This window comes from Achromobacter sp. NPDC058515 (genome assembly GCF_042721735.1).
GTDB lineage: Bacteria > Pseudomonadota > Gammaproteobacteria > Burkholderiales > Burkholderiaceae_B > Achromobacter.
The window spans coordinates 1-56,291 of the sequence record NZ_JBHXNI010000015.1 but is presented as its reverse complement, the minus strand read 5'-3'; the positions used below and the strand labels follow the sequence as shown (position 1 = coordinate 56,291).

General features: G+C 66.1%; 48 protein-coding genes, 1 tRNA gene, 1 rRNA gene and 1 other RNA gene (1 of these 51 running past the window's edge). 12 read left to right on the top strand and 39 right to left on the bottom strand.

The features are described 5' to 3' along the window. Positions 1–799 carry the 3' portion of an EAL domain-containing protein gene (locus tag ACFWP0_RS23035; protein ID WP_377846001.1) on the top strand. Its footprint begins 89 nt before the window's first position, so the window shows 799 of its 888 coding nt (coding positions 90–888); its start codon lies off the left edge, out of view; it ends in the stop codon at positions 797–799. A 205-nt stretch (positions 800–1,004) separates the two neighbouring features. After that, positions 1,005–1,421, top strand: a complete 417-nt coding sequence (locus ACFWP0_RS23030) for a helix-turn-helix domain-containing protein (protein ID WP_377845999.1) — start codon at positions 1,005–1,007, stop codon at positions 1,419–1,421. On the opposite strand, the gene ACFWP0_RS23025 is transcribed toward ACFWP0_RS23030, so the two are convergent. The 7 genes from ACFWP0_RS23025 to mnmD form a co-directional block, all read right to left on the bottom strand. Next, positions 1,402–2,100: a hypothetical protein gene (locus ACFWP0_RS23025; RefSeq protein WP_377845997.1), complete on the bottom strand. Its 699-nt coding sequence runs from the start codon at positions 2,098–2,100 to the stop codon at positions 1,402–1,404. The genes ACFWP0_RS23030 and ACFWP0_RS23025 overlap by 20 nt on opposite strands. A 360-nt stretch (positions 2,101–2,460) precedes the next feature. Then, positions 2,461–2,536, bottom strand: a tRNA-Lys gene (locus ACFWP0_RS23020). 135 nt (positions 2,537–2,671) lie between these two features. Next, the gene (locus ACFWP0_RS23015) at positions 2,672–3,469 is read right to left on the bottom strand and encodes a MetQ/NlpA family ABC transporter substrate-binding protein (protein ID WP_377845995.1); all 798 of its coding nucleotides are present in this window, start codon (positions 3,467–3,469) and stop codon (positions 2,672–2,674) included. Between the two features lie 56 nt (positions 3,470–3,525). Beyond that, positions 3,526–4,179, bottom strand: a complete 654-nt coding sequence (locus tag ACFWP0_RS23010; RefSeq protein ID WP_057287106.1) for a methionine ABC transporter permease — start codon at positions 4,177–4,179, stop codon at positions 3,526–3,528. Then, positions 4,136–5,224, bottom strand: a complete 1,089-nt coding sequence (locus tag ACFWP0_RS23005) for a methionine ABC transporter ATP-binding protein (RefSeq protein WP_377845993.1) — start codon at positions 5,222–5,224, stop codon at positions 4,136–4,138. The genes ACFWP0_RS23010 and ACFWP0_RS23005 overlap by 44 nt, the downstream gene beginning before the upstream one ends. A gap of 227 nt (positions 5,225–5,451) precedes the next feature. Continuing rightward, on the bottom strand, positions 5,452–7,677 hold the full coding sequence (locus ACFWP0_RS23000) for a glycoside hydrolase family 31 protein (RefSeq protein ID WP_377845991.1): 2,226 nt from the start codon (positions 7,675–7,677) through the stop codon (positions 5,452–5,454). 270 nt (positions 7,678–7,947) lie between these two features. Continuing rightward, positions 7,948–9,849 (bottom strand): tRNA (5-methylaminomethyl-2-thiouridine)(34)-methyltransferase MnmD, encoded by a 1,902-nt coding sequence (mnmD, locus tag ACFWP0_RS22995; RefSeq protein WP_377845989.1) that lies wholly within the window; start codon positions 9,847–9,849, stop codon positions 7,948–7,950. A 110-nt stretch (positions 9,850–9,959) separates the two neighbouring features. Here mnmD and ACFWP0_RS22990 point away from each other — a divergent pair, with 110 nt between their 5' ends. Continuing rightward, on the top strand, positions 9,960–10,835 hold the full coding sequence (locus ACFWP0_RS22990; RefSeq protein WP_377845987.1) for an inositol monophosphatase family protein: 876 nt from the start codon (positions 9,960–9,962) through the stop codon (positions 10,833–10,835). Positions 10,836–10,842: 7 nt separating this feature from the next. Here the strand turns inward: ACFWP0_RS22990 and ACFWP0_RS22985 are convergent, their stop codons facing one another. Beyond that, positions 10,843–12,543 (bottom strand): AMP-binding protein, encoded by a 1,701-nt coding sequence (locus ACFWP0_RS22985; protein WP_377845985.1) that lies wholly within the window; start codon positions 12,541–12,543, stop codon positions 10,843–10,845. Between the two features lie 75 nt (positions 12,544–12,618). Between ACFWP0_RS22985 and ACFWP0_RS22980 the strand changes: the two genes are divergently transcribed. After that, positions 12,619–13,815 (top strand): M20 aminoacylase family protein, encoded by a 1,197-nt coding sequence (locus tag ACFWP0_RS22980; protein WP_377845983.1) that lies wholly within the window; start codon positions 12,619–12,621, stop codon positions 13,813–13,815. Between the two features lie 4 nt (positions 13,816–13,819). Here ACFWP0_RS22980 and ACFWP0_RS22975 read toward each other — a convergent pair whose 3' ends face one another. Beyond that, complete coding sequence (locus ACFWP0_RS22975) at positions 13,820–14,713, bottom strand: LysR family transcriptional regulator (RefSeq protein ID WP_377845981.1); 894 nt, start codon at positions 14,711–14,713, stop codon at positions 13,820–13,822. A 115-nt stretch (positions 14,714–14,828) separates the two neighbouring features. On the opposite strand from ACFWP0_RS22975, the gene ACFWP0_RS22970 reads away from it, so the two are divergent. From ACFWP0_RS22970 to pagP, 4 genes are all read left to right on the top strand, one after another. Further along, positions 14,829–15,923 carry a YeiH family protein gene (locus ACFWP0_RS22970; RefSeq protein ID WP_377845979.1) on the top strand — a complete coding sequence of 365 codons (1,095 nt, stop codon included), beginning with the start codon at positions 14,829–14,831 and terminating at the stop codon, positions 15,921–15,923. Positions 15,924–16,029: 106 nt separating this feature from the next. After that, positions 16,030–16,440, top strand: a complete 411-nt coding sequence (locus tag ACFWP0_RS22965; RefSeq protein WP_377845977.1) for an acyl-CoA thioesterase — start codon at positions 16,030–16,032, stop codon at positions 16,438–16,440. Between the two features lie 10 nt (positions 16,441–16,450). After that, positions 16,451–17,923, top strand: coding sequence for a magnesium transporter (mgtE, locus tag ACFWP0_RS22960; protein WP_377845975.1), 1,473 nt, complete (start codon positions 16,451–16,453; stop codon positions 17,921–17,923). 134 nt (positions 17,924–18,057) lie between these two features. Continuing rightward, positions 18,058–18,612, top strand: coding sequence for a lipid IV(A) palmitoyltransferase PagP (gene pagP, locus ACFWP0_RS22955; RefSeq protein WP_377845973.1), 555 nt, complete (start codon positions 18,058–18,060; stop codon positions 18,610–18,612). Positions 18,613–18,628: 16 nt separating this feature from the next. On the opposite strand, the gene ACFWP0_RS22950 is transcribed toward pagP, so the two are convergent. The 9 genes from ACFWP0_RS22950 to ACFWP0_RS22910 all read right to left on the bottom strand — a co-directional run bounded on the left by ACFWP0_RS22950 (position 18,629) and on the right by ACFWP0_RS22910 (position 29,196). Further along, positions 18,629–19,240 carry a gamma-glutamylcyclotransferase gene (locus tag ACFWP0_RS22950; RefSeq protein ID WP_377845971.1) on the bottom strand — a complete coding sequence of 204 codons (612 nt, stop codon included), beginning with the start codon at positions 19,238–19,240 and terminating at the stop codon, positions 18,629–18,631. A gap of 160 nt (positions 19,241–19,400) precedes the next feature. Continuing rightward, complete coding sequence (locus ACFWP0_RS22945; protein ID WP_377845969.1) at positions 19,401–19,859, bottom strand: Lrp/AsnC family transcriptional regulator; 459 nt, start codon at positions 19,857–19,859, stop codon at positions 19,401–19,403. 19 nt (positions 19,860–19,878) lie between these two features. Continuing rightward, positions 19,879–20,658: an SDR family oxidoreductase gene (locus ACFWP0_RS22940; protein ID WP_377845967.1), complete on the bottom strand. Its 780-nt coding sequence runs from the start codon at positions 20,656–20,658 to the stop codon at positions 19,879–19,881. 219 nt (positions 20,659–20,877) lie between these two features. Beyond that, a complete protein-coding gene (locus ACFWP0_RS22935) occupies positions 20,878–22,572 on the bottom strand; it encodes a thiamine pyrophosphate-binding protein (protein ID WP_377845965.1) in 1,695 nt (564 codons plus the stop codon). A gap of 58 nt (positions 22,573–22,630) precedes the next feature. Next, entirely contained in the window at positions 22,631–23,617 is a 987-nt protein-coding gene (locus tag ACFWP0_RS22930; RefSeq protein ID WP_377845963.1) for a tripartite tricarboxylate transporter substrate binding protein, read from the bottom strand. Continuing rightward, entirely contained in the window at positions 23,614–24,369 is a 756-nt protein-coding gene (locus ACFWP0_RS22925) for a GntR family transcriptional regulator (protein WP_377845961.1), read from the bottom strand. Before ACFWP0_RS22925 ends, ACFWP0_RS22930 begins: the two co-directional genes overlap by 4 nt. Before the next feature lie 194 nt (positions 24,370–24,563). Further along, positions 24,564–25,283, bottom strand: coding sequence for a VOC family protein (locus tag ACFWP0_RS22920; protein WP_377845959.1), 720 nt, complete (start codon positions 25,281–25,283; stop codon positions 24,564–24,566). 15 nt (positions 25,284–25,298) lie between these two features. Then, positions 25,299–28,034 carry a preprotein translocase subunit SecA gene (secA, locus tag ACFWP0_RS22915; protein WP_377845957.1) on the bottom strand — a complete coding sequence of 912 codons (2,736 nt, stop codon included), beginning with the start codon at positions 28,032–28,034 and terminating at the stop codon, positions 25,299–25,301. A gap of 190 nt (positions 28,035–28,224) precedes the next feature. Continuing rightward, a complete protein-coding gene (locus tag ACFWP0_RS22910; protein WP_377846172.1) occupies positions 28,225–29,196 on the bottom strand; it encodes a M23 family metallopeptidase in 972 nt (323 codons plus the stop codon). 127 nt (positions 29,197–29,323) lie between these two features. Between ACFWP0_RS22910 and ACFWP0_RS22905 the strand changes: the two genes are divergently transcribed. Continuing rightward, positions 29,324–29,731 (top strand): DciA family protein, encoded by a 408-nt coding sequence (locus ACFWP0_RS22905; RefSeq protein WP_377846170.1) that lies wholly within the window; start codon positions 29,324–29,326, stop codon positions 29,729–29,731. A 199-nt stretch (positions 29,732–29,930) separates the two neighbouring features. Here ACFWP0_RS22905 and lpxC read toward each other — a convergent pair whose 3' ends face one another. The 16 genes from lpxC to rnpB all read right to left on the bottom strand — a co-directional run bounded on the left by lpxC (position 29,931) and on the right by rnpB (position 49,017). Further along, positions 29,931–30,854, bottom strand: a complete 924-nt coding sequence (gene lpxC / locus ACFWP0_RS22900; RefSeq protein ID WP_008160097.1) for a UDP-3-O-acyl-N-acetylglucosamine deacetylase — start codon at positions 30,852–30,854, stop codon at positions 29,931–29,933. A gap of 241 nt (positions 30,855–31,095) precedes the next feature. Next, positions 31,096–32,280 (bottom strand): cell division protein FtsZ, encoded by a 1,185-nt coding sequence (gene ftsZ, locus ACFWP0_RS22895; RefSeq protein WP_377845955.1) that lies wholly within the window; start codon positions 32,278–32,280, stop codon positions 31,096–31,098. A 187-nt stretch (positions 32,281–32,467) separates the two neighbouring features. Then, the gene (gene ftsA, locus ACFWP0_RS22890) at positions 32,468–33,694 is read right to left on the bottom strand and encodes a cell division protein FtsA (RefSeq protein WP_006217473.1); all 1,227 of its coding nucleotides are present in this window, start codon (positions 33,692–33,694) and stop codon (positions 32,468–32,470) included. Between the two features lie 4 nt (positions 33,695–33,698). Further along, positions 33,699–34,523, bottom strand: a complete 825-nt coding sequence (locus ACFWP0_RS22885; protein ID WP_377845953.1) for a cell division protein FtsQ/DivIB — start codon at positions 34,521–34,523, stop codon at positions 33,699–33,701. 12 nt (positions 34,524–34,535) lie between these two features. Beyond that, complete coding sequence (locus ACFWP0_RS22880) at positions 34,536–35,486, bottom strand: D-alanine--D-alanine ligase (protein WP_377845952.1); 951 nt, start codon at positions 35,484–35,486, stop codon at positions 34,536–34,538. Continuing rightward, on the bottom strand, positions 35,483–36,889 hold the full coding sequence (murC, locus tag ACFWP0_RS22875; protein ID WP_377845950.1) for a UDP-N-acetylmuramate--L-alanine ligase: 1,407 nt from the start codon (positions 36,887–36,889) through the stop codon (positions 35,483–35,485). Before murC ends, ACFWP0_RS22880 begins: the two co-directional genes overlap by 4 nt. Next, positions 36,886–37,959, bottom strand: coding sequence for an undecaprenyldiphospho-muramoylpentapeptide beta-N-acetylglucosaminyltransferase (murG, locus tag ACFWP0_RS22870; protein ID WP_377846169.1), 1,074 nt, complete (start codon positions 37,957–37,959; stop codon positions 36,886–36,888). The genes murC and murG overlap by 4 nt, the downstream gene beginning before the upstream one ends. 11 nt (positions 37,960–37,970) lie before the next feature. Then, positions 37,971–39,164, bottom strand: coding sequence for a putative lipid II flippase FtsW (gene ftsW, locus ACFWP0_RS22865; RefSeq protein ID WP_377845948.1), 1,194 nt, complete (start codon positions 39,162–39,164; stop codon positions 37,971–37,973). Further along, the gene (gene murD / locus ACFWP0_RS22860) at positions 39,161–40,693 is read right to left on the bottom strand and encodes a UDP-N-acetylmuramoyl-L-alanine--D-glutamate ligase (protein WP_377845946.1); all 1,533 of its coding nucleotides are present in this window, start codon (positions 40,691–40,693) and stop codon (positions 39,161–39,163) included. The genes ftsW and murD overlap by 4 nt, the downstream gene beginning before the upstream one ends. Continuing rightward, the gene (gene mraY / locus ACFWP0_RS22855) at positions 40,690–41,859 is read right to left on the bottom strand and encodes a phospho-N-acetylmuramoyl-pentapeptide-transferase (protein ID WP_377845944.1); all 1,170 of its coding nucleotides are present in this window, start codon (positions 41,857–41,859) and stop codon (positions 40,690–40,692) included. The genes murD and mraY overlap by 4 nt, the downstream gene beginning before the upstream one ends. After that, on the bottom strand, positions 41,849–44,707 hold the full coding sequence (gene murF / locus ACFWP0_RS22850) for a bifunctional UDP-N-acetylmuramoyl-L-alanyl-D-glutamate--2,6-diaminopimelate ligase MurE/UDP-N-acetylmuramoyl-tripeptide--D-alanyl-D-alanine ligase MurF (protein WP_377845942.1): 2,859 nt from the start codon (positions 44,705–44,707) through the stop codon (positions 41,849–41,851). Before murF ends, mraY begins: the two co-directional genes overlap by 11 nt. Then, entirely contained in the window at positions 44,704–46,434 is a 1,731-nt protein-coding gene (locus tag ACFWP0_RS22845; RefSeq protein ID WP_377845940.1) for a peptidoglycan D,D-transpeptidase FtsI family protein, read from the bottom strand. Before ACFWP0_RS22845 ends, murF begins: the two co-directional genes overlap by 4 nt. Then, positions 46,431–46,721 carry a cell division protein FtsL gene (ftsL, locus tag ACFWP0_RS22840; protein WP_377845938.1) on the bottom strand — a complete coding sequence of 97 codons (291 nt, stop codon included), beginning with the start codon at positions 46,719–46,721 and terminating at the stop codon, positions 46,431–46,433. The genes ACFWP0_RS22845 and ftsL overlap by 4 nt, the downstream gene beginning before the upstream one ends. After that, complete coding sequence (rsmH, locus tag ACFWP0_RS22835) at positions 46,721–47,818, bottom strand: 16S rRNA (cytosine(1402)-N(4))-methyltransferase RsmH (RefSeq protein WP_377845936.1); 1,098 nt, start codon at positions 47,816–47,818, stop codon at positions 46,721–46,723. The genes ftsL and rsmH overlap by 1 nt, the downstream gene beginning before the upstream one ends. A 7-nt stretch (positions 47,819–47,825) precedes the next feature. Beyond that, entirely contained in the window at positions 47,826–48,254 is a 429-nt protein-coding gene (mraZ, locus tag ACFWP0_RS22830) for a division/cell wall cluster transcriptional repressor MraZ (protein ID WP_006226256.1), read from the bottom strand. Positions 48,255–48,611: 357 nt separating this feature from the next. Beyond that, an RNA gene (gene rnpB / locus ACFWP0_RS22825) (RNase P RNA component class A) lies at positions 48,612–49,017 on the bottom strand. A 132-nt stretch (positions 49,018–49,149) separates the two neighbouring features. Here rnpB and ACFWP0_RS22820 point away from each other — a divergent pair. Further along, a complete protein-coding gene (locus ACFWP0_RS22820) occupies positions 49,150–50,967 on the top strand; it encodes an ATP-binding cassette domain-containing protein (protein WP_377845934.1) in 1,818 nt (605 codons plus the stop codon). A gap of 110 nt (positions 50,968–51,077) precedes the next feature. On the opposite strand, the gene pyrC is transcribed toward ACFWP0_RS22820, so the two are convergent. Both pyrC and ACFWP0_RS22810 read right to left on the bottom strand, forming a co-directional pair. Further along, entirely contained in the window at positions 51,078–52,142 is a 1,065-nt protein-coding gene (pyrC, locus tag ACFWP0_RS22815; protein WP_377845932.1) for a dihydroorotase, read from the bottom strand. A gap of 10 nt (positions 52,143–52,152) precedes the next feature. Then, positions 52,153–53,346 carry a M20 aminoacylase family protein gene (locus ACFWP0_RS22810; RefSeq protein WP_377845930.1) on the bottom strand — a complete coding sequence of 398 codons (1,194 nt, stop codon included), beginning with the start codon at positions 53,344–53,346 and terminating at the stop codon, positions 52,153–52,155. A gap of 147 nt (positions 53,347–53,493) precedes the next feature. Between ACFWP0_RS22810 and ACFWP0_RS22805 the strand changes: the two genes are divergently transcribed. Beyond that, positions 53,494–53,772: an SWIB/MDM2 domain-containing protein gene (locus ACFWP0_RS22805; RefSeq protein ID WP_008160134.1), complete on the top strand. Its 279-nt coding sequence runs from the start codon at positions 53,494–53,496 to the stop codon at positions 53,770–53,772. A 164-nt stretch (positions 53,773–53,936) separates the two neighbouring features. Here ACFWP0_RS22805 and gcvA read toward each other — a convergent pair whose 3' ends face one another. Continuing rightward, entirely contained in the window at positions 53,937–54,812 is an 876-nt protein-coding gene (gene gcvA / locus ACFWP0_RS22800; RefSeq protein WP_377845927.1) for a transcriptional regulator GcvA, read from the bottom strand. 192 nt (positions 54,813–55,004) lie between these two features. On the opposite strand from gcvA, the gene ACFWP0_RS22795 reads away from it, so the two are divergent. After that, positions 55,005–55,562, top strand: coding sequence for a LysE family translocator (locus tag ACFWP0_RS22795; protein WP_377845925.1), 558 nt, complete (start codon positions 55,005–55,007; stop codon positions 55,560–55,562). 57 nt (positions 55,563–55,619) lie between these two features. Here ACFWP0_RS22795 and ACFWP0_RS22790 read toward each other — a convergent pair whose 3' ends face one another. Continuing rightward, positions 55,620–55,985: a DUF4870 family protein gene (locus ACFWP0_RS22790; protein WP_377845923.1), complete on the bottom strand. Its 366-nt coding sequence runs from the start codon at positions 55,983–55,985 to the stop codon at positions 55,620–55,622. 208 nt (positions 55,986–56,193) lie between these two features. Then, a 5S ribosomal RNA gene (gene rrf, locus ACFWP0_RS22785) occupies positions 56,194–56,291 on the bottom strand; the annotation flags it as partial.

Below are 56,291 nucleotides of genomic sequence, written 5' to 3'. Positions count from 1 at the left end.
GGAGTTTCAGCCGCAAGTGAACTTATGGACGGGGGCAATCGATTCGGTCGAGGCGCTCGCGCGATGGCGCCATCCCACGATAGGGAACATATCCCCAGCCCTGTTCATCCCTGCAGTTCACCGCTTGCGCCGGCAACGCGAGCTGTTCGAGCGGGTCGTCGCACTCGCTGTTTGCGCGGCGCGAACGCTGCTGGATGCCAATGTCTCCGTGCCTATCGCCATAAATGCTTGCGCCGACACCCTGGCCGATCCTCACAGCCTCGCGTTTCTGCTCGAAGAGACCTCGCGCCAGGCGGTGGAGTTGTCGCGCCTGCGCGTGGAACTGACCGAAGAATCGCCGGTGCTGGATCTGCCCGCCCTTAACGCCGCGCTGACCGAACTTCGCAGGTCCGGCTGCGAAGTCGCGCTCGACGACTTTGGCGCGGGCCACGCCAACCTGAGCATGCTGGCCGGCCTGACCGTCGATGAGGTCAAACTGGACCGCGGCCTGGTCTGGCGCATGGCGGACAGCCGCGTCGCGCGAGAGTCTGTGCGCTTTGTGTTGTCGCTTGGAGAACAGATGGGCTGGCGCGTCGTCGCTGAAGGGGTCTCCTCCGGCGCGGTTCTGCAGATGCTCCGCGCGCTGGGTTGCCGGCACGGACAGGGATTCTTACTGGGCCGGCCGATGCCGCTGCAAGCGTTGATGGCCCAGCTGGGAAGCAGGCTGGCCAGTCCCTTCCATCCTTGTCGGACGATCCCTACGCCCGCTCTTCCGGCGCTCGGCTGCGCCCGGCCTAAGGTCTCGCCCTTGCGTGGATAGATCGGACATCCACGCTTCGGACAATTCATCATGGCGTGTAGGAAAACTCCTCTGCCTCGCGACGAAATCTGCTGGCATGCTGTATTTACCCCACATAAGCCAACAAGCCCCCCGCTGCGGGCTTATGCGGCAAGAGCGGCAATGCCTGCCTGATACGCAGCGCGGCTCGCGTCGCCGCGAGTACTTTTCCCGTCTCCATATTCCTATGGAAGCCATCATGCAACATAGCTTGCGCGCACTGTCTCCCCGCCCCCTGGCCCACATCGGCCTCACTCCTATCCCCCCAAGAAGGACGGCGGCCCTCACGTCGTCCTTCGCGCATCCGATACGCAATCGTGATCAGGCATTGCCCGAACCGGTACAGACGCTTATCGTCCACCGCCACATCAGCGCGTTCCGCGCCTGGCGCACCCATCAGGGCCTGTCGATGCGCGCGGTGCAACAGCGCACGCGGATGCCTATCGCGACGCTGATGGCCCTGGACGGCGGCGAGGTAGCCTTGTGTGAATGGACGGTTGAACCGCTGGCCAAGGCGCTGGGCCTGGACGCTTCTCAGCTGCTGAAAGCGGAACTCCTGGCGCGATTGAATCGCCCGGAGACAATTACCGCGCACTTGCGCTGAAGACCGGCCCGGCCCGCCCTGCTTCCGCCGCCGCAAGCGCGGCGTTGAGCCAGTCCTTGAAGCTTTCGTAGGGAATGAATACCGATGGGGTATCGAGCACGGTGCGGCCGCCGATATCCGAAACCCTGCTGACAAAACCCGTGATGATGCCGCCCAGCGTCATGTCTTTCGTGTTGTATACCGCTCCGCCCGACATGCCGACAATCACGCCGGCGTCTGACGCATACATGACGCACTGCGGCTTGCTGTATTCCTCCCGCAGCCGCGTCTTGATTATGGCAAGGCCACGCGATTCCTTGGGCTGCGTCATGAACGAGCTGTACCCGAAATAACGGATTTGCTCGCCTTTCGAGGGGCTGCGAAACTGTTGCTTGCCTGTGAGCGAGCTGTCGTATTCAACCAGCGCGATGTCGCAATGCGGATGGGTGGAAACAGCCTTGAGCCTGTTGGATGCCTTGACGACGTGGATGTTTGTCAGCGCAAAGCGGGGAGAAACCGGCGTCACGGTCCCCATGGACATCAGGGAGGGGTTATTCTTTTTATCCGTAACCGGCTGAACAAACTTATGCGCTTCCTGGCTGTTGTCGTAATTGCCGGTAGCGCAGCCGCCTAGCGCCAGCAAGCCAATAAGAAGCCTGGGAAAGAGCATGAGAAGTTTTACTTTTTCGGACCACATCATATGTTCCTTTAAGTATTTCTTCTGACTGGTCCGAATTATTTAATGCTCTTTTCCCATGCCACGCAATCAGAAATTGCGCCTGCCCGGCGTGAGTGCGCACTCACGGTGTTCCGGCCGCAAGCGGACAAGGCTGCGCGCCACGCATTCGCGATGCGTGCGCGGCGTGGCGGATTCAGGCAGGGTTGTTTTTGAGGATGTCGAAGCGCTTGCGATACGCGGGCGGTTGCTATGACCGGAATTACGCGCATCGGTCGCCGTGGGCGACGCAAGCTTGGGCGGGCGCCCTACAGGACGCGGCACTTGATGAGAGCAGAGCGCGACGACCCTTGGCGGGTGCGGTCTCTGCTTCGAATGAGGAAGTGGTGGGTTGTGCGAGACTCGAACTCGCGACCAACGGATTAAAAGTCCGCTGCTCTACCGACTGAGCTAACAACCCGACCGAAGCCAGAAATTATGGCGGATTTCCAAGGCTTTGTCAAAAAATGACTCGCCTGTCACATCCTTGTCCTTTGCCGCGCAAAAGAAAACGGCCGCTTGCGGCGGCCGTTCCCGGGCGTGATGGAACCTGGATTTACCAGGCGGCCACCACGGCGCCCTTGTACTTGGTTTCGATGAATTGCTTCACGGCCGGGCTGTGATAGATGCTGATCAGCTTGGCGAACTCGGGGCGGTCCTTGTCCTTCTCGCGCACGACCAGCACGTTGGCGTACGGCGAGTCCGGCGATTCCTGGGCGATGGCGTCCTTGGCGGGATTCAGGCCGGCTTCCAGCGCGAAGTTGGTGTTCACGGCCGAGGCGTCGGTGTCATCCAACGAACGCGGCAGCTGGGCGGCGTCCAGCTCGATGAAGCGCAGCTTCTTCGGGTTCTCGATCACGTCGATCGGCGTGGCCTTCAGGCCGGCTTCCGGACGCAGCTTGATCAGGCCATTGGCTTGCAGCAGCAACAAGGCGCGGCCGCCGTTGGTCGGGTCGTTCGGCAGCGCGATGCGGGCGCCTTCCTTCAGTTCCGACAGGGACTTGATCTTCTTGCTGTAGATGCCGATGGGGAAGATCACGGTCTTGGCGATGCTGACCAGCTTGTAGCCGCGGTCGGCGTTGGCGTTGTCCAGGTAGGGCTGGTGCTGGTAGCTGTTGACGTCCAGGTCGCCGGAGGCCAGCGCCACGTTGGGCTGCACGTAGTCGGTGAATTCGATGACCTGGATGTTCAGGCCCTGCTTGGCGGCTTCGGCCTTGACCACATCAAAGATCTGGGCGTGCGGGCCGGCGGTGACGCCGATCTTCAGCGGCTTGTCCTGAGCCAGCGCGGGCTGGGCGAAAACGGCGGCGCCCAGGGCGAACGCGGCCAGCGACTTCAAAACCTTGATGCTCATGTTGCGATATCCCGAATGACGGAAGTAGGAAAAGAATGAAATCTGCGGTGGGCGGATCAGCGATGCGACATGCGGCGCACGAAGCGGTCGCCAAGGCTCTGGATCGCCTGGACCAGCACGATCAGCACGATCACGACCGCGGCCATGACGTCTGACTGGAAACGCTGGTAGCCGTAGCGGATGGCGAGGTCGCCCAGCCCGCCGCCGCCGATGGCGCCCGCCATGGCCGAATAGCCGATCAGGCTGACAACGGTGACGATGGTGGCGGCGATGAGGCCGGGCAAGGCCTCCGGCAGCAGCACCTTCATGATGATCTGCATCGGCGATGCGCCCATGGCGCGCGCCGCGGTGATCAGGCCGGGATCCACTTCGCGCATGGCGTTCTCCGCGATGCGGGCCATGAACGGAATCGCGGCGACCGACAAGGGCACGATGGCGGCGGTGGTGCCGATGGAGGTCTGCGCGACCAGGCGCGTGAACGGAATGATGGCGACCATCAGGATCACGAAGGGCACCGAGCGGGTGGCGTTGATCACCGCGCCCAGCACGTGGTTCACGGGCTGGTTCTCCAGCATGTTGCCGCGGGCGGTCACCGTCAGGGTGACGCCCAGGGGAATGCCGATGACCACCGCGATGGCGCTGGCCACACCCACCATCAACAGGGTGTCAAGCAGCGACGTAATAAGCAGGTCGATCAGTTGCGGACTCATGAGCTATTTCTTCAACGGTAATGTCACGGGCGGTCAGGGCGGCAATCCCATCCTTGACCGCGGCGGGCGCGCCTTGGACCAGCACGAACATCGTGCCCACGGCCACGCCCTGGATGTCTTCAACGCGCGCCTGCACCAGGCCTACGTCCAGGGAAAACTGCTTGGACAGGTCGGACATGAACGAACCCGACGTGTCAGTGCCGGTCAGCGACAGGCGCAACAAGCGCACCGCCTGGCCCGGCTTGGCCGCGACCAGCGTCTGGATGCGCTCTTTCACGGCGGCCAGCGTGGCGTCGGTCAGGTCGGACGCGGTGGCGGCCGACACCATGCCGCGGGTCACTTCATGGCGCGGCTGCGCGAACACTTCGCGCGTGCTGCCGATTTCGACCACTTCGCCCTGCGACAGCACGGCGACGCGATCGCAGACTTCGCGCACGACTTCCATCTGGTGGGTGATCATGACCACGGTCACGCCGGTCTTGCGGTTGATGTCGCGCAGCAGGGCCAGGATATTGTGCGTGGTTTCCGGGTCCAGCGCGGACGTGGCTTCATCGCTGAGCAGGACGTCCGGCTTGTTGGCCAGGGCGCGGGCAATGCCCACGCGCTGCTTCTGGCCGCCGCTGATCTGGCTGGGATAGCGGTCGCGCAGGTGCTCCAGGCCCACCAGCGCCAGCAGGCGCTCCACGCGGGCCGGGATCTCGGCTTTCGGCACGCCCGCGATTTCCAGCGGCAGCGCGACGTTGCCGTATACCGTGCGGCGCGACAGCAGGTTGAAGCCCTGGAACACCATGCCGATGCGGCGGCGCTGGCCGCGCAGCTGCGCTTCGTTCAGGCCCGTCAGCGGCTGGCCGCCAATGGCGATCGTGCCTTCGTTCGGGCGCTCCAGCAGATTGATGCACTGGACCAGCGTGCTTTTACCCGCCCCGCTGGGGCCGATGATGCCAAAGACCTCGCCCTGCTCGATGTGCAGGTTGATGCCTCGCAGCGCCTGGAATTCTCCATGCGGCGTGGCATAGGTCTTGGATAGGTTCTCGATGTGAATCATGGCAAGCGATTTTGTATCTTTTCTCTTCTAAAGAGAACGACCGTTTTTTCCATTTTTAATAGCTATAAGTAATATAGAACGCCGCCGGCGTCCCTGGGCGTCCTCGCGGCGCCTACCCAATCCCTGCAATGCCCGCCGGGCAAAAAGACGTAAAGGGCAGTCGGGAAGGAAAGCCTCCCTGACTGCCCCTTTTTTATAACGGTGGCCGGCAAGCGGCCACGCCGGACTCAGCGTGCGCGTGAGATGCGGACTTCCGCGCCGCGGCGCTTGACCTCCAGGCCTTCGGAGGGCGAGATGCGCAGTCCTTCCAGGCCCTTGATGTAGCTCGAGCCCTGCATCTGCATCACGCGGATCTTGTTGCGCATGACCACCGGGTTATGCACAGGCATGCCGAACATCCAGACCTCGTCCAGGATGCGGGCCGAGTTGAACTCGCCCGTATGCTGCGCGGCCGGCCCCAGACAGAGCATGTGCCCTTCCCGGCCGAAAACGGGGAACTGGCCCAGCTCGCAGTCGATCGTCCAGGTGGTGCCGCCTTCGTAGCGGTGGCCAGTGTTCAGATCCCACCAGGCCTCGCCCTTGGGCAGGTACACGCGCACCTGGTTGCCGGGCTCGGTAACCGGCGCCACCAGCAGGGCCGGGCCAAGCAGGTATTGCAGGTCCCATTCATGGGCGTGCGGATCGTTGGGGAACGACAGCGCCATGGAACGCTGCACCGGCAGGCCGGTGCGCGCCGAGTCCTCGATGGCGCCCAGCACATACGGCACCAGGCGATAGCGCCACTGCATCCAGGTCTTGACCTGGGCCAGGGTTTCGTCGCCGAAGTCCCAGGGCATCAGGCCTTCCACGCCCTGGAAGGAGAAGTTGGCCGAGAACACGCCGACGGTCAGCCAGCGCAGGTACAGCTCGGACGTCATGCCCGCGCGGTCGCGCGAGGCCGAACCGATGCCATGCACCTGCACGGGCACGCCGCTCGCGCCGATCGACAGGGACGTGCGCAGGGTATGGCGCAGGCCTTCCCAGGTGTTCTCGGCCTGCGGCCCCACCTGCCACGGCAGGCGCTGCGCGGCGGGGAACAGGTCGGAGCTGGGCACCACGCCTTCGGGCGGCACCTTCAGGCCGGCGACCGCATCGAACAGCGCGCGGCGCACCAGCAGCGGATACATGCTGCGCAGCGCGGGGCCGGTTTCACCGTTGCGGGCCGTCACGCCATCGGGAATGGCGATCTGGGCGTCGCACGCGGGCGCATCCAGCCCGTCTTCCACCAGTTGGCGGTGGCGTTCGACCCACAGGTTGTAGATGTCGCGGTAGGTCAGGTCAAGCAGGCCGTACGGCTGCCCCGAGGTGGCTGCGTTGCCGTCGAACACCTGCGCGGAGCCATCTTCCTTGGCCAGCAGCCAGCCGCGGTCTTCCAGTTCCTCGAACAGCGGGCTGGTCTTGAGCACGCCCGGAAAACCGGATGCCGCGACATGCACGTTGTGCTTATGGAACAGCGCCAGCATCTGCTTGGCGTCGGGGAAGCGCTGGGCGTCCCATTCGAAAACCGTCTTGTCGGCCTGGAAGCCCCAGGCCGCCGGCTGCGCCAGCGTCACGGCGTCCACCGGGATATGGTTTTCACGCATGCGGGCCACCAGGGCCACCGTCTGGGTCGGCATCTCGCCCGCGGCCTGCTGCAGCCACGCGCCCATCGCCCACAACACGGGCTGGCCGGCGCGGCCGGTCAGCGCGGTGTACTGGTTCAGGATTTCGGCGGGCTCGCCGGCAAACAGGAACAGATCCAGGACGGCGTCGTCCACGGTCAGCAGATAAGCCGAATCCGCGGGGGCAACGCCCACCGAATGCTCAACACGGCGCATCGTGTTCACATAGACGCCCCAGCCTCGCGGGCTCCATGCCAGCGGCAGGGCGCGGTGCTCGGGATCGTCGGAGACGACGGATTCCTCGCGGCGGTTCAGGTCGCCCGGGGTTTCACCCAAGCCGAAGACGCGCTCGTCGGCCTGCAGGCTGAAGCCCGCCGTCCAGACAGCGTCCTCGGCCTGGTCCAGCGCGTTGTGCCCGAATGCGGGCGTATGCGCGGAAACCTCGGACTCGAACACCCGCTCGTCGTTGCGGTACAGCGCCACGCGCACGGGGTTCGTTTGAATTTCCAGGGCCACATCGCCCTGGGTGATCCGCCAGCCATCCCCGCCCTCGCTAGGGGCAATGGCTGCCTCGCTCACGGCCTCTTGGCGCGCGAGCAGCATCTCGGCCACGGCGCGCGCGCGCGCGCCGGGCTTGTCATCAGTGAGGTGGTTCGCCTCGCCGCAGCGCAAGCGAAAAACACCAGGCGCATGCGCCTCGACTACCACGTGCAACCCATCGCCCGCGTCGAAATCGATGCGACTGGGGCGGGACGTCAGCAGCTCGATGTTGTCGAGCTGGGTAGTATGGGCAAAGTCGAACTTGGGCGGCACAGAGCATCCCCCGGCTTAAGCCAAAAACCATCAAAAGACGCTATTTTGACGGATTTGAGCTTTGAAATAAACTCGGTCCCTCTTTTGGACGGCAATCTCATCCATAAAAGGGGCATAAAGCCCTCGGCCAGCACCCATGGGCGCAGACGCCCCCGAGCCGCCGAAACGCCAAGTCTGAAGCCATTTACGGCCTATCTGGCGCCAAATCCTGGCATTTCCCGCAATTCTACGCCACCCCACCGCCGGCCCAGACCCGCGCCCAATTTTTTTTCATCGTGGCGAAATAAGTTGGGCCAGATCCGTTTCCAGAGGTGACGGCTCGCCCAGAAGACGCGCCGCGATCACGTCGCCCATCAGGGCGGACCAGGACAGTCCGCGCGAGGCATATCCGACCGCCAGCCACACGCCCGGCGCGTGCGGCAGCTCGCCCACGGCCGGCAATCGGCCCGGCAGGACGGCGCGCCACCCCGCCCAGCCCGGCAGGCTGCCCGGCGCCAGCGCCTCGAAATCGGGGTAGCGGGCGCCCAGGAGCCCGGCCGCCTTGCCCAGCGTGACGCGCTGGCCTTCCGCTCCGATCCGCGCCTCGGTCGCGTCATGCACATACGTGCTGCCGACCACGCAGCCCGCGCCCACGTCGGGCAACAGATAGCCTTCGCCGCCCACGATGCAGCGCGGGCCGCCCCCCAGCGCCGCTGCGGGCACCAGCGTGACCTCGCCGGCCAGCGCGTGCATCTGCGCCACCCGGGGCAGCGGACCGAGCAAGCCACTGTCGGACAACACCCCGCGCGCGCCGGCCGCATTGGCGAGGACCACGGTATCCGCCCGCGTCAGCTCAGCGCCGGAAGCGTCCCGCAAGCTCCAGCCCTGCTCCGCCCGCTCGACCCGCGCCACCTCGCCGGGCAATATCGTCACGCCGGCCGTGGCCAGCAGCGCATCGATCAGCAGCCCCGGCTGCACCAGCATGCCCTGCGCAAAGAACACGCCGCCGCGCGCCAGCGGCAGGCCCGCCAAGGCGCTGGCTTCGTCCCGGTCCACCTGGCGCACCCAGCCGGCGGGAAACGCCAGTGCGTCCAGGGTGCCGGCCAGCGCCGCCGAACGGCCCGCATCGCGCTCCACCTGGACCGTGCCGCACACCCGGGGCGCAGCGCCGCCGGGCAGGCCTTGCCAGCGGGCCAGGGCTCGCCCGCTGCCTGCCCGCGACAGCCGGGCCCGCGCGTTGTCGTCTCGCGCCACCACGGGCGTCAGCGCGGCGGCCAGGTGCCCCGCATGCGTGGGCGCGCCATGAGCCCGCCCCGCGTCCACCACGGTGACACGCCAGCCCCGGCCGGCCAGCGCTTGCGCGATGCCTGCGCCCGCCAGCCCCGCCCCCACCACCACCGCATGGCCCGGACCTTCGCGCGGAGCCGGCGCCGCCTTGCGGCCTTCCATAGCGGCCGTCCCGACCGTCATATGCCATTTGCCCCCGTAGCCGGGCGCGCGCCGCACCTCGAACCCTGCATCCTGCAGGGCGCGGCGCAACTCGCCGGTGCACGCCCAGGTCGCGAGGGTGGCGCCCGGCGCCGCCAGCGCCGCCAGATCCCGCAGCAGGGACGGCGCCCACATGCGCGGATTGCGCTCCGGCGCAAAGCCATCCAGGAAAAAGGCGTCGACCCGCGCGCTCAGCCGGGGCGCCAGCACCTGCGCGTCGCCAAAACCCAGCGTCAGCGTGACCGCGCCATTCTCGAATTCCAGCCGGTGCAGGCCAGGCAGCAACGCAGGCCACTGCGCAGCCAGGCGCCGCGCCAGCTCGGCCAGCGGCCCGGGCGCATGGCGCGCCAGCAACGCCGACATATCCTCGCGGGAGAACGGATGCCCCTCCATCGACACGACATGCAGCGCCGCCGGCCGTTGCGGGTCGTCCCGCCAGGCTTTCCACAGCGCCAGGAAGTTCAGCCCCATGCCGAATCCCGTTTCGCAAACGGTGAACGCGCCACGACCGCGCCAGCGTTCGGGCAGTCCATTGCCGCGCAGAAACACGTGCTCGACCTGCCCCAACGCGCCGGAAGGCGAGTGATAGACGTCGCCGTACACGGGGCTGAAAAGCCTGCCGTCAGCATCGTAGTCAAGCACCGCGGGAGTCAGGGGAACGTAAGTCACAGACGGGTAGTCCAGGGGAAAACAGCGTTGGGGCAAGCGCGAATTATCCGACTTTGGATGCGTCCGCGTTGGATGGACGCCACGCAGGGCCGCGGATTCGGCCCTTTGCCACGGGTTTGACGCATACATGGGCTTACACTGATTTCATGGATACCTACGATCAGCCCCAATCGCTGGCCTCGCCCATCGACCTGTGCGCCGCGATCGACGCGGCCGTCACAGCAGCCCATGCCGGCGCCGCCATTCTGCAATCCTACGCGCACCATCGCGCCGATCTCGTGATCGATCGCAAGGCGCGCAACGACCTCGTGTCCCAGGCGGATCGCGAGGCGGAAGCCGCCATCATTCAGGAACTGAAGGGCCGCACGCCAAGATTCGGCATCGTCGCCGAAGAAACCGGCGGCAGGCCCCTGGGCGTCGCCACCTGGTACATCGACCCGCTGGACGGCACCACCAACTTCCTGCACGACATCCCCCACTACGCCGTGTCGATCGCCCTCATCGCGCATGCGGGCACGTCGATATCCGGCACTGAAACGCTGACCGAAGACACGCCGGTCATCGGCGTGGTCTACGACCCCTGCCGCGAAGAGCTGTTTACCGCGGTGTACGGAATCGGCGCCTGGCTCAACGGGCGGCGCATCACCTGCTCGCGCACGCAGACGATCGAGGACGCCGTCTTGGCCACCGGCTTTCCCTTCCGGGATTTCTCGTTCGCCGCGCAGTACATGCCCATGCTGCACGACGCCATCAATCGCGCGCGCGGCGTGCGCCGCATGGGCGCGGCCGCGCTGGACCTTGCCTGGACCGCTTGCGGCCGCTACGACGGCTATTGGGAAATGGGCCTGGCGCCCTGGGACGTGGCCGCCGGCACGCTGATCCTGCGCGAAGCGGGCGGCGCCTGCTCAGACATGCACAAGCAAGACCCCTGGCCGATCGGCGGGCGCGTCGTGGCGGGCAACCCCGCCATCGAACGCGCGCTGCACGAGATGATCGCGCCGCACCTGAACAAGAAGGACTGACGCCGCCTCAAGCCGACGGCGCTGTGGGCGCGGCGGCTTTCGCGTCGGGCCGCAGTTCGCGGCGCAGGATCTTGCCCACATTGCTCTTGGGCAGTTCGTCGCGAAACTCCACGAAGCGCGGACGCTTGTAGCCCGTCAGCTTTTCCTTGCACCACTGCTGCACCTGCGCCTCGGTCAGCGACGGATCCTGCTTCACGATAAACACCTTGACCGCCTCGCCGGAATGTTCGTCCGGCACGCCGATGGCCGCGCATTCCAGCACGCCGGGATGCTGCGCCACCGCCGCTTCGACCTCGTTCGGATAGACCTTGAATCCGGACACCGCGATCATGTCCTTCTTGCGGTCGACGATGCGCGTGTAGCCTTGCTCGTCCATGATGCCGATGTCGCCCGTGCGGAAGTACCCGTCGGCCGTCATCGACGCCCGCGTTTCGTCGGGCTTCTGCCAATAGCCCAGCATGACCTGCGGCCCGCGTATGCCCACTTCGCCGCGCTCGCCCAGCGGCACCTCGTTGCCGGCGTCGTCAAGGATCGCGACGTCGGTGGACGGCAAGGGCAAGCCGATGGAGCCGGAGTAGGCCGTCGCGTTGGTGGGATTCACCGTCGCCACGGGCGAGGTCTCGGACAATCCGTAGCCCTCGATCAGGGGCCGGCCGGTGATCTTCAGCCAGCGTTCGGCCACCTGCTGCTGCACCGCCATCCCGCCGCCCAGGGTCAGGCGCAGGCCGGAGAAATCCAGCCGGGCGAAGTCCTCGTTGTGGGCCAGCGCGTTAAACAGCGTATTGACGCCGGGGAACAAATTGATGGGCACCTTGCGCCACGCGCTGATCAGCGCGGGCTGGTCGCGCGGATTGATGATGAGCACATTGCGCATGCCCGCATGCATGGCGTACAGGCCGCAAACCGTCATGGCGAACACGTGGTACAGCGGCAGCGCGCTGATGATGGTGAGCTGCTGGCCCGCCAGGTCGTGGACGACCGGCTGCGCCACCGCCTCGGTCTGCAGCACGTTCGCCACCAGGTTGCGATGCGACAGCATGGCGCCCTTGGGCACGCCGGTGGTCCCGCCCGTGTACTGCAGCACCGCCACGTCGTCCATCGATATGGGCGGCGGGTTGAACGGCAGGTGCGCGCCTTCGTGCAATACCTTCGGCAGCGTATGGGCGCCGTCGATATGCCACGCCGGAACGATCTTCTTGATATAGCGGGCGCCCAGGTTGACCAGCGGCGCCTTCAGGCCGCCGAGCAGATCGCCCGGGCCGGTCACGACGATATGCTTGAGCTGGCCGCGGTCGGCCACGCGCTGCAAGGTGTGCGCGAAGTTTTCCAGGATGACGATGACGGACGCGCCGCTGTCCAGCAATTGCCGCTGAAGCTCTTCGGCGGTGTACAGCGGGTTCACGTTCACCACGGTCATGCCCGCCCGCAGCGTGCCCAGCATGCCGACCAGATAGGCCGGCACGTTCGGCATCATCAGCGCCACGCGGGCGCCCTTGGGCAGGCCCAGGCTTTGCAGCCAGCCGGCAAACGCCCGCGCATGGGCGTCCACCTGGGCGTAGGTGATGTCGCTGCCCATCGCCGTGCAGGCGATGCGCGGCGCATATTGCTTGCAGGCCCGGTCCAGCAAGTCGGTGAGCGAGGAATAACCCTCGGTGGAGATCTCCGCCGGAACGCCTTGCGGATAATGAGCAAGCCACGGACGCGTCATGGTATTTGTCTCCATTAAATAGATTTTTGATTGATGATACCCTTGTTGCGTTCCCTTTTTCCGCTCGAATCCCCCATGAAACTTCTTGAACCCATCGTCGCCTGGCACCACGATATTTCCAAGATCCGCCGCGATATCCACGCGCATCCCGAGCTGGCCTTCGAAGAGTTCCGCACCGCCGACGTGGTGGCGGCCAAGCTTGAGGAATGGGGCATCGAGATCCATCGCGGCCTGGGCGGCACGGGCGTCGTGGGCATCATCCGCGGCAAGCTGCCGGGCGACCGCGCCGTGGGCCTGCGCGCCGACATGGACGCGCTGCCCATGCAAGAGGCCAACACCTTCGAGCATGCCAGCAAGAACGACGGCAAGATGCACGCCTGCGGCCACGACGGCCACACCGCGATGCTGCTGGCGGCCGCGCAATACCTGTCCCAGCACCGCGACTACGCCGGCATCGTCTACGTGATCTTCCAGCCCGCCGAGGAAGGCGGCGGCGGCGCCAAGCGCATGATCGACGACGGCCTGTTCACGCGCTTCCCGATGGAAGCGGTGTTCGGCATGCACAACTGGCCCGGCATGAAGACCGGCCAGTTCGGCGTGACGCCCGGCCCCATCATGGCGTCCAGCAACGAATTCTCGATCATCGTGAAGGGCAAGGGCACGCACGCCGGCATGCCCAACCTGGGCATCGACCCGGTCATGGCGGCCGTGCAACTGGCGCAGTCGCTGCAGACCATCATCACGCGCAACCGCAATCCGCTGGATGCGGCCGTGCTCAGCATCACGCAGATCCACGCCGGCAGCGCCGACAACGTCGTCCCCAACCACGCGGAATTGCGCGGCACCGTGCGCACCTTCACGCTGGACGTGCTGGACCTGATCGAACGCCGTATGGAAGAGATCGCGCGCCACACCTGCGCGGCCATGGATTGCGAAGTGGAATTCACGTTCCAGCGCAACTATCCGCCCACCATCAACCACCCCGAGGAAGCCGCGTTCTGCGCCGATGTCATGCGCGACATCGTGGGCGAGGCCAACGTCAACGACCACGTGCAGCCCACCATGGGCGCGGAAGACTTCGCCTTCATGCTGCAGGAGCTGCCCGGCTGTTACGTCTGGATCGGCAACGGCACGGGCGACCACCGCGACAGCGGCCACGGCCTGGGCCCCTGCATGCTGCACAACGGCAGCTACGACTTCAACGACGAACTGCTGCCGCTGGGCGGCACGTACTGGGTCCAGCTGGCGCTCAAGCGCCTGGCCAAGGCCTGATCCGCTACCCCCCGTCCGCCGCGCCGACCGCCAGGCACATTGCCAGAAAGCGTTCGGCGGCGCGGGCGGCGGCGTCGGCATGCGGCACCAGGATGCTCAGGGTGCGCGTCAGCGGCTTGGGCAACAGGCGCAGGGCGGCCAATGCCCCGTCCTCGTGGCGCATCGACATGACGGACACGAAACCCACCCCCAGCCCCGCCCGCACCGCCTGCTTCACGCCCTCCACGCCAGCCAGCTCCAGCCCCACCGAGGGCGCCAGGCCCGCGTCGGCGAAAGCGCGCTCCACCAGCCGGCGCACGCCGGAACCCGGTTCGCGCATGACCAGCGCGGATACGGCCAGGTCGCGCAGCGTCACCGCCCCCTTGCCCGCCAGCGCGTGATCCGCGCGCACGATCGCCACCACCTCGTCCTGCCTCCAGGCATGCACCGCGGTATCGGCCGGCAGCCCTGCGGGCACATCCCCCTCGATGAACGCCAGGTCCAGCGCCGGCAGGCGTTCCACGATTTCGCGCGTATTGCCGTCCGACAGGTGCAGGCTCACTGCCGGGAAGGCGTGGCGGAAGTCCGCCACCAGGCGCGGCAGCAGATAACTGGCGGGCGTGGTGCTGGCGCCCAGGCGCAGGGCGCCCGTTTCCAGCCCGCGCCAGGATTCGCGCACGGCCTGGGCCTGGCGGTACACCTGGCGCAGCTGCCGTGCCTGCTCGGCCAGGCGCTCGCCGGCCTCCGTCAAGGCGATGCCATGGCCGCTGCGGCGGTACAGGGGTTCACCGAACCATTCCTGCAGCATGCGCAGTTGCCCGGACACGGCGGGCTGCGAGAGATGCAGCACCTGCGCGGCGCGGCTGATGTTGCCGGTATCGGCCACGCAGGCAAAGGTAAGCAGCTGGTCGGGAGTCATGGGAACCTTAATATCAGATTTACCGATATTACATATTCAAAATAAAGATTTTTCAAATAGTAGAGGGGAATCTAATATTTCGTGTAGTTATTTAGATATGCCCAAAGGGCCAGTCATGAGCACCTCCACCAGCACCGCCGTTCCCCTCCCCGCCAGCCCGGCCGCTCCAGCGGCCGCAGCTCCGGCCGCCGCCGCCACGCCTTGGCGGGACAAGCTCAACGGCGTGCTGTTCGTGGGCCTGATGGCGGGCGCGGTGATGCAGCTGGCGGATCTGCCCGCCATCCGCCAGCTTGGCTTTTCGCCGCTGGTCGTGGGCATTGTCTGCGGCATGCTGTACGGCAACTTCCTGCGCGGCACCATGCCCGCCGACTGGGGCGTGGGCGTGAATTTCACCGCGCGGCGCCTGTTGCGCATCGCCGTCGCGTTCTACGGCCTGAATATCAGCATCCAGCAGATCGCAGCCGTCGGCCTGCCCGGCCTGGCCGTCTCGGTGGCGGTGGTGCTGGGCACCTTGCTGATCGGCACCGTGGTGGGCCAGCGGATGCTGGGTCTGGACCGCGACACCGCCATGCTGACCGCGGCCGGCAGCGCCATCTGCGGCGCGGCCGCCGTGCTGGCCTTCGAACCGACGCTGCGGGCCGCCCCCCACAAGAGCGCTGTGGCGGTGGCCACCGTGGTCCTGTTCGGCACCCTGTCCATGTTCCTGTACCCCGTGCTCTACCACGCGGGCTGGCTCAACCTCGATACCCAGGCGCTCGGCATCTATATCGGGGGCACCATCCATGAAGTTGCGCAGGTCGTGGGCGCGGCCAGCAACATCGACCCCGCCACGACGGAGGTCGCCACCATCGTGAAGATGACCCGCGTAGCCCTGCTGGTGCCGGTCCTGCTGGTGCTGGGCATGTATCTGCGCAGCGCCGCCGCTCAGGCGGGCGGCCAGGCCAAGGGCGCCAAGCTGCCCATTCCCTGGTTCGCCGTCGGCTTCCTGGCGCTGGCCATCATCAACTCGCTCAACATCATCCCGCCCGACGCCATCGCCGCCATCCGCCGCCTGGACATCTTCGCGCTGACCATGGCCATGACCGCGCTGGGCATCGAAACCCGCTTCGCCCAGATCCGCAAAGCCGGCCCCCGCGTGATGGCCCTGGGCCTGATCCTGTACGCCTGGCTGTTGGTTGGCGGCTACGGGATCGTGAAGCTAGCCAGCTGATCTCCGGGCCGCCGCCATAAAGCATGGCGGCGGCGTCCCGGCGCGCACGCCGTGGTCTCGTTTTTCCTGCATAATCGGCTGGTTCCCTTGCATTGGAGTCGGCCGCATGACCTCCAGCACCAAAACCCCGTTTACGACTTTGCCTGCCCATCGCGACGTGGTGTTGCGCGTCATGCCGATGCCGGCCGATGCGAACATCCACGGGGACGTTTTTGGCGGCTGGATCATGGCCCAGGTGGATATCGCCGGATCGATCCCCGCCGCGCGCCGCGCCGCCGGACGCGTGGCCACCGTGGCGGTCAATGCCTTCCAGTTCAAAGAGCCCGTATTCGTGGGCGACCTGCTCAGTTTCTACGCATCCATCGTCAAGACCGGCACCACCTCGATCACGGTGTCGGTCGAGGTTTACGCGGAACGCCAGCGATTGGACGCCGAAGTCGTCAAGGTCACCGAGGCCACGCTGACGTACGTCGCCACCGACGAAGCGCGGCGCAGCCGCCCCCTCCCCACACTTTGAGCCGTAACGCATGACGCAGTCCGCCGCCGCGCAGAAACCGCCCGCGACGCCCCGCCGCCTCGACCCGGAAGACGCCCAGACCGCCTTGGCGGAAGTGCAGGAGCGCCTGCGCCGCCAGCAACTGGTCGCCGACCTGGTGCATCGCCAGGAAGAAGGCGACGCCAAGGCCCCGCTGGTCGAAGACCTGGTGCACCGCCAGCACGAGGCCGAGCTCAAGACCCTGCTGGATGGCCTGCATCCGGCGGACATCGCCTTCATCCTGGAATCGCTGCCCAAGGACGAGCGCCAGTCCATCTGGAAGCTGGTCAGCCCCGAGCACGACGCGGACGTCCTGCTGGAAGTCGAAGACTGGGTGCGCGAATCGCTGATCGAAGCGATGGACCGCCAGGACCTGGTCGCCGCCACCGGCAGCATGGACGCCGACGAACTGGCGGACCTGGCCCCCGACCTGCCGCCCGACGTGGTTGCGGAAGTCCAAAAGGGCCTGACCGAGGAAGAACGCGCGCAGCTGCTGGAGGCCATGGGCTATCCGGAAGACAGCGTAGGCGCGATCATGGACTTCGAGATGGTCCGCGTGCGCGAGGACGTCACCCTCGAAGTGGTGCTGCGCTATCTGCGCCGCCTGCACGAACTGCCCGACCACACCGACCAGATCTTCGTGGTGGACCGCCAGGACAAGCTGCAAGGCATCCTGCCCCTGTCGCGCCTCCTGGTCAGCGAACCCGAAACCGAGGTGCGCGCCGTCATGAATGCGGACTTCCTGGCGCTGAACCCGCTGGATTCCGATGCCGACGCCGCCGGCGCCTTCGAACGCTACGACCTGGTGTCCGCCCCCGTGATGGACGACCAGGGCCGCCTGATCGGCCGCGTCACCATCGCCGACGTGGTGGACGTGATGCGCGAAGACTCGCAAGAGCAGGCGCTATCCCGCGCCGGCCTGCAGGAAGAAGACATCTTCGCCCCCGTCACGACCGCCCTGCGCAACCGCGCGCCGTGGCTGCTCTTTAACCTCTGTACCGCCGCCACGGCCTCATTCGTGGCATCGCAGTTCGAGGGCACGGTCAGCCAGATCGTCATCCTGGCGTTCCTGATGTCAATCGTGGCGGGCATCGGCGGCAACTCCGGCAACCAGACCATGACGCTGATCATCCGGGCGCTGGCCATGGGCCGGATCACCGGGCGCAACCTGTGGCAGCTGGTCAAGCGCGAACTGTTCGTGACCCTGCTGGTGGGGCTTTGCGGCAGCCTCGTGGCAGCCCTGTTCGCCTGGGTGATCTCGCATTCGCTGTCCATCGCGCTGGTGATGATGGCCGCCATGATCTGCAACATGCTGGTCGGCGCCTCGGTCGGCGTGCTGGTGCCGATGGTGCGCGCGCGCTTCGGCAAGGATCCGGCGATGGGGTCTTCGGTGCTGCTCACGTTCGCCACCGATTCCCTGGGGTTTTTCATCTTCCTGGGCCTGGCCACGATCTTCCTGCTGTAGCCTGCGCACGACGGACCCGTACGATTTTTCACCGTACGCCACCCTGATCGACGCGATTGAAAGCGGCCTGACAGGTGGGAGGATGACCGTTCCATTACAGTAATGGAATTGTCATTTTCCCTTCAGTGCCCGCAATGACCGCCAGACTCCGGGCAGCGCTATTCTGCCTGCTGCTCTCCGTTTTCGCCGCCCCCGCCCAATCCTGTGAAAGCCTGCCCTCCTGGGCGCATTCCGCCTGCAGCCGCCTCGACCAGATCTGGACGGAAGGCGGAAACGACCTCTACGTAAGCGGGTACGCGTGGCACAACCGCGCCACGTACAGCCGCGAAAAAATCGACAGCTTCAACGAACTGGCATGGGGCGGCGGATACGGCCGCAGCCTCTACGACGAAGACGGCGACTGGCAGGGCCTGTACGGCATGGCCTTCCTGGATTCGCACAGCAAGGTCCAGCCCATCGCGGGCTATGGCTTCCTGAAGATCGGACAGGTCAGCCAGAACTTCCGGCTGGGTGCGGGCTATACCGTGTTCCTCACGGCGCGCCACGACATCATGAGCTATGTGCCCTTCCCCGGCATCTTGCCGCTGGTGAGCGCGGGCTACAAGGACGCCATGCTCTACGCCACCTACATCCCGGGCTCAAGCGGCGCGGGCAACGTCCTGTTCATGTTCGGGCGCTGGCATTTCTGACGCCTGAGGCCAACCCTCAGAACGCGTGGCCCAGCTTGCGGACCAGGTCTCCCAGGCGCCAATCGTCGATGCCATGGGCGCGCAGCGCGCGCTCGGTTTCCACCACGTAGTCCAGGCAAGGCCCGGAATGGCCGACGGCGTTGCGCACGGACGCCAGCAGGCGGTCGTCGCTGATGCCGGCCGCGTACTCCTGGCAAGCGCGGTTCAGCAGGAACACCAGTCCGCGCACCGGCGCGGCTTCGGTATGGCAGGTAAGCCAGCGGGGGGCATAGGCGCCCGTGACCATTTCGCGGCGCCACAGCGCCTGGAACACGGCGGGCACATCGCAGGCGGCTATCTGGAAAGCGACGCCGCGGCAGCAGCCGCCGCGGTCCAGTCCGAACACCAGGCCGGGATTGTCCGGGGATCCGCGGTGGTCGTGGGACCACAGGCACAGGGACCGGTGGTAGCCGCGCACGGTCGCCAGCCGGCGCTCGCGCCAGGCAAAGCCGGGATGCCATATCAGGGATCCGTAGGCGAACACCCACAGGTCGTCCACGCCGTTCCAGCCGGCCAGCAGGTCATCCACCGAAAGCGCTTGCCGCGTTCTTGCCAGACCGGCGCAGCCGGCGGGTACTGCCAACGACATAGGGTCCTCTGATATCCCGGTTCATTCCATGGCTGGAGTGATCGATATCCTACGCCGTCGCCAGAGCAAAAGAATTGCGAGATGGGGCCTGCGCAACACGCCGAAAGAAATTTGCATCCGCGGCAGCGCCCGCCCGAGGAAAAAAATTGCGCGCCCGCGCCTACACCGCGTCCAGCGGCAGTTCCGTGGTGCTCTTGATGATCTCCATCGAGAAGCTGGCGCTCACGTCCAGCAGGTCCACGGCGCCGATCAGCCGGCGGTAGAAGCGGTCATAGGCCGCCATGTCTTCCACCACCACCTTGAGCAGGTAATCGATATCGCCCGCCATGCGGTGGAACTCCACCACGTTGGGCAGCGCCATCACCGCGTTGATCAGGCTCTGCGTCCATTTCTCGTTGTGCTGGCTGGTCTTGATGGACACGAACACCGTCAGGTTCAGCCCCAGCGCGCGGGGATCCAGCAAGATGGCGTTGCGCGCGATGACGCCGTCGTCCTTGAGCTTCTGGATGCGGCGCCAGCAGGGCGTCACGGACAGGTTGACCTGTTCGGCGACCTCGGCGACCGAACAGGTGGCGTCCTTTTGCAGCAGGGCCAGTATCTTGATGTCTGTCTGGTCCATGGGTTTCCTCGGCGCGATCTCAGTAGGTCCCGGGGTAGCCGCCCCCGTCGATCAGGAGGTTCTGCGCGGTCATGTAGCCGGCGTGCGCGGAACAGACATAGGCGCAAAGCGCCCCCAGTTCTTCGGGCTGGCCATAACGGCCGGCGGGATTCGAGCGCGCGCGCTCGTCCCAGAGCTGCTCGAAGGTCTTGCCGGACTGCTCCAGCATGCCTTGTATGTGCCTGGCCTGCGCATCCGTGGCGAAGGCGCCCGGCAGCAGGTTGTTGATGGTGACGTTGTGGCGCACCGTCTGGCGCGCCAGGCCGCCGACAAAGCCGATCAGGCCCGAGCGCGCCCCGTTGGACAGGCCCAGCTCGGCATGCGGCGCCTTCACGCTGCGCGACACGATGTTCACGATGCGGCCAAAGCGCCGCTCGACCATCCCGTCCACCACGCGGCGGATCATATCGATGGGGCCCAGCATCATGGCGTCCAGCGCCGCAAGCCAGTCTTCGCGCGACCAGTTACGGAAGTCTCCCGGCAAGGGACCGTCGGCGTTGTTGATCAGGATGTCGGGATGCGGGCAGGCCGCGATGGCCGCGTCGCGGCCTTGGGGCAGGGTCATGTCCGCCGATACCCAGCCCACGCCAACCCCGGTTTCCCGGGAGATCTCGGCGGCGGCCTGCTCCAGGGTCTGCGGATTGCGCGCCGCGATGGTCACGGCTACCCCCTCGCGCGCCAATTGCAGGGCGCACGCCCGCCCCATGCCCCGGCTGCCGCCAAACACCAGTGCCGTCTTGCCGCTGATCCCCAGATCCATTGCCTGACTCCTCTGTCCCGCGCGTATGGCGACGGGCCCCAACGGCCCGCCCCGCCGAAGCGGATCAGTATAGGAGCGCCCGGCGGCTCCGGGAATGGAATTTTTCCCTATCCGCCGCGCCTGGCCGCCGGACCTGGCAAAGCGTTTCCCGTTCGAATCCCTGCATTGCAAAAAAATGGGGCCCTGACGGGCCCCATTCGTGTTGGCGCGGCTACCGCCTCAACCCATCCATTGGCTGACGGGCGCCGCCGCGTCCTGCAGCGGCTGCGCCACCACATCGATCAGCGCGGGGCCGTCGTGCTCCATGGCGGCCTTGATGGCGGCATCCAGCTTGGCCGGATCCTCGACGCGCCACGCCTTCACGCCATAGGCCTCGGCAATGCGCGCATGGTCGGTGCGGTTGAAATCCACGCTGTAGTAGCGCTCGTCGTAGCCGGCCTTCTGGCTGGCCTTGATCCAGCCGTAGACTGAATTCGAGAACACGATCAGCAAGAGCGGCGCCTTGTGCCGCACGATGGTTTCCAGCTCGCCCACCGTGAAGCCGAAGCTGCCGTCGCCCATCACCGACACGCACTTGGACTGCGGCCGGCCGACCCAGGCGCCCAGCGCCGCCGACATCGAGAAGCCCAGCGCGCCATGCGCGCGGTTGGTGATGAAGTGGCGGCCCGGCCGCGACACATCGTAGTAGGCCGAAAAGTAGGGGCAAGGCGTGCCCGGATCGGCGCAGACCACGGCGTCATCGGGCAGCAGGCGATTCAGCGACTGCACCACACGCTCGGGACGGATGGGCGCCTCCAGGCTGTTGGCCAGCGGCTCCAGCTGCGCCAGGCGCGCCGCCTTGGCGCGGCCGGCCAGCACCGCGCCGTCCGCCGCGTCCGAGGGCCGGTGCGCCAGGCGCGCCTGCACTTCGGCGCCCAGCGCCTCCAGCGCCAGCTTCGCATCGCCCACCAGGCCGACTTCGGTCAGGTAGTTGGCGCCGATCACCATCGGATCGATGTCGATGTGCAGGATGGGCACATCGCGGTTGGGGAAGCGCCAGTGCTCGGTCGAAGTCGAACCCGCCCGGCATCCCACGAACAGCACCACGTCGGCGGCGGCCACCACGTCGCGCGTGGCCATCACGCCGCCGTTGGAGCCCACCACGCCCGCATTCAGCGGATGGGTGTCGGCAAGGCTGCCCTGCCCGCTGACAGTCAGGCACACCGCGGCCTTGAGCGCCTCGGCCAGTTCCTGCAATGCGCCGCTGGCGCCGGCAATGACCACGCCGCCGCCGCAAATGATCACCGGCGCGCGGGCGCCCACCAGGCGCTGCGCGGCGCGCGCCACGTCGGCCGGATCCGGCGCGAAGCGCATCGACGGAAAGCGCGCATGCTCGGGCTGCGCCCAGACATCGGATGCATCCACCTGCTGCTTCATCACATCATAGGGAAAGCACAGGTGTGCCGAACCGGGCTTGCCGGTCGTCATGGCGCGGAACGCCGCGCGCACCATGCCCGGAATCTGGTCCGCGCGGTCGATGGTGCGGTTCCATTTCGTCAGCGGACGGTACAGCGCTTCCTGGTCCAGTTCGGTCAGGGGGTACTTGCCGCGCGAGCCGACCGCCACGTCCGAGGTGATGCCCAGCACGGGGATCGACGATTCGTTGGCTTCCACCAGCCCGGGCAGCAGATAGGTCGCGCCGCCGCCGCTGGGGCCTTCGCACACGCCGACCTTGCCGGTCACGCGGGCATAGGCGTCCGCCATGTATCCGGCGCTGCGCTCGTCGCGCGTCAGGATATGCTGCATGCCGTGATCCAGACGGTACAGCGCGTCGTAGAACGGCAGGCTGGTGTCGCCGCACAAGCCGAAAATATGTTTGACGCCGTTGTGTTGCAGCATCCGCACCATGGCTTCGGCGCCGGTCAGGTTTTCCATGTCATCTCCACGTGTTTCATAGGCAGGGCCGGACGGCGCGCCGTCCGGCCGCCACCGCTCAGTTGTCCAGATTGATGTTGCTGCTCTTGATGAAGGCGCTCCAGCGGTCGTACTCCGACTTCACGTACGCATCCAGCGCCGGGCCGTCGGACGCCACGATCTCGAAGCCTGCCTCCGTCACCTTCTTCCTGATTTCCGGGTCGGCCAGCACGGCCTTGAAGTCCGCCGTCAGCTTCTTCACCGTGGCCTCGGGCGTGCCCTTCGGGGCGAACATGCCGCTCCACGAATAGGCGACGAAGCCGGGGAAGCCGGACTCGGCCACCGTCGGCACATTGGGCAATTCGGGCAGGCGCTTCTCGCCGGCCACGGCCAGCGGCTTGATCTTGCCCGCCTGGATCTGCCCGCGCAGCGCCGCGAAGCTCAGCCAGGTCATGTTGGCCTGTCCGCCCACCACCGCCTGAATGGCCGGCCCGCCGCCGCCATACGGCACGTGCAGCAGTTCGACCTTCGAGAGGCGCTTGAGCTCTTCGGGCGCCAGGTGGTTCAGCGAACCGACGCCGGTCGAGGCGTAGTTGAACTTGTTCGGCGGCTGCTTGGCGGCTGCCGCGAGGAACTCCTTCAGGTTGTCCCCGGGCACGCTCGGATTCGCGCCGATCACCAGCGGAAAGCGCACGGTTTGCCCGATCGCGACAAAGTCCTTGAACGTGTCGTAGGGCAGCTTGGGCTTCACGGCGGGGTTGATGCCGTGGTTGTCGAAGCTGACCAGGAGCGTATTGCCGTCCGGTTCCGCGCGCGCCACGAAGGCCGTGGCGATCTGGCTGGCGGCGCCCGGGCGGTTTTCGACCACCACCGCGCGCCCGCCCAGCTGCTGCGACAGGCGCGGCTGCAAAATGCGAGCCAGGATGTCGGTGCTGCCGCCCGGCGGGTACGGCACGACAAGGATCAATGGCCGTTCCTCGGCTACGGCGGGCGTGGCGATAACGGCGCCCCCTGCAGCGGCCAGCGTGCATACCGCCGCCAGTACCCGCTTCATCGTGTGGTTCATTTCTTTTCCCCTGCTGTTGTGGTGTTGGCCGGCGCTGCCGTGGCGGGTTCGGCCTGGTCCCGCATGTAAATCGTTGAAAAACCGGTGCGTATGACGTCGGTGATCTGGTCCAGCCGCCGGCCGATATGCGCGCTCATCAGGCCAGGCAAGGCCTCGATGTCGCGCCGCTCCAGCGCCTGCACGATGCGCAGGTGCTCGCCCTGCGTATGGCTGCGGCGGCCCTGCTGCATGTCGATCCAGCGCACGAAGTGGATGCGCGCATTAACGCTTTCCAGCGCGCGCACGAATTCGTCGTTGCGCGAATAGCGGGCAAGGGCCACGTGAAAAGCCTCGTCCAGTTCCAAGAGGCGCGCGGCGTCGCTGTCTTCCGGCTCGTCGCGGGAGCGTTCCACGAACGCCCGCAGGCTGGCCAGCTCTTCGTCGGTGGCGCGCTCGCACGCCGCGCGCACGATGCCCGCCTCCAGCACCGCGCGGTACTCATACAGGCTGTGGATCTGCTTGGCGTCGAGCAAGCGGGCGATGAAGCCCCGGTTCACGGACCGGGTCAAAAAGCCCTCGACCATGAGCTGGTTGAGCACTTCCCGCAGGGGCGTGCGGCTGACGTTCAGCCGGCGGGCCAGTTCGACCTCGTTGATGCGTTCGCCCGGCTTGAACTCGAAGCGCACGGCCATGGCCTTGACCGCGCCGTACAGCTCGGCCTGGCCGGCCGAGGTGCGGGCAACGGGTCGGATTGCGGGTCGGGGTTGCGTCATACCGGATCGCCTGAGGCCAGTTTCCAGTGGAGATGAAGTGCATACTAAAGTGCATACACTTTGTGCGGCAACCCGGGTTTGCCCGGACGCGCGCGCAATCGCGCCACGGCGCCAGGCGCGGTCGCGTGCAAAAAGAAGGGAAAAGCGTCAGGCCGGCAACGGCCCGCCGAAAGGCGCCCCCGCAGGGACGCAGGCTACAGGCCGGTATCCAGCGTGTAGTGCGCGCCGTCCCGGTTTTCCAGGGTCAGCGTGGAAAGCGCGGGGGTCTGCGCGGCGGCGTCCTGCCGCACATGGATGCGCAGGTTGGCCAAGGGCACGTCCCAGCCGCCGCTCGCGGGCTCGGCCTTGACGTCGGCCACCAGCGCCAGGCGTTCAGCCACGCCGCGGGCATCGGCCGCGCGCGCGTCGATGCGCTGCAGGCTGCGCGCGCCATTCGGATGGGCCATGAGTTCCGGCGACCAGACGCACTCGGGCGTCAGATGGCGGCAGAAATACATGCGGATGCCGGGCAGCGGCTGCTCGGCAAAACGCACGGTATGGAACCGCGCCTCTACTTCCTCTCCGTCCAGCATGGCGGGACGGGTCAGCTCCTGCACGGGATTCACGGCGAAGCCCGCGTCGCGCAGACGCTGGTAGGTGGCTTCGGCGTCGTGGGTGCGAAACACCAGCGCTTCCAGCCCGAACGGCGAATCGGCGATTTCCTTGCGCGCGGGCGGCGCGCCCGGCGGCCAGCCCAGCAGCTCGACATACGTGCTTTCCAGCACGATCAGGCGGTTGCACGACCCCAGGTTGTGCACCGCCTTGTCGCTCAGGTGGAAACCCTGGCGCTCGAAATGCGGCGCCAGCGCATCCAGCCGGTCGCGCACCATGACGACAGCGTGGTCGAATTCAGTGCGGCCGACGGAATGCAGCATGGTGGCTATCCTTTATCAGACCAGCTTGCCGTGGCACTGCTTGTACTTCTTGCCGCTGCCGCAGGGGCACGGGTCGTTGCGGCCGACCTTGGGCATTGCGTTGCGCACGGGCTGGGCGCCCTCGTCCGACGCCGTCGAGGCCAGGGCTTCGTCGTAGTCGGAATGGTGGTACTGCACGTTCTGCACATGCGGCTGCGCCGCTTCGGCTTCGGCCTGCTCGACCTGTTCCGAGGACTGCACGCGCACCGTCATCAGCACACGCACCACGTCGTCGCGGATGCGGTCCAGCATGCCCGAGAACAGCTCGAAGGCTTCGCGCTTGTATTCCTGCTTGGGGTTCTTCTGCGCATAGCCGCGCAGATGAATGCCCTGGCGCAGGTAGTCCAGCGCCGACAGGTGTTCACGCCAGTGCGTATCGATCGCCTGCAGCATGATCGAGCGTTCGAACTGCGACCACGATTCCGCGCCGACCTGGTCGACCTTGGCCTGGTAGGCATCGCGAGCCGCCGCCACCACGCGTTCGCGCAGGTCTTCGTCGGTCAGGCTGGCTTCTTTTTCCAGCATCTCGGTCAGGGGCAGATGCAGGTGCCAGTCGGCTTCCAGCGCCTTTTGCAGCGCGGGAATGTCCCACTGCTCCTCCACCGATTCCGGCGGCACGTAGGTATTGAACAGATCGGTCACGGCGGCGTCGCGCAGGTTCTGCACGGTGGCGCCGACGCTGGCGGCTTCCAGCACGTCGTTGCGCTGCGAATACAGCACCTTGCGCTGGTCGTTGGCCACGTCGTCGTATTCCAGCAATTGCTTGCGGATGTCGAAGTTGCGGCCTTCCACCTTGCGCTGCGCGGTTTCGATCGAACGCGTCACCATGCCGGCCTCGATGGGCTCGCCCTCGGGCAGCTTCAGGCGTTCCATGATGGCGCGCACGCGGTCGCCCGCGAAAATGCGCATCAGCGAATCTTCCAGCGACAGGTAGAAGCGGGACGAGCCCGGGTCGCCCTGGCGGCCGGCGCGGCCACGCAGCTGGTTATCGATGCGGCGCGATTCGTGGCGCTCGGTGCCGATGATGCGCAGGCCGCCCGCGGCCTTGACCTGCTCGTTCTGCGGCTTCCATTCGGCGCGCACCTTCTCGATGCGAACGGCCTTTTCGGCATCGGACAGCGATTCGTCGGCGCGGATCAGGTCGACCTGCTTGTCGACGCTGCCGCCCAGCACGATGTCGGTGCCGCGGCCGGCCATGTTGGTGGCGATGGTGATGTGGCCCGGCTTGCCGGCCTCGGCAACGATCTCGGCTTCGCGGGCGTGCTGCTTGGCGTTCAGCACTTCGTGCGGCAGCTTGGCCTTCTTCAGCAGGCCCGACAGCAGCTCGGAGTTCTCGATGCTGGTGGTGCCCACCAGCACCGGCTGGCCGCGCTCGTGGCAGTCGCGGATGTCTTCCAGGATGGCGTTGTACTTCTCGCCATCGGTCTTGAAGACCTGGTCGTTCTGATCCTTGCGGATCATGGGCTTGTTGGTCGGGATGATGACCGTTTCAAGCCCGTAGATTTCCTGGAACTCGTACGCTTCCGTGTCGGCCGTGCCGGTCATGCCGGACAGCTTTTCGTACATGCGGAAGTAGTTCTGGAACGTGATCGACGCCAGCGTCTGGTTCTCGTGCTGGATCTTCACGCCTTCCTTGGCCTCGACGGCCTGGTGCAGGCCGTCGGACCAGCGGCGGCCCACCATCAGGCGACCCGTGAATTCGTCGACGATCACCACTTCGCCGTCCTGCACCACGTACTGCTGGTCGCGGAAGAACAGGTTGTTGGCGCGCAGAGCCACCATCAGGTGGTGCATCAGCGCGATATGGCGGGGGTCGTACAGCGATTCGCCTTCGGGCAGGATGCCCAGGCGGCCCAGGATGGCTTCGGCGTTCTCGTGCCCGGCTTCGGACAGGTAGACCTGCTGGCTCTTTTCGTCGACCCAGTAGTCGCCTTCGGGTTCCGGCTCCTGCGGCTTGGGCTCGCTGGCCATGCGCTTGAGCAGCGGCGGCACCGCGTTCATGCGGATGTAGAGCTCGGTGTGGTCTTCAGCCTGGCCGGAAATGATCAGCGGCGTGCGGGCCTCGTCGATCAGGATCGAGTCCACTTCGTCGACGATGGCGTAGAACAGCACGCGCTGGCGGCGGTCCTCAACACGGTATTCCATGTTGTCGCGCAGGTAGTCGAAGCCGAATTCGTTATTGGTGCCGTAAGTGATGTCGGCGGCGTAGGCGGCCTTCTTCTCTTCGTTGGGCTGCTGCGGCACGACCACGCCGGTGCTCATGCCCAGGAAGTGGTACAGGCGCCCCATCCATTCGGCGTCGCGGCGGGCCAGGTAGTCGTTCACCGTGACCACATGCACGCCCTGTCCGGCGATGGCGTTCAGGTAGACCGGCAGCGTGGCCATGAGGGTCTTGCCCTCGCCCGTGCGCATTTCAGCGATCTTGCCGCTGTGCAGGGCGATGCCGCCCAGCAATTGCGCATCGAAGTGGCGCATGCCGAATACCCGCTTGCCGGCTTCGCGCACGACGGCGAAGGCTTCGGGCAGCAAGTCGTCCAGGGTTGTGCCCTGGGCGTGACGGGAACGGAATTCCTCGGTTTTGGCCGCCAGCTCCGAATCGGAGAGCGCGGAGATCTTGGGTTCGAGCCCATTGATCTGGGTTACCAGCTTGCGATACTGCTTAAGCAGCCGGTCGTTGCGGCTACCTATGAGTTTTTTGAGCAGAGAAACCATGCGTATGTCGGCCGCACGAGCCACGCCACACTCGGAAATGCTTGGGCAGCGTCACCCGTGACTTGATGTTATTGGTTGAGCGGGGGTCCGCTGGGAAACGAACCAGTTTAACGCACCTGGAGCGTAATAGCCTGGACCTATGGCCAGGGTATCACTGTCGGCCGGTTTGACCAGCCTGCGCGCCAGGGGTTCAAGGCGCGGCGGCCTGGGCGACGGTGGGCGGCGCGTGCTGTTGCGGCCCCAGGAACAGGCGGGGATCCAGCGGCTGTCCGGCAAGGCGGACTTCAAAGTGCAAATGCGGGCCGGTGGAGCGGCCCGAGCTTCCCACGCGGCCCACCTGCTGGCCGCGTTCGACAAGCTGCCCCTGCTTGACCATCAGGGAGGAGGCATGGGCGTAGCGGGTGATCAGTCCGTCGCCGTGGTCGATCTCGACCATGTTGCCGTAGCCCGGCTGGAACTTGGATTCCAGCACCACCCCGCCGGAAGCGGCCAGGATGGGCGTGCCGGGAGGCGCGGCGAAGTCCAGCCCCTCGTGCATGGCGGTGCGCCCCGTCACCGGGTTGCGGCGCCAGCCGTACGAGGACGACAGATACGGGTAGTCGGTGATCGGCATGGCGGTCGGCATGCGCGCCTGGTCCGCCGAACGCTTGGTCAGCGCGGCGTCCAGCAGCCGCAGGTTGTCCGTCTGCTGCGACAGTCGCGCCTGGATTTCGTCCAGCTGGCGGCCAAGCGCCTCGGCCGAGGCCGCGCTGGGCGGTGGATGATCGGTGAAAAGATCGTCCATGACCTGGGTGGCTTCCGGCTGCGTCAGCGCTTCAGGCTGCGCCACGGCCAATTGCTTGGCCAGTTCGGGATCGGTGTAGGCCACGCCGGCCACCTTGGCCACGCGCTGGCCCAGTCCGTCGATGCTGACCAGCTTGGCTTGCAGCGCGCCGACTTTCGCGGCGAGCAAGTTCATGTTTCCGCGCAGGAAATCGGCGTCGCGGCCCGGCTGGTCCGACAACGGCCAGCCCACCGTATGTACAGCCGGCAGGATGGGAGTGATGTATCGTTGTAGCGCGGCGCCAAAGATCGCCGCCGTCATCAGGGCGGCCCCCAGAAACAACGCCAGATGCGCGCCTCCCAGGGTGAAATGCCCGTCCTGCCCCTCTCGGGCGTGCATAATCACTATTTTCAAGGTTTGCTTCCTAATTCTTAGAGCCGGGATGAATAGACCCACTTCATACCGTCAACGTTCCAGTTCCAGCCGGCGGGTAGAAAATACCGCCCTGGGATGGCTGGGTCATGACATGCGGGGCGCCGGCGTATTGGCGACCGCCCGCAAGCACTTGCAAATCCAGTACGCGGTGGCGGCAGTACTACCCGCCCCGCTAGGCGCCGTGTGCCAGGTTGGCAAACTGGAAAACCAGTGCCTGCACCTGGTGGTGCCCAGTGCCGCTCATGCGGCCAAGATGCGTCAATTGGCCCCGCGCATTGCGCGGTCGCTGGCAGACCAAGGCTGGAACCTTAACGAAATTGCCATCAAGGTACAAGCGGGTTTGCCGAAGCCCGGCTCCCGTCAGCCGCGCCCTCCCAAAGAGGCGCAACCCCTGGGCGACAAGGCCCTGGGCGCGTTCGAAACGCTGCACGACAGTCTGCGCCCCGGCCCGTTGGCCGATGCGGTCGCCAAGCTCTTGAGGCACCACAAGAGTAGCTGAGCCAACCGGCTTTGTCCGGCGTATCCATCGTCCGGAAACGTCGCGAAACCAAGTTTTCGGGCCGATGGCCGGATGGTCTGCTACCGGTTTGCGACTATTGCGCTATCGGATGGCGGCCAGCGCCATCCTTAAGCCGGAACCCGCGCTTCAATCGGGGACGGCCCCCCGCGGCGGTCAGGTTCCACATGAAAGCCCGGCGTCAGGCCAGCTTCCATTCGTGGCGAAACGCCTGGGGCGCTTCAGCCTGCGATTCATAGGTGATCAATTCCCAGGCGTCGCGTTGCTCAAGCAGCGCGCGCGCGAGCTGGTTATTCAGGCCGTGGCCCGACTTGCACGCCACATAGCGCGCCACCAGGGGTTTGCCCAACAGATACAGGTCGCCGATGGCGTCCAGGATCTTGTGCTTCACGAATTCGTCGTCATAGCGCAGCCCGTCGCTGTTGAGCACGCGGTACTCGTCCATGACGATGGCGTTGTCCAGGCTGCCGCCGCGGGCCAGGCCCATCGACCGCAGGGCTTCGACTTCATTCACGAAGCCGAAGGTGCGCGCCCGCGCGATCTCGCGGACATAGGAATGCGTCGCGAAATCGATTTCAGCAAAATTGGCCGTCGAGTCGATGGCGGGATGGCGGAAGTCGATCGAGAACGCCAGCGCGTAACCCTCGTGGGGTTCCAGGCGGGCCCATTTCTCGTTGCGGCCTTCGCCTTCGCGCACTTCCACCGGCTTCAAGACGCGGATGAATTGCTTGGGCGCGTTCTGCTCGACGATGCCCGCCGAGCGCAGCAGATAAACAAACGTAGCCGCACTGCCGTCCATGATGGGGACTTCTTCGGCGGTGAGGTCGATATGCAGGTTGTCGATGCCCAGGCCGGCCAACGCCGACATGAGATGCTCCACCGTGGACACGCGGACATTTCCCTGCTGCAGCACGGACGCCATGCGCGTGTCGCCCACGCCAGTCGCTTGGGCAGGCAGGTCCACGACCTGCGGCAGGTCGACGCGGTGGAAAACGATACCGGTGTTGGGCTGTGCCGGGCGCAGGGTGAGCTCTACCCGCCGTCCGGAGTGGACGCCGACGCCTGTCGTGCGGACGAGATTCTGAATGCTGCGCTGTCGGAACATGAGACTTGGATGATTTGAGCCAGGAAGCCGGCAAGATAGCTAATAGATTGCCGGCGTAACTGACGTATTGTAACTCTGTCCGATCCTTGTCGCCACTTGGCGGCGGGACCGACCCGTACCTCCGTCCCTTTTTTTGCGCCGTGCAAGGGAAACACGGACCGCTCGGCCTCCGGCTCGCCCGTGGGGACAGGCAAGCCGGAGATGAGGGAGTGCGCTTAGAGCCTTTGGCCGGCTCTTAGGTTCAATCCGCTTGCTTGCGCAGGAATGCCGGGATGTCGAAATGATCCATGCCCGAGCTTTCCAGAGCACGCACCTGGGCCGACGCCTGGCTGCGCGGATTGCGCATGACAGACGGCATGTCAAGGTTGCGGTAATCGCCGTTTTGACCGGCCGCCATCGTGCCCATGGGCATGTTGTCGGTGCCGGTACGCAGCACTTCAGCGGTGGTCTGCACCAGTTGCGGACGTGCTTGCGCACGGCCAAGGCCGGTCGCGACCACGGTCACGCGCAGGTTTTCACCCATGGACTCGTCGTAGGCGGTGCCGAAGATCACGGTCGCGTCGTCCGAAGCGTAGCTGCGGATCGTTTCCATGATTTCGCGCGTTTCGCGCATCTTCAGCGAGCGGCTGGCAGTGATGTTGACCAGCACGCCGCGAGCGCCGTTCAGGTCCACGCCTTCCAGCAGCGGGCAGGCGATGGCGTGCTCGGCGGCGACACGCGCGCGGTCAGCGCCCGAAGCCGATGCCGTGCCCATCATGGCCTGGCCTTGTTCGCCCATGATCGTCTTCACGTCTTCGAAGTCGACGTTGACGTTGCCTTCGACGTTGATGATTTCGGCGATACCCGCGCAGGCGTTGTGCAGGATGTCGTCGGCGGAACGGAAGCAGTCTTCCTGCGTCGCGTCTTCGTCCATCAGTTCATAGAGGTTCTCGTTGAGCACCACGATGAGCGAATGCACGTGCTTGGCCAATTCCGAGATACCGTCCTCGGCCATCTTCAGGCGCTTGTTGCCTTCGAAAGTAAAAGGCTTGGTGACCACGCCCACGGTCAGGATGCCCAGTTCCTTCGCCACTTCGGCCACGACCGGACCTGCGCCGGTGCCGGTGCCACCGCCCATGCCGGCGGTGATGAAGACCATGTGCGCGCCATTCAGCGCGGCACGGATCTCCTCGCGCGCGGTTTCAGCCGACGCGCGTCCCTGCTCGGGCTTGGCGCCCGCGCCCAGGCCGGTGCGGCCCAGGCGAATCTGCACCGGGGCATTGGTTGCCGCCAGCGCTTGCGCATCGGTGTTGGCGCAGATGAAATCCACGCCGTGCACGCCGTTGCGAATCATGTGCGCCACGGCATTGCCGCCCGCACCGCCCACACCAACGACCTTGATTACGGTCCCTTTGGTGTTGTTCTCTAGCATCTCAAAGTTCATCATGATGACTCCCTCACAAGTCCGATTTTGCAAATCACAAAAATTCCCCAACAACCTATATTTTGTGAATCGCCTCAAAGCCGATGCCGACTACATAGGTCCGCCACGGGTTTGAGACGCCTCCTCTTTCTGGCGAGCCCCGCAAAACTGCCGCGGGTCACGCCAAGGAGCAGGCCCCAACCTGCACCCTTTAATTCATAAACCATTCCTTCATGCGCGCCAGCAGGCTCTTGAAATTGCCTGTCTGGGCGGCGACCTTGCGGCCGCGCACGCGCTGCATCCGTGCTTCCTGCAGCAAGCCCATCACCGTCGAGAAGCGCGGATTGCGCATCACGTCGGCCAGGCTGCCTTCGTATTCGGGCACCGCCACGCGCACCGGCTTGAGGAACACGTCCTCGGCCAGTTCAATCATGCCGGGCAGCTGCGCCGACCCGCCCGTCAGGACCACGCCGGAAGCCAGCAGGTCCTCGTAGCCGGAGTCGCGCACCACTTGCTGCACCAGCGTGAACAGCTCTTCCACGCGCGGCTCGATCACGGCGCCCAGCGCCTGGCGCTTGACCTGGCGGGGGCCGCGGTCGCCCAGGCCAGGCACTTCCACGGACTCGTCCGGGCTGGCCAGCACCTGCTTGGCCACGCCGTAGCGCAGCTTGATTTCTTCGGCGTCCGGCGTCGGCGTGCGCAGCATGGCCGCGATGTCGTTGGTGATCTGGTCGCCGGCGATGGGCAGCACGGCGGTGTGGCGAATCGCGCCGCCGGTGAAGATCGCCACGTCGGTGGTGCCTCCGCCGATGTCGACCAGCACGACGCCCAGCTCCTTCTCGTCGGCCGTCAGCACGGCCAGGCTGGAGGCCAGCGGCTGCAGGATCAGGTCCTGCACTTCCAGGCCGCAGCGGCGCACGCACTTGACGATGTTCTGAGCGGCGCTGACCGCCCCCGTCACGATGTGCACGCGCACTTCCAGGCGCAGGCCGCTCATGCCGATCGGCTCGCGGATGTCTTCCTGGCCGTCGACGATGAACTCCTGCGTCAGCACGTGCAGCACCTGCTGGTCGGTCGGGATGTTCACCGCCTTGGCGGTCTCGATGACGCGGGCAACGTCGGTGGCGGTGACTTCCTTGTCCTTCACGGCAACCATGCCGCTGGAATTGAAGCTGCGGATATGGCTGCCGGCGATGCCGGTGTAGACGTCGCGAATCTTGCAATCTGCCATCAGCTCGGCTTCTTCAAGCGCGCGCTGAATGGAATTCACAGTGGTCTCGATATTGACGACCACGCCCTTGCGCATGCCGCGCGATTCATGCTGGCCGAGGCCAAGCACTTCGAAGCGGCCTTCAGGCAGGATTTCAGCCACCACAGCCACCACCTTGCTGGTGCCGATATCGAGGGCGACGATAAGGTCCTTGATGTCACGGGTCATGGCGTTAGCGTTTCTTGGGAGGTTTCGGTGTGGATTTGGATTTGGTTTCCGACGCGGGCAACGGGGCCAGCGCCAGGGCGAAACCATTCGGATAGCGCAAGTCGGCCTGCGTGATGGTGCGCCCTTCCAGGCGCCCCGACACGGCGGGCCACGCCTGCACAAAGCGTTGAATGCGAGCCGCGAACGGCAATGCGCCGGGCAAGCCATGCGGGTCTGGCGCATCGGCGCCCGGATCGCGGCCCAGGTCCAGCAACATGCCATTGGAAAGCACCACGCGCCAGGCGTAGCGCGGACTCAGTTCCAACTGCTTGACATGCATGTCCAGCGGCGCGAACCAGCGCGCCAGCTCGGCGTAGCGCTGGACGACGAGCGATTCGGTGCCCTCGGGCCCGGAGAACTGCGGCAGCACCGTCTCGTCGTCCACCTCGCCCGTGTTGGCCGTGAACGCCTCGCCCCAGGTGTTGATCATCTGGTTCTCGTTCCACAGCGCCAGGGGCTGCTGTTCCTCGATCCGCACGCGCAGGACATTGGGCCAGATCCGCCGCACGGTGGCATGCCGGACCCACGGCACCGACTCGAAGATCTCCCGCGCGTCGTCCAGGTCCACCGTAAAGAAGTTGCCCTTGAAGCGGCCCGCGATCGCCGACCGCACCGCCCCCGTCGACACATAGTGCAGCTCGGTGTCCGGCATCGATTCCAGCTCGATGGCCGACAGCGTGAAGAACGGGCGTTGCGCTACCCACACCACGCCCGCAAGGAGCATGGCGCAAACCGCCAGCACGGCTAGCGTGTTGGCGATCAGGTTGGTAGTGCGAGCGTCGTTCCACACGGAATATCCAGGTCAAGCGTTGCGGGCGGGGCTGTGCACTTTGCACGAAGCCTCGGACAGGATTGCCACGCACAGGTCGGCATAGCTGATCCCCACGGCCTTGGCGGCCATGGGCACCAGCGAATGGCCGGTCATGCCGGGGGAGGTGTTCATTTCAAGCAGCCAGGGCCGGTTGTCGCGGTCGAGGATGAAGTCGGCGCGCCCCCAGCCTTCGCAGCCCAGCGTCTGATAGGCCTTTACGGCAATTCGCGCGACTTCTTCAGCCACTTCGGGCGGCAGGGTGGCCGGGCAGAAGTACTGCGTGTCGTCCGAGAAATATTTGTGCTCGTAGTCGTAGTTGCCGCCGGGCGCCGCGATCTCGATCACCGGCAGCGCGCGCGCGGCCTTGCCCGAACCCAGCAGCGCCACGGTCAGCTCGCGGCCGGTAATGAACTGCTCGGCCAGCACTTCGCTGTCAAAGCGCGCCGCCGCGGCATAGGCTTCCTTCATGTCGGAATAGCCCACCACCTTGGTGATGCCGACGGTGGAGCCCTCGTGCGGCGGCTTGATGATCAGCGGCAGGCTCAGGCGGTCAGGCACCAGGCGCAGTTCCGTGTCGGCGTCCAGCACCTCGAAGTCGGGCGTGGGCAGGCCATGCTGCAGCCAGATGCGCTTGGTCATGGTCTTGTCCATGGCCAGCGCCGAGGCCATCGGGCCGCTGCCGGTATAGGGAATGCCCAGCAGCTCCAGCGCGCCCTGGATCGTGCCGTCCTCGCCATAGCGGCCATGCAGCGCGATGAACACGCGGTCAAAGCCCTCGGCGGCCAGCTCGGCAAGGCTGCCCTCGCCCGTGTCGAACAGGTGCGCGTCCACGCCGGCGCTGATCAGCGCCTGCTGCACGCCCTTGCCCGACATCAGGGACACTTCGCGCTCGGCGGACCGGCCGCCGTACAACACACCCACTTTGCCGAATTGATTGCTCATGCCAGCTCTCCTACCTGGGCGGGGACCTTGCTGATCGAACCCGCTCCCATAACAATGACGACGTCGCCGTCGCGCACGAAATCCACGACCGCCTGCGGCAGCTCAGCCACGTCTTCCACGAACACCGGCTCGACCTTGCCGGCCACGCGCAGCGCGCGCGACAGGGCGCGCCCGTCGGCCGCGACCAGCGGCGGCTCGCCGGCGGCATAGACCTCGGTCAGCAGCACCGCGTCGGCGGAGCCCAGCACGCGCACGAAGTCTTCAAAGCAATCGCGCGTCCGCGTGTAGCGGTGCGGCTGGAAGGCCAGCACGATGCGGCGGTCGGGCCAGGCGCCGCGCGCGGCGGCCAGCGTGGCGGACATTTCCACTGGGTGATGGCCGTAGTCGTCGATGACCGTGAAGGTCCCGCCGCCATGACTGGCGGGCACCGAGAATTCGCCGGTCTGCGTGAAGCGGCGGCCCACGCCCTTGAAGGCGGCCAGCGCCTCGCAGATGGCGTCGTCGGCCACGCCCAGCTCCGTCGCCACGGCAATCGCGGCCAGCGCGTTGCGCACGTTGTGCAAGCCGGGAAGATTCAGTTCCACCTGCAGGGGCGGCAGCAGCGTGTCGCTGTGCATGCGCTGCACGTTAAAGCGCATGCGCGTGCCTTCCGGCTGCACCTCATAGGCGCGCACCTGCGCTTCCTCGTTCAGGCCGTAGGTCGTGATCGGACGCGACACGAACGGCATGATCTCGCGCACATTGGCGTCGTCCGAGCAAAGCACCGCGCTGCCGTAGAACGGCAGGCGCTGCGTGAACTCGATGAAGGCGCTCTTCAGGCGCGCCACATCGTGCCCATAGGTGTCCATGTGATCCGCGTCGATGTTGGTCACGATAGCCATCACCGGCAGCAGGTTCAGGAACGACGCGTCGGACTCGTCGGCCTCGACAACGATGTAGTCGCCTTGCCCCAGGCGCGCGTTGACGCCGGCGGAATTCAGGCGGCCGCCGATCACGAACGTGGGATCCAGGTCGCCGGCGGCAAGCACGCTGGCGACCAGGCTGGTGGTGGTGGTCTTGCCGTGCGTGCCGGCAACGGCGATGCCGCGCTTCAAGCGCATCAGCTCGGCCAGCATGATGGCGCGCGGCACCACGGGGATGCGCGCCGAACGGGCGGCGATCACTTCGGGGTTGTCGCCCGCCACCGCCGTGGACGTCACGATGGCGCCGGCGCCGGTGACGTTGCTGGCCGCGTGGCCGATCGCGATCTTCACGCCCAGCTCGGCCAGGCGGCGCGTCACGGCCGACTCGTGCAGGTCGGAACCGCTGATCGTGTAGCCCAGGTTGAGCAGCACTTCGGCAATGCCGCTCATGCCCGAGCCGCCGATGCCTACGAAATGGATATGTTGAATTCTGTGTTTCATGATGAACGCCCCGCTGCTTGTTCACAGACGTCGGCGATATGGACCGCCGCGTCGGGGCGCGCATGAGCGCGGGCCCGAACGGCGACGGCCTGCAGTTCTTGTCGGGAACGCTGGGCGAGCCAGTCCGCCAGCCACTCGGGCGTCAGGGCGGTCTGCGGCTGCAGCCAAGCGGCCTGCGCGTCGCTCAGAAAGCGCGCGTTGGCGGTTTGATGGTCATCGATGGCGTGGGGGAACGGCACGAACAGCGCCGCCACGCCGGCCGCGGCCACTTCGGACACCGTCATGGCGCCCGCGCGGCAGATCAGCAGGTCGGCGTCGGCCATGGCGCCCGCCATGTCGTCGATGAATGCGCGGCAGTCGGCCGCCACGCCCGCCTGGGCGTAGGCCTGCTGCAACGCGGGCAAGTGTTGCTCGCCAGCCTGATGGACGACCATCGGCCGGGCCTCTTGCGGCAGGCGGGCAAGCGCCTGCGGCACGGTGTTATTGAGCGCCTGCGCGCCGAGGCTTCCGCCCACGACCAGCACGCGCAGCGGGCCGCCGCGACCGGCATAGCGCTCGGCCGGGTCCGGCAGGGCGCACAGGTCGGCGCGCACCGGATTGCCCATGGCTTCACCCTTGGGCAGCACCCCGGGGAAGCCGCTGAGCACGCGGCGCGACATCCTGGCCAGCCATTTGTTCGCGGTGCCGGCCACGGCGTTCTGTTCATGCACGACCAGCGGCGTGCCGCGCAGCGCCGCCATCACGCCGCCGGGGAACGCCACGTAGCCGCCCATGCCCAGCACCACGTCCGGGCGCACGTCGGACAGGCGCGACCAGGCTTGCGCAAACGCGCGCAGCAGCAGGAAAGGCAGCTTCAACAGCGCGGACGCACCCTTGCCGCGCACGCCCTGAAAGCGCAGCGGCACGAGTTCGATACCGCGCGGCGGCACCAGCCTGCCTTCCATCTTTTCAGGATTGCCCAGCCACAGCACGCGCCAGCCGCGCTCGCGCAGCACCTCGGCCACGGCCAGGCCCGGCATGATATGCCCGCCCGTGCCGCCGGCCATTATCAGGATGGTGCGCGAGGTCATTGCAGCGGTATTCATACCCGCCCCCCGCGCATCATGATGCGGTTTTCCACATCGACCCGGATCAGCATCGCCAGCGCGCACAGGTTCATCACCACGCCGGAACCGCCGTAGCTCATCAGCGGCAGGGTCAGGCCCTTGGTGGGCAGCAGCCCCAGGCAGACGCCCATGTTGATGAACGACTGCACGCCAAACCACATCGCCACGCCATGCGCGACCAGGCCCGCGAACGTGCGTTCCATGGCGATGGCCTGGCGGCCGATGTCGAAACCGCGGTAGACAATGATGGCGAACAGGGAGATCACCAGCATGACGCCGGCAAAGCCCAGCTCTTCGCCCACCACGGCCATCAGGAAGTCGGTATGCGCTTCGGGCAGGTAGTGCAATTTCTCGACGCTGGCGCCCAGGCCCACGCCCAGCCACTCTCCGCGGCCCAGCGCGATCAGCGAATGCGACAACTGGTAGGCGCTGCCGTAGGCGTTGTCTTCGTTCCAGGGATCCAGGTAGGCGAACAGGCGCGCGCGGCGCCAGGGCGACAGCCAGATCAGCGTCAGGAACGTGCCCACCAGCACGGCCAGCAGGCTGCTGAAGTACTTGCCGTTGATGCCGCCCAGGAACAGGATGCCGATGGCGATGGCCACGATCACCATGAAGGCGCCCAGGTCGGGCTCCAGCAGCAGCAGCATGCCCACGCCGGCCAGGGCGAATGCCATCGGCAGGAAGCCGCGGGCAAACGCCTGCATATGTTCCTGCTTACGCACCGTGTAGTCGGCGGCGTAGAGCAAGGCGGCCAGCTTCATCAATTCGGAAGGCTGGAAATTCAGCGGACCCAGCGGAATCCAGCGGTGCGCGCCGTTGACCTCGCGGCCGATGCCGGGAATCAGCACCGCCACCAGCAAGGTCATCGACACCACGAACAAGGGCACGGCCAGGCGCTGCCAGACGCGGATCGGAATCGCCAGGACCACGGCGGCGCCGAGCAGGCCGACGCTCACGAACAGGCCGTGGCGGATCACGAAGTAATAGCGGCCGTAGGAGGCATAGCGCGGGCCGTCGGCCAGCGCGATCGACGCCGAATACACCATCAGCAAGCCGAGCAGCAGCAACGTCGACGCCGCGAGGACCAGCGGCAGATCGAAGTTGCGCATGCGGGTACGGCCGGGCCGTACGGCATTGACGCTGGCGGTGAGGTCGGCGATCAGGCTCATGCCACCTCTCCACGGTCGCGGGCCAGGTCTTCGACCTCTTCCACGAACACCTGCCCGCGATGCGGGTAGTTGCGGAACATGTCCAGGCTGGCGCAGGCGGGCGACAGCAGCACGGCATCGCCCGGTTGCGCCAGGTCGGCTGCGCCGCGCACCGCCGCACGCAGCGAGTCGACCGTCACGCAGTTGACGCCGGTGGGCGCCAGCACACGGCCGATCTCGGGGCCGTCGGCGCCGATCAGGACCACGGCGCGCGCATGGCGCGACACCACGGGAATCAGCAGAGAAAAATCCTGGCCCTTGCCCTGGCCGCCTGCGATCAGCACCACCGGCTGGCCCAGGCCTTCCAGCGCGGCCACCGTGGCGCCCACGTTGGTGCCCTTGCTGTCATTGATATAGTCGACGCCGCCGATCGTCCGCACGAAGGCCGCGCGATGCGGTTCGCCCGCGTACTCGCGCAGCGTGCGCAGCATGGCGCCCCACCCCAGGTCCAGGCATCGCGCCAGCTGCAGGGCGGCCAGCGCGTTCAAGGCATTGTGGATGCCGCGGATGCGCAAGGCGTCCACCGGCATCAGGCGGCTCATGCGGCCCTTGGCGCGCACCGGCACGGGCGCGTCCTTCTTGCGGCGCACGGGCGGCGCGGGCTCGTCGAAATCGCTGGGCTCGCATGCCACCAGCCAGGCCACGCCCTGCCCCAGTTCCAGGCCCATGTCGCCGACCAGCTCCGGCACGTCGCGGCCGAAGCTGCGCACGTTCAGGGCGTTCAGGGCCGGCACCATCTCCACCGTGTACGCATCGTCGCGGTTGACGATGGCCACGCGCGACATCTTCAAGAGGCGCGCCTTGGCTTGCGCGTAGGCCTCCATGCCGCCGTGCCAGTCCAGGTGATCCTGCGTGACATTCAGCACGACGGCCGCGTCGGCCATCAGCGTGCGCGTGGTTTCAAGCTGGAAGCTGGACAGCTCCAGCACCCACACCTGCGGCAGCGCGTCCGCGTCCAGCGCATCCATCAGCGCGGCAAGCGCCGCGGGACTGATGTTACCCGCCGCCAATACGGACAGGCCGCTGGCTTCGACGAGCTGGCGCGTCAGCGCGGTGACGGTGGTCTTGCCGTTGGTGCCCGTCACGGCCAGCAGGCGCGGACGGTACTCGCGCGTCTCGGCCAGGCCGGCCAGGGCGCGCGCAAACAATTCGATTTCGCCGACGACTTCGATGCCGCGGGCCTCGGCCTCGCGCAGCACGTTCGCGGCGGGCGCCTGCGTGGGCGCCAGTCCGGGGCTGAGCACCACCTGGCTCACGCCGTCGAGGAGCGCCGCATCGAAGGACTCGTCGCAACCCAGGCGGTATTCCACTTCGCTTTGCGCCAGCGCCTCGCGCAGCGCGGCCAGCCCGCCCGGTTCCGCGCGCGTGTCGGCCACGCGCAAGCGGGCGCCCTGACGGGCGCACCAGCGTGCGGCGGCGACACCCGTCTCGCCCAATCCGAGGATCAGGACGAGCGGCGCGTCAACGCGGGAGGTTTCCATCATATTCATCGCAACTTCAGGGTAGAGAGGCCAATCAGCACCAGCATCATGCTGATGATCCAGAAACGCACGACCACCTGGGTTTCTTTCCAGCCGCCCACTTCAAAGTGATGATGCAACGGCGCCATGCGGAAAATGCGTCTACCTGTTCCATAACGTCGCTTCGTGTACTTGAACCAGGTCACCTGGATCATCACGGACAGGGTTTCAACCACGAACACGCCGCCCATGATGAACAGCACGATCTCCTGGCGCACGATGACCGCGATCGTGCCCAATGCGCCGCCCAGCGCGAGCGCGCCGACGTCGCCCATGAAGACCTGCGCCGGATACGCGTTGAACCATAAAAATGCCAGGCCGGCCCCGCCGATTGCCGCGCACAGCACCATCAATTCGGATGCGCCGGGGATATACGGGAAAAGCAGGTACTTCGAATAGTCCACGCGGCCGACAACGTAGGCGAAGATGCCCAGCGCGCTGCCCACCATCACGGTGGGCATGATGGCCAGGCCGTCCAGGCCGTCGGTGAGGTTCACCGCGTTGCTGGTGCCGACGATGACCGCCCAGGTCAGCGCCACGAATCCCAGCACGCCCAGCGGATAGCTCACCGTCTTGAAGAACGGCACGATCAGGTCGGCGCGCGTGGGCAAGGCCATCGTGAAGCCGCTGCCCACCCACGCCTTGAACAAGGGCCAGAGTTCAGTGTTGGCGGGCGCGGAAACCGCGAACGCCAGATACACCGCGGCCACCATGCCGATGGTGGCTTGCCAGAAGAACTTCTGCCGCGCGGGCATGCCTTCGGGATCGCGATAGACCACCTTGCGATAGTCGTCCCGCCAGCCGATCCAGCCGAACCCGAAAGTCACCAGCAGCACCACCCACACGAAGCGGTTGGTCCAGTCGGCCCACAGCAGCGTGCTGATGGCGATGGAGATCAGGATCAGTACGCCGCCCATCGTGGGGGTGCCGGTCTTGACCAGATGCGTTTCCGGGCCGTAGGTGCGCACGGCCTGGCCGATCTTCATCTCGGTCAGTTTGCGGATCACGCGCGGACCCGCCACCAGGCCGATCAGCAGCGCCGTCGCGCACGCCAGGACGGCGCGCAAAGTGATGTATTCGAACACGCCCAGGGCGCGCACATCATCGGAAAGCAGACGGGCGATTTCAAGCAGCATGCTGCTCTCCCTGCCCCTTGGCCGCCATACCGTCATTCGAAGAAAAAGCCGTCACTACCCGCTCCATGCGCATAAAGCGCGATCCCTTTACCAATACGCAGGACGGGCGCAGGCCGCGCAAGGCGGCAACGACTTCGTCTACCGATGCGCAGGCGTGCGCGCCTTGCCCGAATGCGGCGGCTGCCGCCCGGCTGGCTTCGCCTAGCGTGATGAGCGCGTCGAGCCCATGCTCACGCGCGTAATTGCCCACCTCGGCATGCATGGCGGGGCCGTTGTCCCCGATTTCACCCATGTCGCCCAACACCAGGACACGCGTGCCGGCGATGCGGGCCAGCACGTCGATGGCCACGCGAACCGAATCGGGGTTGGCATTGTAGGTGTCATCAATGAGCAAGGTTCCGTCACTCATTTGCTTGTGCTGCATGCGACCCGCGACGGGGACAAAGCCCGCCAGCGCGCGCACCGCGCACTCCAGCGGCGCCCCCGCGGCGATCGCGCTGGCGATGGCCGCCAATGCGTTGCGCAGGTTGTGCAGGCCGGGCACCGGCAGCGCCAGGTCGGCGGTGCCGACCGGCGTCACCACGCGGCAGCGGGTCGCATTCACTTCCGCAATGATCTTTTCCGCGTAGACGTCCAGGCCGGGCTGCAAGCCAAAGCGCAACACGCGGCGCGCTCCGGCCAGCGCGTCCCAGATCCCCGAATAGGGCTCGTCGCCCGGATAGACGGCGACGCCATCTTCCGGCAACGCCAAAATCGCCGCGCCGTTCTCACGCGCAACCGCTTCCACGGTGTGCATGAATTCCTGGTGCTCGCGCTGGGCGTTGGTCACCAGCGCCACCGTCGGCGCCGCCATGGCGGCCAGCTGCGCGATCTCGCCGGGATGGTTCATCCCCAGCTCGAACACGGCGGCGCGATGCTCGGCGCGCAAGCGCAGCAAGGTCAGCGGCACGCCGATGTCGTTGTTCAGATTGCCGGCGGTAGCCAGGCGGCCCGCTTCGCCCTGCCACTCGGCCAGCATGGCCGAGATCATTTCCTTGGTCGTCGTCTTGCCGTTGCTGCCCGTCACCGCCACCACGGGCAGCGAGAATTGCGCGCGCCACGCCGCGCCAATGCGCATCAGCGCAACACGGGTGTCGCCCAGCACCAACTGCGCCAGCCTGGCGTCGGCCACGGGGTGCGCCACGACGGCCGCGCATGCGCCGCGGGCCTCGGCCTGGTCCAGATAGTTGTGCGCATCGAAATGCTCGCCCGCCAGCGCGACGAACAATTCGCCCTCGCCTATGCGGCGCGTGTCCGTGGACACGCCCTTCACTTGCGGCAGCAGCAGCGCCAGCCGCGCCCATTCGCGGTCGTCGAAGGGCAGCTTCTCGCCCCCGATATCCTGATAGGTCTCGTGTCCCTTGCCCGCCAGCAACACCACGTCTTCGGGCGACGCGGCCCAGATGGTCTGCATGATGGCGCGCGCGCGGTCGACCTGGACGTCGGCATGCGCCGCTTCGGGAACGCCTGCAAGAATCTGTTCGACGATGGCTTCGGGAGATTCGGTGCGCGGGTTGTCGCTGGACACCACCACATGGTCGGCCAGTTCGGCGGCGATGCCGCCCATCACCGGACGCTTGCCCGGATCGCGCTCGCCGCCGCAGCCAAACACGCAGATCAGGCGGCCGGAGCGGGCCCCGGCCACTGCGCGCAACGCCAGCAGCGCCCGCGACAGCGCATCGGGGGTGTGTGCATAGTCCACCACCACGAGCGGGCCTCGGCCTGCGTGGGCCTGCGTGCTGACCGCCACCGTTTCCACGGTTTGCAGACGGCCGTCCACGGGATCGGTCGCGGCCAACTCGCGGGCGATCTGCGCAAACGGCAGGCCCAGCTTGTACAGCACGCCCGCCACCAGCAGCAGGTTCGACACATTGTGCGCGCCCAGCAGGCGCGTCACGATCTGGGCTTCGCCGTGCGGCGAGACCAGCGTAAAAATCTGGCCCTGCGACGTGGCCTGCAGGTCGCGCGCGCGCATCGCGGCGGGAATCTCCGGGTCTTCGCTCAGGCTGTAGCCCATCGGGGACACGCCGGCGGGCAGGCTGGCGAGCAGCCGGCGCCCCGCCTCGTCGTCCGCATTGATCACTGCGGCGGTCAGGCCGGGCCAGCGGAACAGGCGCGCCTTGGCCTCTTCATAGCGTTCCATCGTGACGTGGTAGTCAAGGTGGTCGCGCGTCAGATTCGTGAATGCGGCCAGGGCGACGCGCACGCCGTCCATCCGGCCCTGTTCGATGCCGATCGACGAAGCCTCCATGGCGACGGCCTTGGCGCCGGCGTCGCGCATCGCGGCAAGCGTGCGGTGGACGGTCAGGACGTCGGGCGTCGTCAGGTCGCCGCCCAGGGTGCGGCCGTCGGGCAGCACCGCGCCCAGCGTGCCGATGGTGCCGCAGGCCTTGTCGTTGCGGCTCAGCGCGTGGGCGATCCATTGCACCGAGGAGGTCTTGCCATTGGTGCCGGTCACCGCCACGACCGCCAGGGCGGCTGACGGGCGACCGTACCAGGTGTCGCCCAGCTCGCCCAGCAGCGCGCGCAATCCGGCCACCGGCAGCATCGGCGTGCCGGCCGCGGCCGCCTGGATGGCGTCGCTGGCGGGGGCTTCGAACAGCACGGCGCTGGCGCCCAGCGCCAACGCCTTATCTATATAGAGACGTCCATCGCTGGACAGGCCCGGGCAGGCAACGAACACGTCGCCCGGCTCGATATCGCGGGAGTCCAGCTTGAGGTGCGCGGTCAGCGAGACGCGCGCATGCAACCACGCCACGGTTTCGGCAACCGTGGCGACAGGGGAAGAGAGGAAGCCTTTGGCGCTCATCTGCCTGGCTCCTTGAGACCAGCAACAATCGTGGATTCAAAAGGCGCGTCGGGCCGCACCCCCATCAGCCTCAGGCTCCCTCCCACGATATGAGAGAACACGGGCGCGGCGATGGCGCCGCCGTAATAGCCGCCGATCGTCGGTTCGTCGATGGACACGGCCACCACGATCTTGGGATCCGACACCGGGGCAAAGCCTACATAGGAGCTGCGGTAGCGCTGCATGCTGTACTTGCCATCCACGATCTTGCGCGCGGTGCCGCTCTTGCCGGCGACGCGGTAGCCTTGCACCTGGGCGGCCTTCGTGCCCTCGGGGCCGGCGGCGGCTTCGAGCATGGCGCGCACCATCGCGGTGGTCTTGGGCGTGTAGATCTTGACGCTGGTGGGATCGCTGTCGCGCTTGACCAGGGTCAGCGACACCATGTCGCCGTTGCGGGCGAAGACGGTGTAGGCGCGCGCCACCTGCAGCAGCGAGACCGACAGGCCGTACCCATAGGCCATGGTGGCCTTTTCGATCAGGCGCCAGCGGTCCCAGGGACGCAGGCGTCCGGGCGCCGCGCCGGGGAATCCCACCTGGGGCGCCTGGCCCAACCCCAATTCGGTGAAGCGATCCCACATTTCACGGGATTCCAGCTTCTCGGAGATCATGGTCATGCCGATATTGCTGGACTTGCGCAGCACGCCCGCCACGTCCAGCGTGCCGTTGCGGCTCACGTCGCTGATCGTGCTGCCCTGATAGGTGAAGCGGCCGTTGCCGGTTTCGAACAGCGTCGACGTGGTGATGCGACCCAGGTCCAGCGCCAGCGCGGCGGTGAACGGCTTCATGATGGAGCCGGGCTCGAACGTATCGGTAATGGCCTGGTTGCGCAGCTTGGAGCCGTGGAAGGTCTCGCGCTTGTTCGGGTCGAAGGTCGGCACGTTGGCCAGCGCCAGGATCTCGCCCGTATGCACGTCCACGACCACGGCGGTTGCGCCCTTGGCCTGGTGCTTGTCCATGGCGTCCTTCAATTCCTTGAACACCAGGTACTGCAGGCGGGTATCGATGGACAGGCGCAGGTCGCGGCCATCCACCGGCAGGGTGGCGGCCTGCACGTCTTCGATCACGCGGCCCAGTCGGTCCTTGATGACGCGCCGGCTCCCCGGCCGGCCCGACAGCTGCTGATTGAAGGTCAGTTCGACGCCTTCCTGGCCCTGGTCCTCGACGCTGTTGAAGCCCACCACGTGGGCCATCACGTCGCCGTCCGGGTAGTAGCGGCGGGTTTCGGGCTGCTGGTGCACGCCCGGCAGGCCCAGTTGCTTGATCTTGTCGGCCACGTCCATCGAGACCTGGCGCTTCAGGTAGACGAAGTTCTTGTCTTCGTCGACCAGACGATGGCGCAAGTCGGCCACCGGCGTTTCCAGCAGCTTGGCCAAAGCGTCGATCTGCGCGGACGTGGCTTGCTTGACGTCTTCGGGAATCGCCCAGATGGCGCGCGCGGGCACGCTGGAAGCCAGCACCGCGCCGTTGCGGTCCATGATCTTGCCGCGCGTGGCGGCCAGGGTCAGGGTGCGTTCATAGCGCCGTTCGCCCTGCTGCTGCAGGAACTCCGTCGACAATCCTTGCAGGAACAGCGCGCGGCCGGCCAGCACGGTAAACCCGCCGAACAGCAGGATCAGCACCAGGCGTGCGCGCCACGTGGGCAGTTGCCCGCGGAGCACGGGGTTGTCGAAGAAGGGAACGCGCTTCATTGAGCGCCCCCGGCAGCCGGGACGGGCGCCTGATTCATATACAGCGTGCGGTCGGGGACGATGGAAATCATCTTCAGGCCGTCGCGCGCAATGGCGTCAACCCGCGCATTGCGAGCAAGTTCGGCGCGATTGAGCTGCAGGCGCCGCCAGTTGGTTTCCAGGTCGCGCGCCTGCGCCTGATCGCGGCCCAGCTCCACGAAGAGCTGGCGCGACTGATACCGGCTGGTGACCAGGGAAATGGCCGACAGCATCAGTAAAGCCGCAACGATCAGGTTGACGCGACCCATTAGCGGCGCCCTCCTTTGCCGCCGCGCCGAGGCGGCGGGGCCAGGTCGCTGCCGGGCAGCGAGCCGATCTTCACGAACGCGAAGCCGCCTTCGGCGGACAAGGGCGTTTCGGTGCGTTCCGCAACGCGCAGGACGGCGGAGCGGGCGCGGGCATTGACCGAGACTTCGTCGTCTTCAGCCAGGATCCGGCCCAGGGAACGCAGGACGGGTTGGGGCATTTCGCTTTCGCGCAGCGGCAGGCGTGCATGCGCGGCAGCCGGACGAGCCGCCGCCGCGATGCATTGCTTGACCATGCGGTCTTCAAGCGAATGAAAGCTGATCACCGCCAACCTTCCTCCTGGGGCAAGCAGGTCTAGAGCTGCCGCGAGGGTGCGCGCGAGCTCTTCGAGTTCCCGATTGATGTAAATCCGTAAAGCTTGAAAGGTGCGTGTGGCCGGATGTTGCCCCTTTTCGCGCGTGCGGACGGCGCTGGCGACGCACTCGGCAAGCTCGAGCGTGGTGCGCAGCGGCCTTGTTGCGCGGCGAGCAGCAATCGCCTTTGCAACCTGAAAAGCAAACCGTTCTTCGCCATAATCCGCTATGACCTCCCGCATCTCATCCACACTGGCTTGCGCCAGCCAATCCGCCACCGTGGGTCCACGAGTGGTGTCCATCCGCATATCGAGCGGTCCGTCTCGCATAAACGAGAAACCGCGCTCAGCATCGTCGATCTGAGGCGACGAAACGCCCAGATCCAGCATCACGCCATCGACCTTGCCGATGCCGAGCTGCTCCAATTCTTCCGCCATGGTGGCAAAGCCGCCATGCACAACCGTGACCCGAGGGTCCGTCGCCGCCAACGCATTGGCCACGGCGATCGCCTCGGGGTCCTTGTCAAAGACCACCAGCCGGGCCTGCTTGCCCAAACGGCCAAGCAGTTCGCGACTGTGCCCGCCACGCCCGAAGGTGCCGTCGACGAAGACGCCGCTCTCCGCACGCGTAGCCGTATCCGGCTCGACCTGCGCATGCGACCGTGTCGCGCCCTTGCCGCCGAAGTCGGGCAGCAATAGTGCGTCCACCGTCGGCTCCAGCAGGACGGGCCGATGTTCGAATTCCATAACTTTTTCAGAACGAAAACTGGTTCAACACATCCGGCATACCCTTGGCCAGGTCCTCAGCCTCGCGGCTGGCCAGGGTAGCGGCGTCCCACAGCTCGAAGTGCGCGCCCAGACCGAGCAGCATCACATCGCGCGTCATACCGGAAGCGTTGCGCAGTTCAGGAGCGATCAGAACCCGGCCGGAGCCGTCCAGTTCCACGTCCTGAGCGTTGCCCAGCAACAGCCGCTGCAGCGCACGAGCCGTCATGGGAAAAGCGGCGATCTGCTCGCGCTTCTTTTCCCACTCAGGCCGCGGGTACACCAGCAAGCAGCCGTCGGGGTGGCGGGTCAGGGTCAACCGGCCATCGGCCTGCGACATGAGCGCGTCACGATGCCGGGTCGGAATCGAGATCCGTCCCTTGGCATCCAGCGTGAGCGCGCTGCTTCCCTGAAACACCACTTTTACCCCACTTAATTGCACAATTTCCTACTATTTCCCACTCTACGGTATGGCTAAGGGGCGGTCAAGCGCGTGGTTGCAATTTTTTCAATCACAACAAGGACTTAGATCAATTTGTAAAACCGCAAAAAGAAAAACCTCCTAATAAATCAGGAGGTTGCGGCACACTCTAAAAGTCCTTCTTCAGAAGTAGCGGCTAACAATGGCTTTGCATTGTTTTACGGCCGGTCGTTTACTCCCGGCTGGCAAGGCTTCCCGTCGGACGGCCGCTGCGGGGCCCTGGAAAAAATGGCGCGGCCAGCATCGGCCGTCCGCCCGGCCTTTGGCCAGCCGGGCGCGCGCCTTCGGAATTCGATGCAGGACGGGTCTATAGGCCGGATTCTGTACACCAGGTTTCCCTGGCGGACGATCATTCCTCTGCGCGGATCATTGCTGAGCCGCTCTAGCCACCTACCCGCATGCTTGGACGGAGCCGCCCTTCGCGACCCGAGAGCCGCACGCATGCCTATTTGATGTTGCTCCGGATAGAGGTTGCCGCGTTTCACCCTGCGATGCCGCCGCCCGTTGCCGGACGACGCGATACGGAGATGGCCGTATCGGTGCGCGCAATGCGCGCCCGCGCCGCAGTCTCGTCTCTGTGGCCCTATTCCTCAGCCGCGCCCGAAGACGCAACCGGACGGCCGTTAGCCGTTACCCTGCCCTATGGAGTCCGGACCTTCCTCGATGGATTCGCATCCACCGCGATCGCCCGACCCGCCCTGCGGTACGTATTCTATTACAGCCGGCGGCTCCGTCCCCCAGACGCCGCCCGGCCGGGCCGTTCAACGGCGTCCCGGGGTTCCTGCGACAATACGCCTTGATCCGCTTAGACGCCGCAGACACTACCCAATACATGGCCCTCGACACTCTCATCACCCTGACCGACATCCAGCTGGCCTATGGCCACCATCCGCTGCTGGATCACGCCGACTTCGCCATCCAGGCCGGCGAGCGCATCGGCCTCATCGGCCGCAACGGCGCGGGCAAGTCCTCGCTGCTGAGGCTGCTCGACGGCAGAACACAACCCGACGACGGCTCCATCGCCCGCAGTTCGGGGCTGCGCGTCGCCACAGTCGAACAGGAACCCGAGCTGGACGACAACGCCACCGTCTTCGACGTGGTCTGCAATGTGGAAGGCGACCACGAAGACTGGCAACGCCCCTCCCGCGCGCGCGCCGTGCTGGAAAAGCTCGGCCTGCCCGCCGACGCGCAGATCGCCGGCCTGTCCGGCGGGACCCGCAAGCGCGTGGCGCTGGCCCGCGCGCTGGTCGACGAACCCGATCTGCTGCTGCTGGACGAACCCACCAACCATCTCGACTTCGAAGGCATCGCCTGGCTGGAAGAGATGCTGCGCACCTGGAAGGGCGCCGCGGTCGTCATCACCCATGACCGCCGCTTCCTGGACGCCGTGACCACCCGCATCGTCGAGCTCGACCGCGGACGGCTGCTGAGTTTCCCCGGCAACTTCTCGCAATGGCAGGAACGCAAGGCCCAGTGGCTGGAATCCGAACGCCTGGAACAGGCGCGTTTCGACAAGCTGCTGGCGCAGGAAGAAGTCTGGATCCGCAAGGGCGTCGAAGCGCGCCGCACCCGCAACGAAGGCCGCGTGCGCCGCCTGGAAAGCCTGCGCGTCCAGCGCGCCGAACGCCGCGAACGCGTCGGCGACGTCTCGCTGGCGCTGGCCGAAGGCCAACGTTCCGGCAAACTCGTGGCCGAACTCGAGCACGTGGGCAAGACCTTCGGCGACAAGATCGTCGTGGACGACTACTCCACGACCATCCTGCGCGGGGACCGCATCGGCATCATCGGCCCCAACGGCGCCGGCAAGACCACGCTGCTCAAGCTGATCCTGGGCGAGATGCAGCCCGACACCGGCGCCACGCGCCTGGGCACCAACGTCGCGGTCGCGTACTTTGACCAAATGCGCGCGCAGCTTGATGAGAACGCCACGCTCGTCGACATCATCAGCCCGGGCAGCGAATGGGTCGAGATCGGCGGCACCCGCAAGCACGTGATGACCTATCTGGGCGACTTCCTGTTTTCGCCCGCGCGCGCCGGTTCGCCGGTGCGCAGCCTGTCCGGCGGCGAGCGCGCGCGCCTGCTGCTCGCGCGGCTCTTCGCCCGCCCCGCCAACGTGCTGGTGCTGGACGAACCCACCAACGACCTGGACATCGAGACGCTGGAACTGCTGGAAGAGCTGCTGCAGGAGTACGCCGGAACCGTGCTGCTCGTCAGCCACGACCGCGCCTTCCTGAACAACGTCGTCACGCAGACCATCGCCTATGAAGGCAACGGCCATTGGCGCGACTACGTCGGCGGCTACGACGAATGGGTCGCCCAGCGTCCGGCGTCCGCCGCTCCTTCAAACGACGCCGCCAAGCCGGTCGACGAAAGCGCCGCGCGCGCCAAGGCCGCGCGCCCCAAGCCCGCCAAGTCCAGCAAGATGAACGCCTGGGACCTGCGCGAACTCGAAGGCTTGCCTGACGCCATCGCCGCCCTTGAGGCGCAGCAGGCCGAACTGGCCGGCAAGCTTGCGGACGGCGGCCTGTACCGCGATGCGCCGGCGGAGGTCGAACGCATCAACGGCGAACTGGCCAAGCTGGAAAGCGAACTGGAAGAGAAATTCGCCCGCTGGGAACTGCTGGAAGCCCGCCGCGACGGCACGCTCTGAAAAGCGCCTCTTTCTATATATATAGGAAGAGGCGAATCAAACAAAAAGGGGTGAACGGCACGCAGCCGCTCACCCCTTTTTGCCGACGGGCGCGAATGCCCGCCTTCCACCTACACGTGGGCGCGCCAGGCCAGCACTTCCCCGGCAGCCAGCGGCACCAGCGTCGTGTTGCCGAACGCCAGTTCATCGGGAACCTGGTAGGTCTCGCGCGCCAGCGTCAGCGTGCCGGTGTTGCGCGGCAGGCCATAGAAGTCCGGACCGTGGAAGCTGGCAAACCCCTCCAGCTTGTCGAGCTTGCCCACCGCTTCGAAGGCCGTGGCGTACAGCTCCATGGCATGCAGGGCGGTATAGCAACCGGCGCAGCCGCAGGCATGCTCCTTCAAGCCGCGCGCGTGCGGCGCGCTGTCGGTGCCCAGGAAGAAGCGAGGGCTGCCGCTGGTAGCCGCCTCGACCAGCGCCAGGCGGTGCGTCTCGCGCTTCAGGATAGGCAGGCAATACCAATGCGGACGCACGCCGCCCTGGAAAATCGCATTGCGGTTGTACAGCAGGTGCTGCGGCGTGATCGTCGCGGCGATCGGCCCTTCGGCATCGCGCACATACTCCGCGCCCTCTTTCGTCGTGATGTGCTCGAACACGACCTTCAGTGCCGGGAAGGCGCGCCGCAAGGGCTTCATCACGCGCTCGACGAAAACGGCTTCGCGGTCGAACACGTCGATCGACGGGTCCGTCACTTCGCCATGCACCAGCAGGGGCATGCCGCAATTCTCCAGCGCTTCCAGCGCCTTCGCGCATTTGCCCAGCAAGTCGGTCACGCCGGCATCCGAATTGGTCGTGGCGCCGGCCGGGTACAGCTTCACCGCGTAGACCTGTCCGGACTCGCGCGCACGGAATATTTCCTCGGCGGACGTGTTGTCGGTCAGGTAGAGCGTCATCAGCGGCGTGAAGGCGGCCGGGTTGCCGCCCGCCTTGGCCAGCGCCGCAAGAATGCGGCCGCGATAAGCCAGCGCCTGCTCGGTGGTCGTCACCGGGGGCTTCAGGTTGGGCATGATGATGGCGCGCGCGAACTGGCGCGCGGTATCCGCCACCACGGCTTCCAGCGCCGCGCCGTCGCGCAAGTGCAAGTGCCAGTCGTCGGGCCGGGTGATGGTGAGTTGAGTCGTGCTTTGAGTAGACATGGGAGGCTTCTTAATCTGCCAGCGGCATGCCCCGTTCAGCCAGCGCGCAGAACATCGCGCTGCCCAGGGGAATGACCGCATCGTTGAAATCGAAATGCGAGTTGTGCAGCACGCAGCCGGAATCGGCTCCGCCCTGGCCCAGGCGGAAGTATGCGCCTGGCTTGCTCTGCAACATGAAGGAAAAATCCTCGGAGCCCATCGACGGCACCAGGTCGCGCACCACGTTCTCCTTGCCGATCATCTCGGTCGCGATATCGGCCACCAGGTTGGCGTGCTGCGGCGTGTTCAGGGTCGCGGGGTAAATGCGTTCATACACCAGCTCCGCCGTGCCGCCGAAAGCGCCGGCGATGGCGGTGACCAGCTCGCGCATGCGCGCCTCGACCATCTCCTGGACCGACTTGCGGAACGTGCGCACCGTGCCCACCATCTTGGCTTCGCGCGGGATCACGCTCATCGCGCCGGGATGGCCGGCTTGCAGCGATCCGATGGACACCACGGCGGAATCGAGCGGATTCACATTGCGCGACACGATCGTCTGCAGCGCCGTGATGATCTGCCCGGCGATGGTCACCGGATCAATCGTCTGATACGGATGCGCGCCATGGCCGCCACGGCCCGTGATCTGGATCTCGAAGCGGTCGGCGGCGGCCATCATCGGCCCCGGGTTGATGCCGATCGTGCCCGGCTTCAAGCCCGGCCAATTGTGCAAGGCGTAGATCGCATCGCAGGGGAAGGTATCGAACAGCCCGTCCTCAAGCATGGCGCGAGCGCCGCCGCGCCCTTCTTCGGCGGGCTGGAAGATCAGCACCGCCGTGCCGTCGAAATTGCGCGTTTGCGCCAGGTACTTCGCGGCGCCGACCAGCACCGCCGTGTGGCCGTCATGGCCGCAACCGTGCATCAGGCCGGCCTTGGTCGACTTGTGGCCGAAGTCATTGTCCTCGGTCATGGGCAGCGCATCCATGTCGGCGCGCAGGCCGATCATGCGGCCGCTGTCGCAGCGCTTGCCGCGGATCACGCCCACCACACCGGTCTTGCCGATGCCGCGATGCACCTCGATGCCCAGCGCCTCCATGGCGCCCGCGACGATTCCCGAGGTGCGGACTTCCTCGAAGCCCAGCTCGGGGTGTGCATGCAAATCGCGCCGCAGCGCCGTCAATTCGTCATGAAACAGTCGAATTGATTCCAGAGGAGATCGTGCGTACATAGGAGGTTACAGATTGACGTGATAGAGGGGACAGTCTGCGCATTTTAGTTGCTACAGAGGATAAATGCCTTTGTCTTTACGGGAGAGACACGTTATGCTCCGGCCGCAGGACAATTTTTCCAACAGCCAGAGAAGGAGCGCCGCATTATGGCCACAACCTCCAAACCCGCGACCGCGCGCAAGCCGAACGCTGCATTCATGAAGCCCCTGACCCCCAGCGCCGAATTGGCCGCTGTCATCGGCTCGGAAGCCGTGCCGCGTACCGAGGTCACCAAGAAGATCTGGGAATACATCAAGAAGCACAACCTGCAAGATGCCAGCAACAAGCGCAACATCAACGCCGATGCCAAGCTGCTCCCGATCTTTGGCAAGGATCAGGTCACGATGTTCGAACTGACCAAACTGGTCAACGCACATCTGAAGTAAGCAGGCAAAGGGCGTACGGCGTACGTCCCTGCCTTTGGATTGTCGCGACGCCCTGGCTTTCCGCCGGGCGAGCTCGGCCCCCGTCCCGCGCAAGCTCCATCCCTGCGCATCCGCCACCTCCACGTCCGTGGATACGGCTCACTCCTCACTGCATTGCCTGATCGCTAGGCCTGGCGCGCTTCTTCAAGCAGCCACCCGCGAAATGCCGACACGTCCGAACGCTGCGCCGCCGCGCGCGAATAGACGATCCAATAGCTGTAATCGTTCGGCAAGGCATGGTCAAACAGACGCACCAGCCTGCCTGCGCGCAGCGCGTCGCCCGCCAGCATCAAGCGTCCCAGCACCACGCCCTGCCCCTCGGCCGCGGCTTGCAGCACCAATGCAGCGTCGTTGAATGCCACGCCCTGCGACAGATCCAACGCCACATTGGCATGCTCGCACCACTGCCGCCACGCCGCGCGCGGCTGGTCGTGCAGCAATGGCACGCCGGCCAGGTCTGCCGGTTGAGCCAGCATCGGCGGGCCTTTCGCCACCTCGGGACTGCACACGGGGCTGAGGAATTCGCGCGCAATCAGATCCGCCTTCACCCCCGGCCATCGGCCCAGGCCCGAACGTATGCCTATGTCGAATTCGCCGTCGCCGCTCCAAAGCTCAACAGCGCTCGTCACACGCAGATCGACATCGGGATGGCGCGCGCGAAACGCCGGCAGGCGCGGCAACAGCCAGCGAGTGGCGAACGAAGGCAATACCGTGATACGCAACGGCTCGACGCGCGCTTCGCGCACGCGTTCAGTGGCCGCGGCCAGATTGTCGAACGCCAGGGATAGGTCGGTCAGGTACGCAGCGCCCTTGTGCGTAAGGCTCAATGTGTGCCCCTTGCGCGTGAACAAGGGCTGGCCCAGCCATTGCTCGAGCTGGCGCACCTGATGGCTGATTGCGGCCTGCGTCACGCACAGCTCGGCCGCCGCGCGGGTAAAGCTCAAATGCCGCGCCGCGGCCTCGAAGGCTCGCAGCGCGCCAAGGGGAGGCAGGCTTCGCATCTGCTCGATTAGCTGTGCTTATGAAGCGTATGAGAATAGATCGTTTTGCATGCGCCCGGTAGCGCTATCTACTGATGCCTCGCCGGCATGCGCGACACGCGCAAGCCGGCGCATCCGATCACCCGGCGCACAAGGATAGCGGCAATGATAAGTTGGGAAATCTGGGCGGTATTCCTCGGGTACGCGGTACCCATGATCATCAGCCCCGGCCCGGGCAATACCTTGCTGGCTGCCGCGGGCGGCCGGTATGGCGTGCGCGGCTCCCTACCGTTCTGGGCAGGTTTCGAAACCGGCAACCTGGCGCTCTGCGCCCTCTACGGCCTGGGCCTCGGGGGCACGCTGCATGAATATCCTCAGATCCACGCAGTCCTGAAATGGGCGGGCGCGTGCTACCTGCTCTATCTGGCGTGGCGCTTCTTCCGCGCATCCTCGGCGCCCGCGGGACAGCCGCAAGCAGGCGAGCCGCTCGGCTTTCAGGATGGGTTCATGTGCGTCGCCCTGAACCCGAAGATCCATTCGATGATCATCCTGATGTTCGCCCTGTTCCTGACGCCTGGCGCCAGCCTGGCCTCCCAAGCGAGCCAGCTCAGCGCTGCATTCGTCGTGCTGGGCGTGTTCTGCCACTTTCCGTGGATCTACGGCGGCCAGGTCATCCTGGGACGCTTCAACTCTCCCCGGGCCAGGCGGATCCAATCCGTGGTGTTCGGCGCATCCATGCTCGCGGTGGCGGCCTACGTCGCCCTGTCCTGACTCCCATGCAAAAGGCCGGCATCTCTGCCGGCCTTTCTTGCCTGAATGACCGTCAGGTCAGGCGTATGTGGTGGGCGCGCTGCCTTCCAACAGGGACAGCCAGCCCTTGATCAGGCGGTACAGCACCCAAAGGATCACGGCGACCACGCCTATCCATCCGATGAAGATGAGCGTTGCGATGCCGCTGATGGCCAGCCACAGCAGCGCCCACCAGAACGTGCGCAGCAGCCAGTCGAAATGGGCGGCGTACACCGTGCCGGCGGCATCCGAGCGCTTCAAATACATGAGCACAACGGCAGCCAGCGTGGCAATGCCCAGAAATCCACTCGTCAGAAAGCCCAGGGCGTACAGGCCATAAGCCACGTGGGTCAGCGTGCGCAGGTCTAATGTCGTACCGGGCACGGGGGTCTGGGTATCACTCACGATAACGCTCCAACGAATTGACTCGGTCAATCTTACCGCACAAAGGCACCCCGCCCACGCGCGTTGTTATTTGGGCACATTCAACATTGGCGCGGCTTGCAGGCCGACGAACGAAAGATTCAAGCGGGCGGTCGGGCCGATCTGGCCAAGCATCGGGAGCGCCATGGACAAAGCCCCACCGGATACCGGTGGGGCTTTGAGGATAAGAGCTTGACGATGACCTACTTTCACAGACGTCCGTCCACTATCATCGGCGCGAAGGCGTTTCACTGTCCTGTTCGGGATGGGAAGGAGTGGTACCACCTT

What these genes read in the sequence shown, in the direction of transcription:
- ACFWP0_RS23030 (WP_377845999.1), top strand. Translation starts at nt 1,005, where the DNA reads ATGGAAGCCATCATGCAACATAGCTTGCGCGCACTGTCTCCCCGCCCC.
- ACFWP0_RS23025 (WP_377845997.1), bottom strand. Translation starts at nt 2,100, where the DNA reads ATGATGTGGTCCGAAAAAGTAAAACTTCTCATGCTCTTTCCCAGGCTT.
- ACFWP0_RS23015 (WP_377845995.1), bottom strand. Translation starts at nt 3,469, where the DNA reads ATGAGCATCAAGGTTTTGAAGTCGCTGGCCGCGTTCGCCCTGGGCGCC.
- ACFWP0_RS23010 (WP_057287106.1), bottom strand. Translation starts at nt 4,179, where the DNA reads ATGAGTCCGCAACTGATCGACCTGCTTATTACGTCGCTGCTTGACACC.
- ACFWP0_RS23005 (WP_377845993.1), bottom strand. Translation starts at nt 5,224, where the DNA reads ATGATTCACATCGAGAACCTATCCAAGACCTATGCCACGCCGCATGGA.
- ACFWP0_RS22990 (WP_377845987.1), top strand. Translation starts at nt 9,960, where the DNA reads ATGGATACCTACGATCAGCCCCAATCGCTGGCCTCGCCCATCGACCTG.
- ACFWP0_RS22985 (WP_377845985.1), bottom strand. Translation starts at nt 12,543, where the DNA reads ATGACGCGTCCGTGGCTTGCTCATTATCCGCAAGGCGTTCCGGCGGAG.
- ACFWP0_RS22980 (WP_377845983.1), top strand. Translation starts at nt 12,619, where the DNA reads ATGAAACTTCTTGAACCCATCGTCGCCTGGCACCACGATATTTCCAAG.
- ACFWP0_RS22975 (WP_377845981.1), bottom strand. Translation starts at nt 14,713, where the DNA reads ATGACTCCCGACCAGCTGCTTACCTTTGCCTGCGTGGCCGATACCGGC.
- ACFWP0_RS22970 (WP_377845979.1), top strand. Translation starts at nt 14,829, where the DNA reads ATGAGCACCTCCACCAGCACCGCCGTTCCCCTCCCCGCCAGCCCGGCC.
- ACFWP0_RS22965 (WP_377845977.1), top strand. Translation starts at nt 16,030, where the DNA reads ATGACCTCCAGCACCAAAACCCCGTTTACGACTTTGCCTGCCCATCGC.
- mgtE (WP_377845975.1), top strand. Translation starts at nt 16,451, where the DNA reads ATGACGCAGTCCGCCGCCGCGCAGAAACCGCCCGCGACGCCCCGCCGC.
- pagP (WP_377845973.1), top strand. Translation starts at nt 18,058, where the DNA reads ATGACCGCCAGACTCCGGGCAGCGCTATTCTGCCTGCTGCTCTCCGTT.
- ACFWP0_RS22950 (WP_377845971.1), bottom strand. Translation starts at nt 19,240, where the DNA reads ATGTCGTTGGCAGTACCCGCCGGCTGCGCCGGTCTGGCAAGAACGCGG.
- ACFWP0_RS22945 (WP_377845969.1), bottom strand. Translation starts at nt 19,859, where the DNA reads ATGGACCAGACAGACATCAAGATACTGGCCCTGCTGCAAAAGGACGCC.
- ACFWP0_RS22940 (WP_377845967.1), bottom strand. Translation starts at nt 20,658, where the DNA reads ATGGATCTGGGGATCAGCGGCAAGACGGCACTGGTGTTTGGCGGCAGC.
- ACFWP0_RS22935 (WP_377845965.1), bottom strand. Translation starts at nt 22,572, where the DNA reads ATGGAAAACCTGACCGGCGCCGAAGCCATGGTGCGGATGCTGCAACAC.
- ACFWP0_RS22930 (WP_377845963.1), bottom strand. Translation starts at nt 23,617, where the DNA reads ATGAACCACACGATGAAGCGGGTACTGGCGGCGGTATGCACGCTGGCC.
- ACFWP0_RS22925 (WP_377845961.1), bottom strand. Translation starts at nt 24,369, where the DNA reads ATGACGCAACCCCGACCCGCAATCCGACCCGTTGCCCGCACCTCGGCC.
- ACFWP0_RS22920 (WP_377845959.1), bottom strand. Translation starts at nt 25,283, where the DNA reads ATGCTGCATTCCGTCGGCCGCACTGAATTCGACCACGCTGTCGTCATG.
- secA (WP_377845957.1), bottom strand. Translation starts at nt 28,034, where the DNA reads ATGGTTTCTCTGCTCAAAAAACTCATAGGTAGCCGCAACGACCGGCTG.
- ACFWP0_RS22910 (WP_377846172.1), bottom strand. Translation starts at nt 29,196, where the DNA reads ATGCACGCCCGAGAGGGGCAGGACGGGCATTTCACCCTGGGAGGCGCG.
- ACFWP0_RS22905 (WP_377846170.1), top strand. Translation starts at nt 29,324, where the DNA reads ATGCGGGGCGCCGGCGTATTGGCGACCGCCCGCAAGCACTTGCAAATC.
- lpxC (WP_008160097.1), bottom strand. Translation starts at nt 30,854, where the DNA reads ATGTTCCGACAGCGCAGCATTCAGAATCTCGTCCGCACGACAGGCGTC.
- ftsZ (WP_377845955.1), bottom strand. Translation starts at nt 32,280, where the DNA reads ATGATGAACTTTGAGATGCTAGAGAACAACACCAAAGGGACCGTAATC.
- ftsA (WP_006217473.1), bottom strand. Translation starts at nt 33,694, where the DNA reads ATGACCCGTGACATCAAGGACCTTATCGTCGCCCTCGATATCGGCACC.
- ACFWP0_RS22880 (WP_377845952.1), bottom strand. Translation starts at nt 35,486, where the DNA reads ATGAGCAATCAATTCGGCAAAGTGGGTGTGTTGTACGGCGGCCGGTCC.
- murC (WP_377845950.1), bottom strand. Translation starts at nt 36,889, where the DNA reads ATGAAACACAGAATTCAACATATCCATTTCGTAGGCATCGGCGGCTCG.
- murG (WP_377846169.1), bottom strand. Translation starts at nt 37,959, where the DNA reads ATGACCTCGCGCACCATCCTGATAATGGCCGGCGGCACGGGCGGGCAT.
- ftsW (WP_377845948.1), bottom strand. Translation starts at nt 39,164, where the DNA reads ATGAGCCTGATCGCCGACCTCACCGCCAGCGTCAATGCCGTACGGCCC.
- murD (WP_377845946.1), bottom strand. Translation starts at nt 40,693, where the DNA reads ATGAATATGATGGAAACCTCCCGCGTTGACGCGCCGCTCGTCCTGATC.
- mraY (WP_377845944.1), bottom strand. Translation starts at nt 41,859, where the DNA reads ATGCTGCTTGAAATCGCCCGTCTGCTTTCCGATGATGTGCGCGCCCTG.
- murF (WP_377845942.1), bottom strand. Translation starts at nt 44,707, where the DNA reads ATGAGCGCCAAAGGCTTCCTCTCTTCCCCTGTCGCCACGGTTGCCGAA.
- ACFWP0_RS22845 (WP_377845940.1), bottom strand. Translation starts at nt 46,434, where the DNA reads ATGAAGCGCGTTCCCTTCTTCGACAACCCCGTGCTCCGCGGGCAACTG.
- ftsL (WP_377845938.1), bottom strand. Translation starts at nt 46,721, where the DNA reads ATGGGTCGCGTCAACCTGATCGTTGCGGCTTTACTGATGCTGTCGGCC.
- rsmH (WP_377845936.1), bottom strand. Translation starts at nt 47,818, where the DNA reads ATGGAATTCGAACATCGGCCCGTCCTGCTGGAGCCGACGGTGGACGCA.
- ACFWP0_RS22820 (WP_377845934.1), top strand. Translation starts at nt 49,150, where the DNA reads ATGGCCCTCGACACTCTCATCACCCTGACCGACATCCAGCTGGCCTAT.
- pyrC (WP_377845932.1), bottom strand. Translation starts at nt 52,142, where the DNA reads ATGTCTACTCAAAGCACGACTCAACTCACCATCACCCGGCCCGACGAC.
- ACFWP0_RS22810 (WP_377845930.1), bottom strand. Translation starts at nt 53,346, where the DNA reads ATGTACGCACGATCTCCTCTGGAATCAATTCGACTGTTTCATGACGAA.
- ACFWP0_RS22805 (WP_008160134.1), top strand. Translation starts at nt 53,494, where the DNA reads ATGGCCACAACCTCCAAACCCGCGACCGCGCGCAAGCCGAACGCTGCA.
- gcvA (WP_377845927.1), bottom strand. Translation starts at nt 54,812, where the DNA reads ATGCGAAGCCTGCCTCCCCTTGGCGCGCTGCGAGCCTTCGAGGCCGCG.
- ACFWP0_RS22795 (WP_377845925.1), top strand. Translation starts at nt 55,005, where the DNA reads ATGATCATCAGCCCCGGCCCGGGCAATACCTTGCTGGCTGCCGCGGGC.